This window comes from Anabaena azotica SJ-1 (assembly GCF_047275885.1).
Taxonomy (GTDB): domain Bacteria; phylum Cyanobacteriota; class Cyanobacteriia; order Cyanobacteriales; family Nostocaceae; genus Trichormus_B; species Trichormus_B azotica_A.
In genome coordinates this window covers 865,072-922,742 of sequence record NZ_CP178454.1, presented here as the reverse complement: position 1 = coordinate 922,742, position 57,671 = coordinate 865,072, and the positions used below count along the sequence as shown (strand labels likewise).

General features: G+C 38.8%; 55 protein-coding genes (2 of these 55 only partly in view). 27 read left to right on the top strand and 28 right to left on the bottom strand.

Annotation, left to right across the window (positions count from 1 at the left end):
- Nucleotides 1-121 carry the end of a Uma2 family endonuclease gene (locus ACLLO5_RS03855; RefSeq protein ID WP_413174165.1) on the top strand. It extends 443 nt beyond the left edge of the window, so only the last 121 of its 564 coding nucleotides appear in the window; its start codon lies beyond the left edge, outside the window; it ends in the stop codon at nucleotides 119-121.
- A gap of 139 nt (nucleotides 122-260) precedes the next feature.
- On the opposite strand, the gene ACLLO5_RS03850 is transcribed toward ACLLO5_RS03855, so the two are convergent.
- The gene (locus ACLLO5_RS03850) at nucleotides 261-2,144 is read right to left on the bottom strand and encodes a hypothetical protein (RefSeq protein WP_413174164.1); all 1,884 of its coding nucleotides are present in this window, start codon (nucleotides 2,142-2,144) and stop codon (nucleotides 261-263) included.
- 215 nt (nucleotides 2,145-2,359) lie between these two features.
- On the opposite strand from ACLLO5_RS03850, the gene der reads away from it, so the two are divergent.
- Nucleotides 2,360-3,724, top strand: a complete 1,365-nt coding sequence (der, locus tag ACLLO5_RS03845) for a ribosome biogenesis GTPase Der (RefSeq protein ID WP_413174163.1) — start codon at nucleotides 2,360-2,362, stop codon at nucleotides 3,722-3,724.
- Between the two features lie 59 nt (nucleotides 3,725-3,783).
- Nucleotides 3,784-4,713 carry an energy-coupling factor transporter transmembrane component T family protein gene (locus ACLLO5_RS03840; protein WP_413174162.1) on the top strand — a complete coding sequence of 310 codons (930 nt, stop codon included), beginning with the start codon at nucleotides 3,784-3,786 and terminating at the stop codon, nucleotides 4,711-4,713.
- Nucleotides 4,714-4,846: 133 nt separating this feature from the next.
- Here ACLLO5_RS03840 and ACLLO5_RS03835 read toward each other — a convergent pair whose 3' ends face one another.
- From ACLLO5_RS03835 to ACLLO5_RS03820, 4 genes are all read right to left on the bottom strand, one after another.
- Nucleotides 4,847-5,212, bottom strand: coding sequence for a 2TM domain-containing protein (locus ACLLO5_RS03835; RefSeq protein WP_413174161.1), 366 nt, complete (start codon nucleotides 5,210-5,212; stop codon nucleotides 4,847-4,849).
- Between the two features lie 202 nt (nucleotides 5,213-5,414).
- The gene (locus ACLLO5_RS03830) at nucleotides 5,415-6,164 is read right to left on the bottom strand and encodes a dual OB domain-containing protein (protein WP_413174160.1); all 750 of its coding nucleotides are present in this window, start codon (nucleotides 6,162-6,164) and stop codon (nucleotides 5,415-5,417) included.
- A gap of 123 nt (nucleotides 6,165-6,287) precedes the next feature.
- Nucleotides 6,288-6,737, bottom strand: coding sequence for a DUF488 family protein (locus ACLLO5_RS03825; protein WP_413174159.1), 450 nt, complete (start codon nucleotides 6,735-6,737; stop codon nucleotides 6,288-6,290).
- Complete coding sequence (locus tag ACLLO5_RS03820) at nucleotides 6,730-7,386, bottom strand: DUF488 family protein (protein WP_413174157.1); 657 nt, start codon at nucleotides 7,384-7,386, stop codon at nucleotides 6,730-6,732. The genes ACLLO5_RS03825 and ACLLO5_RS03820 overlap by 8 nt, the downstream gene beginning before the upstream one ends.
- A gap of 190 nt (nucleotides 7,387-7,576) precedes the next feature.
- Here ACLLO5_RS03820 and ACLLO5_RS03815 point away from each other — a divergent pair, with 190 nt between their 5' ends.
- Nucleotides 7,577-8,209: a retropepsin-like domain-containing protein gene (locus tag ACLLO5_RS03815; RefSeq protein WP_413174156.1), complete on the top strand. Its 633-nt coding sequence runs from the start codon at nucleotides 7,577-7,579 to the stop codon at nucleotides 8,207-8,209.
- Between the two features lie 570 nt (nucleotides 8,210-8,779).
- Here the strand turns inward: ACLLO5_RS03815 and ACLLO5_RS03810 are convergent.
- Complete coding sequence (locus tag ACLLO5_RS03810; protein WP_413174155.1) at nucleotides 8,780-9,694, bottom strand: protein rep; 915 nt, start codon at nucleotides 9,692-9,694, stop codon at nucleotides 8,780-8,782.
- Nucleotides 9,695-9,826: 132 nt separating this feature from the next.
- Between ACLLO5_RS03810 and ACLLO5_RS03805 the strand changes: the two genes are divergently transcribed.
- Nucleotides 9,827-10,336, top strand: coding sequence for a hypothetical protein (locus ACLLO5_RS03805; RefSeq protein WP_413174154.1), 510 nt, complete (start codon nucleotides 9,827-9,829; stop codon nucleotides 10,334-10,336).
- Between the two features lie 17 nt (nucleotides 10,337-10,353).
- Here ACLLO5_RS03805 and ACLLO5_RS03800 read toward each other — a convergent pair whose 3' ends face one another.
- From ACLLO5_RS03800 to ACLLO5_RS03790, 3 genes are read right to left on the bottom strand one after another with little or no spacing between them, the layout of a single operon-like run.
- Nucleotides 10,354-10,698 (bottom strand): hypothetical protein, encoded by a 345-nt coding sequence (locus ACLLO5_RS03800; protein WP_413174153.1) that lies wholly within the window; start codon nucleotides 10,696-10,698, stop codon nucleotides 10,354-10,356.
- Between the two features lie 59 nt (nucleotides 10,699-10,757).
- Complete coding sequence (locus ACLLO5_RS03795) at nucleotides 10,758-11,672, bottom strand: hypothetical protein (protein ID WP_413174152.1); 915 nt, start codon at nucleotides 11,670-11,672, stop codon at nucleotides 10,758-10,760.
- Between the two features lie 24 nt (nucleotides 11,673-11,696).
- On the bottom strand, nucleotides 11,697-12,299 hold the full coding sequence (locus tag ACLLO5_RS03790) for a protein kinase domain-containing protein (protein ID WP_413174151.1): 603 nt from the start codon (nucleotides 12,297-12,299) through the stop codon (nucleotides 11,697-11,699).
- A gap of 623 nt (nucleotides 12,300-12,922) precedes the next feature.
- Here ACLLO5_RS03790 and ACLLO5_RS03785 point away from each other — a divergent pair.
- Entirely contained in the window at nucleotides 12,923-13,123 is a 201-nt protein-coding gene (locus ACLLO5_RS03785) for a hypothetical protein (protein WP_015215969.1), read from the top strand.
- The gene (locus tag ACLLO5_RS03780; protein WP_413174150.1) at nucleotides 13,114-13,521 is read left to right on the top strand and encodes a type II toxin-antitoxin system VapC family toxin; all 408 of its coding nucleotides are present in this window, start codon (nucleotides 13,114-13,116) and stop codon (nucleotides 13,519-13,521) included. The genes ACLLO5_RS03785 and ACLLO5_RS03780 overlap by 10 nt, the downstream gene beginning before the upstream one ends.
- 113 nt (nucleotides 13,522-13,634) lie before the next feature.
- On the opposite strand, the gene ACLLO5_RS03775 is transcribed toward ACLLO5_RS03780, so the two are convergent.
- The 3 genes from ACLLO5_RS03775 to ACLLO5_RS03765 form a co-directional block, all read right to left on the bottom strand.
- Nucleotides 13,635-13,985, bottom strand: a complete 351-nt coding sequence (locus tag ACLLO5_RS03775) for a DUF1257 domain-containing protein (protein WP_048868763.1) — start codon at nucleotides 13,983-13,985, stop codon at nucleotides 13,635-13,637.
- A 146-nt stretch (nucleotides 13,986-14,131) separates the two neighbouring features.
- Nucleotides 14,132-15,643 (bottom strand): AAA family ATPase, encoded by a 1,512-nt coding sequence (locus ACLLO5_RS03770; protein ID WP_413174149.1) that lies wholly within the window; start codon nucleotides 15,641-15,643, stop codon nucleotides 14,132-14,134.
- Between the two features lie 95 nt (nucleotides 15,644-15,738).
- Nucleotides 15,739-16,086 (bottom strand): hypothetical protein, encoded by a 348-nt coding sequence (locus tag ACLLO5_RS03765; RefSeq protein ID WP_413174148.1) that lies wholly within the window; start codon nucleotides 16,084-16,086, stop codon nucleotides 15,739-15,741.
- A 304-nt stretch (nucleotides 16,087-16,390) separates the two neighbouring features.
- Here ACLLO5_RS03765 and ACLLO5_RS03760 point away from each other — a divergent pair, with 304 nt between their 5' ends.
- The 4 genes from ACLLO5_RS03760 to ACLLO5_RS03745 all read left to right on the top strand — a co-directional run bounded on the left by ACLLO5_RS03760 (nucleotide 16,391) and on the right by ACLLO5_RS03745 (nucleotide 22,351).
- Complete coding sequence (locus tag ACLLO5_RS03760; RefSeq protein ID WP_413174147.1) at nucleotides 16,391-16,930, top strand: hypothetical protein; 540 nt, start codon at nucleotides 16,391-16,393, stop codon at nucleotides 16,928-16,930.
- Between the two features lie 177 nt (nucleotides 16,931-17,107).
- Nucleotides 17,108-18,259: an NAD-dependent epimerase/dehydratase family protein gene (locus ACLLO5_RS03755; RefSeq protein WP_413174146.1), complete on the top strand. Its 1,152-nt coding sequence runs from the start codon at nucleotides 17,108-17,110 to the stop codon at nucleotides 18,257-18,259.
- Nucleotides 18,260-18,542: 283 nt separating this feature from the next.
- The gene (locus tag ACLLO5_RS03750; RefSeq protein ID WP_413174145.1) at nucleotides 18,543-19,661 is read left to right on the top strand and encodes a glycosyltransferase family 4 protein; all 1,119 of its coding nucleotides are present in this window, start codon (nucleotides 18,543-18,545) and stop codon (nucleotides 19,659-19,661) included.
- Nucleotides 19,662-19,774: 113 nt separating this feature from the next.
- Nucleotides 19,775-22,351, top strand: coding sequence for a GAF domain-containing protein (locus ACLLO5_RS03745; RefSeq protein WP_413174144.1), 2,577 nt, complete (start codon nucleotides 19,775-19,777; stop codon nucleotides 22,349-22,351).
- Nucleotides 22,352-22,403: 52 nt separating this feature from the next.
- On the opposite strand, the gene ACLLO5_RS03740 is transcribed toward ACLLO5_RS03745, so the two are convergent.
- The gene (locus ACLLO5_RS03740; RefSeq protein ID WP_413174143.1) at nucleotides 22,404-22,682 is read right to left on the bottom strand and encodes a hypothetical protein; all 279 of its coding nucleotides are present in this window, start codon (nucleotides 22,680-22,682) and stop codon (nucleotides 22,404-22,406) included.
- A gap of 778 nt (nucleotides 22,683-23,460) precedes the next feature.
- Between ACLLO5_RS03740 and purC the strand changes: the two genes are divergently transcribed.
- The 9 genes from purC (at nucleotide 23,461) to ACLLO5_RS03695 (ending at nucleotide 32,774) form a co-directional block, all read left to right on the top strand.
- On the top strand, nucleotides 23,461-24,201 hold the full coding sequence (gene purC, locus ACLLO5_RS03735; protein WP_413174142.1) for a phosphoribosylaminoimidazolesuccinocarboxamide synthase: 741 nt from the start codon (nucleotides 23,461-23,463) through the stop codon (nucleotides 24,199-24,201).
- A gap of 67 nt (nucleotides 24,202-24,268) precedes the next feature.
- Entirely contained in the window at nucleotides 24,269-26,722 is a 2,454-nt protein-coding gene (locus tag ACLLO5_RS03730) for a BamA/TamA family outer membrane protein (RefSeq protein WP_413176008.1), read from the top strand.
- A 139-nt stretch (nucleotides 26,723-26,861) separates the two neighbouring features.
- A complete protein-coding gene (gene lpxC, locus ACLLO5_RS03725) occupies nucleotides 26,862-27,728 on the top strand; it encodes a UDP-3-O-acyl-N-acetylglucosamine deacetylase (RefSeq protein ID WP_413174141.1) in 867 nt (288 codons plus the stop codon).
- 92 nt (nucleotides 27,729-27,820) lie between these two features.
- On the top strand, nucleotides 27,821-28,336 hold the full coding sequence (gene fabZ / locus ACLLO5_RS03720) for a 3-hydroxyacyl-ACP dehydratase FabZ (RefSeq protein ID WP_413174140.1): 516 nt from the start codon (nucleotides 27,821-27,823) through the stop codon (nucleotides 28,334-28,336).
- 181 nt (nucleotides 28,337-28,517) lie between these two features.
- Nucleotides 28,518-29,336: an acyl-ACP--UDP-N-acetylglucosamine O-acyltransferase gene (gene lpxA / locus ACLLO5_RS03715; RefSeq protein ID WP_413174139.1), complete on the top strand. Its 819-nt coding sequence runs from the start codon at nucleotides 28,518-28,520 to the stop codon at nucleotides 29,334-29,336.
- Between the two features lie 117 nt (nucleotides 29,337-29,453).
- The gene (lpxB, locus tag ACLLO5_RS03710; RefSeq protein ID WP_413174138.1) at nucleotides 29,454-30,611 is read left to right on the top strand and encodes a lipid-A-disaccharide synthase; all 1,158 of its coding nucleotides are present in this window, start codon (nucleotides 29,454-29,456) and stop codon (nucleotides 30,609-30,611) included.
- Between the two features lie 33 nt (nucleotides 30,612-30,644).
- The gene (locus ACLLO5_RS03705) at nucleotides 30,645-31,946 is read left to right on the top strand and encodes a DNA cytosine methyltransferase (protein ID WP_413174137.1); all 1,302 of its coding nucleotides are present in this window, start codon (nucleotides 30,645-30,647) and stop codon (nucleotides 31,944-31,946) included.
- A 205-nt stretch (nucleotides 31,947-32,151) separates the two neighbouring features.
- Nucleotides 32,152-32,436: a transporter suffix domain-containing protein gene (locus ACLLO5_RS03700; protein WP_413174136.1), complete on the top strand. Its 285-nt coding sequence runs from the start codon at nucleotides 32,152-32,154 to the stop codon at nucleotides 32,434-32,436.
- Between the two features lie 44 nt (nucleotides 32,437-32,480).
- Complete coding sequence (locus tag ACLLO5_RS03695; protein ID WP_413174135.1) at nucleotides 32,481-32,774, top strand: 4a-hydroxytetrahydrobiopterin dehydratase; 294 nt, start codon at nucleotides 32,481-32,483, stop codon at nucleotides 32,772-32,774.
- 114 nt (nucleotides 32,775-32,888) lie between these two features.
- On the opposite strand, the gene ACLLO5_RS03690 is transcribed toward ACLLO5_RS03695, so the two are convergent.
- The 4 genes from ACLLO5_RS03690 to iscB form a co-directional block, all read right to left on the bottom strand.
- Entirely contained in the window at nucleotides 32,889-33,902 is a 1,014-nt protein-coding gene (locus ACLLO5_RS03690) for a hypothetical protein (protein WP_413174134.1), read from the bottom strand.
- Nucleotides 33,903-34,092: 190 nt separating this feature from the next.
- Nucleotides 34,093-35,715: a CHASE2 domain-containing protein gene (locus ACLLO5_RS03685; RefSeq protein WP_413174133.1), complete on the bottom strand. Its 1,623-nt coding sequence runs from the start codon at nucleotides 35,713-35,715 to the stop codon at nucleotides 34,093-34,095.
- Nucleotides 35,712-36,542 (bottom strand): FecR domain-containing protein, encoded by an 831-nt coding sequence (locus ACLLO5_RS03680; protein WP_413174132.1) that lies wholly within the window; start codon nucleotides 36,540-36,542, stop codon nucleotides 35,712-35,714. The genes ACLLO5_RS03685 and ACLLO5_RS03680 overlap by 4 nt, the downstream gene beginning before the upstream one ends.
- A 142-nt stretch (nucleotides 36,543-36,684) precedes the next feature.
- Nucleotides 36,685-37,968: an RNA-guided endonuclease IscB gene (gene iscB / locus ACLLO5_RS03675; RefSeq protein WP_413172618.1), complete on the bottom strand. Its 1,284-nt coding sequence runs from the start codon at nucleotides 37,966-37,968 to the stop codon at nucleotides 36,685-36,687.
- A gap of 340 nt (nucleotides 37,969-38,308) precedes the next feature.
- On the opposite strand from iscB, the gene moaA reads away from it, so the two are divergent.
- Nucleotides 38,309-39,295, top strand: coding sequence for a GTP 3',8-cyclase MoaA (moaA, locus tag ACLLO5_RS03670; RefSeq protein WP_413174131.1), 987 nt, complete (start codon nucleotides 38,309-38,311; stop codon nucleotides 39,293-39,295).
- Between the two features lie 114 nt (nucleotides 39,296-39,409).
- Here moaA and rpsD read toward each other — a convergent pair whose 3' ends face one another.
- Nucleotides 39,410-40,018: a 30S ribosomal protein S4 gene (gene rpsD, locus ACLLO5_RS03665; protein ID WP_413174130.1), complete on the bottom strand. Its 609-nt coding sequence runs from the start codon at nucleotides 40,016-40,018 to the stop codon at nucleotides 39,410-39,412.
- A 421-nt stretch (nucleotides 40,019-40,439) separates the two neighbouring features.
- Here rpsD and ACLLO5_RS03660 point away from each other — a divergent pair, with 421 nt between their 5' ends.
- Nucleotides 40,440-41,018, top strand: coding sequence for a hypothetical protein (locus tag ACLLO5_RS03660; protein WP_413174129.1), 579 nt, complete (start codon nucleotides 40,440-40,442; stop codon nucleotides 41,016-41,018).
- Nucleotides 41,019-41,240: 222 nt separating this feature from the next.
- On the opposite strand, the gene hetR is transcribed toward ACLLO5_RS03660, so the two are convergent.
- The 5 genes from hetR to ACLLO5_RS03635 all read right to left on the bottom strand — a co-directional run bounded on the left by hetR (nucleotide 41,241) and on the right by ACLLO5_RS03635 (nucleotide 48,539).
- Entirely contained in the window at nucleotides 41,241-42,140 is a 900-nt protein-coding gene (hetR, locus tag ACLLO5_RS03655) for a heterocyst differentiation master regulator HetR (RefSeq protein ID WP_413174128.1), read from the bottom strand.
- Nucleotides 42,141-42,571: 431 nt separating this feature from the next.
- The gene (locus ACLLO5_RS03650; protein WP_413174127.1) at nucleotides 42,572-44,836 is read right to left on the bottom strand and encodes an EamA family transporter; all 2,265 of its coding nucleotides are present in this window, start codon (nucleotides 44,834-44,836) and stop codon (nucleotides 42,572-42,574) included.
- A 461-nt stretch (nucleotides 44,837-45,297) separates the two neighbouring features.
- Nucleotides 45,298-46,584, bottom strand: coding sequence for an inorganic phosphate transporter (locus ACLLO5_RS03645; RefSeq protein WP_413174126.1), 1,287 nt, complete (start codon nucleotides 46,582-46,584; stop codon nucleotides 45,298-45,300).
- 197 nt (nucleotides 46,585-46,781) lie between these two features.
- Nucleotides 46,782-47,828 carry a zinc-dependent dehydrogenase gene (locus tag ACLLO5_RS03640; RefSeq protein WP_413174125.1) on the bottom strand — a complete coding sequence of 349 codons (1,047 nt, stop codon included), beginning with the start codon at nucleotides 47,826-47,828 and terminating at the stop codon, nucleotides 46,782-46,784.
- Between the two features lie 474 nt (nucleotides 47,829-48,302).
- Complete coding sequence (locus tag ACLLO5_RS03635; RefSeq protein WP_413174124.1) at nucleotides 48,303-48,539, bottom strand: hypothetical protein; 237 nt, start codon at nucleotides 48,537-48,539, stop codon at nucleotides 48,303-48,305.
- A 410-nt stretch (nucleotides 48,540-48,949) separates the two neighbouring features.
- Here ACLLO5_RS03635 and ACLLO5_RS03630 point away from each other — a divergent pair, with 410 nt between their 5' ends.
- Entirely contained in the window at nucleotides 48,950-49,936 is a 987-nt protein-coding gene (locus ACLLO5_RS03630; RefSeq protein WP_413174123.1) for a cyanophycin synthetase, read from the top strand.
- A 24-nt stretch (nucleotides 49,937-49,960) separates the two neighbouring features.
- On the opposite strand, the gene ACLLO5_RS03625 is transcribed toward ACLLO5_RS03630, so the two are convergent.
- Both ACLLO5_RS03625 and ACLLO5_RS03620 read right to left on the bottom strand, forming a co-directional pair.
- The gene (locus ACLLO5_RS03625) at nucleotides 49,961-50,311 is read right to left on the bottom strand and encodes a hypothetical protein (RefSeq protein WP_413174122.1); all 351 of its coding nucleotides are present in this window, start codon (nucleotides 50,309-50,311) and stop codon (nucleotides 49,961-49,963) included.
- A gap of 514 nt (nucleotides 50,312-50,825) precedes the next feature.
- Complete coding sequence (locus tag ACLLO5_RS03620; RefSeq protein ID WP_413174121.1) at nucleotides 50,826-51,329, bottom strand: pentapeptide repeat-containing protein; 504 nt, start codon at nucleotides 51,327-51,329, stop codon at nucleotides 50,826-50,828.
- Between the two features lie 24 nt (nucleotides 51,330-51,353).
- Between ACLLO5_RS03620 and ACLLO5_RS03615 the strand changes: the two genes are divergently transcribed.
- Nucleotides 51,354-51,863: a YraN family protein gene (locus tag ACLLO5_RS03615; protein WP_413174120.1), complete on the top strand. Its 510-nt coding sequence runs from the start codon at nucleotides 51,354-51,356 to the stop codon at nucleotides 51,861-51,863.
- Nucleotides 51,864-51,934: 71 nt separating this feature from the next.
- Here ACLLO5_RS03615 and ACLLO5_RS03610 read toward each other — a convergent pair whose 3' ends face one another.
- A complete protein-coding gene (locus tag ACLLO5_RS03610; RefSeq protein ID WP_413174119.1) occupies nucleotides 51,935-52,324 on the bottom strand; it encodes a hypothetical protein in 390 nt (129 codons plus the stop codon).
- 183 nt (nucleotides 52,325-52,507) lie between these two features.
- Here ACLLO5_RS03610 and queA point away from each other — a divergent pair, with 183 nt between their 5' ends.
- Complete coding sequence (gene queA, locus ACLLO5_RS03605) at nucleotides 52,508-53,617, top strand: tRNA preQ1(34) S-adenosylmethionine ribosyltransferase-isomerase QueA (protein ID WP_413174118.1); 1,110 nt, start codon at nucleotides 52,508-52,510, stop codon at nucleotides 53,615-53,617.
- A gap of 96 nt (nucleotides 53,618-53,713) precedes the next feature.
- Entirely contained in the window at nucleotides 53,714-54,826 is a 1,113-nt protein-coding gene (locus ACLLO5_RS03600) for a tetratricopeptide repeat protein (protein WP_413174117.1), read from the top strand.
- A 114-nt stretch (nucleotides 54,827-54,940) separates the two neighbouring features.
- Here the strand turns inward: ACLLO5_RS03600 and ACLLO5_RS03595 are convergent, their stop codons facing one another.
- Both ACLLO5_RS03595 and ACLLO5_RS03590 read right to left on the bottom strand, forming a co-directional pair.
- Complete coding sequence (locus ACLLO5_RS03595; RefSeq protein ID WP_413174116.1) at nucleotides 54,941-55,636, bottom strand: potassium channel family protein; 696 nt, start codon at nucleotides 55,634-55,636, stop codon at nucleotides 54,941-54,943.
- Nucleotides 55,637-55,718: 82 nt separating this feature from the next.
- A complete protein-coding gene (locus tag ACLLO5_RS03590; protein ID WP_413174115.1) occupies nucleotides 55,719-57,053 on the bottom strand; it encodes a TrkH family potassium uptake protein in 1,335 nt (444 codons plus the stop codon).
- Between the two features lie 115 nt (nucleotides 57,054-57,168).
- Between ACLLO5_RS03590 and ACLLO5_RS03585 the strand changes: the two genes are divergently transcribed.
- Nucleotides 57,169-57,671: the 5' portion of a methyltransferase domain-containing protein gene (locus ACLLO5_RS03585; RefSeq protein ID WP_413174114.1), read on the top strand. The gene runs 340 nt beyond the window's last position; the window shows 503 of its 843 coding nt (coding positions 1-503); its start codon is at nucleotides 57,169-57,171; its stop codon lies off the right edge, out of view.

Here is a 57,671-nt window from a genome sequence, read left to right as displayed (position 1 = left end):
GGTGTTTTTCTCTACTAAGGAAAGTCAAGTCTATACTGGTGATATGTTAATTGTTGATAGTTTTCTGCCTGGGTTTGAGTTGACGGTGAGACAGTTGTTTATAGAGGCGGAATTGATTTAATAATGAAAATTAGTAGTTAAGAAAAATTGTCTGATAGCATGGCGCAAGCCATATCAGTATTTCCAGTATTTAGGAATTTACAAGATTAAGAAGCGGATTTGTTCACAAATTATCATCATTAATAAATAAAATTAACGCTTCATTTACAAGGAAATAATGTAATTGCTTTATCTCCACTTCCAGCAGCTAAAATTTTACCATCTGGGCTAAAGGCTACTGAATAAACTGTATCGTCAGCACATTTCACGCTGGAAATTTCTGCACCACTATCTATAAACCATAGTTTTACAGTTTTGTCTTTACTTGCACTAGCTAATATTTTACCATTGGGACTAAATGCAACAGCACAAACATGATCGGAATGTCCGGTAAAAATACTAATTTCTTCTGCTGTTTCTACGTTCCACAGTTTAATGGTTTTATCTTGATTCCCACTGGCTAAAATTTTACCATCTGGACTGAAAGCTAAAGCATTAATACCGCCAGTAAACCAATCAGAACTTACTGTTATACTCCGCAGTGTGTTTTCAGCTAGTTGTAAAATTTTGATGGTTCTATCATTTCCACCTCCACTACTAGCTAATATCTTACCGTCAGGACTAAATGCTACACATAAAACATCATCTGTGTGAGCTTTAAAAGAGTAAATTTCTTTTTCTGTTTCTAATGACCACAGTTTGACGGTTTTATCTTTACTTCCACTAGCTATAACTTTTCCAAATGGACTAAATACTACAGAGTAAACTTTTTCTTCATGTCCTGTGAAAGTGATTATTTCTTTTCCTGTTTCTATATTCCACAATTTTATAGTTTTATCATCACTTCCACTCGCTAATATTTTACCATCGGGACTAAATGCTACTGAATTAATACCTCCAGACCAAGAAGATTCTCCATGTCCTTTAAAAGTCCGATGTTGCTGAGTTGCTAAATCCCAAATTTTGATGGTTTTGTCGTCACTTCCACTAGCTAATATCTGTCCGTTAGGGCTAAAAGCAACTGACAAAACTTTATCTTGGTGACTTTTTAAAGTACCTACAAATACTAATTTTTCTAGGTTGTCATCTGATAAAGATGTGGTAGGAAGTGCTTGATTAAATTCCAAATTTTCTTGATAATTTGGGGATATCTGAAAATTTGACTGATTTTCTGTTTCTAACGGTTTTAATAAAGCATTAAACGAAGTATCTAATTCTGTCAAAACATCCAGTGCTTGCAATAATTGGTTGATAGAATCAAAGAGGTTATTAAATTTGGAATTTTCAGCATCTTGATTTTGTTTAACTTTCTCTATTTCCTGAGAATTTTCCTTCAGAGTTTGATTAAATTGCTGTAGTGAGGTTTCAATTTGTGTAAATCGAGAGTTAAAGACTTCAATTTGTTGGCTAATTTGGGCAAATTCCAGATTTTTATTTTCTTGATTTTGGCGTAATTCTGCTAATTGTTGCTGACTGGTTTCGTTCCAATCTTTGAAAGAGATTTCAATTTGCTCAAATCGAGAATTAATAACTTCGATTTTTTGATCAAATTGTGAGAATTCAGATTTTAATCCTTGCACATTGTTTAATTCTTCCCCGTGTTGCTGAATTGTTTGATTCAAATTTTGCAAAGAATTATCTAATTCAGTTAAACGGTTATTAATTCCTTGAAATTGTTGATTAAATTGGTTAATCTCTGTACTGATTTTTTGTAGTGATATTTCAATTCTCTGGTCTATGATTTGGCTTAACTGTTGTCTCCAAGACTCAATTTGTTGCAACCGCTGATTAGATGTATCTATAGTTTCCTGTATTTGGTAAAAATTGTCTTTGATATTTTGGCAATTTGTCTGTAATTGTTCAATTTGTTGTGGCGATGAGGAATAATTAAACCGGGGACGATTGGCTAAATTTAATGCCATACTTAAACTTAGGGGAATAGCTGCATAAACCACCTGCTGAGTTACTGCGGCTGCTATCGTTCCCAATACTGATAACCCTAAGCATATATACTCGCTAGTTTCTAGCCATTTACGTTTACTCATGTAACTATTAAATATAGTATTAACTTAGTATATTTATATATGATTGTTCTTGTCAAAAATTGATTATGGTAGGCAATACTCACAAAAGACAGAAATAAATTCTATATAGTATCAAAATATGTTATGATAAATAGTTCTCTAAAAACCGTGCTGGGTGAAGAACGTAGAGATAAAACTCAGCACATCTACACACTCAGCACAAAGAACTCTGGTTTATGGCACTGCCAATTGTTGCAATTATTGGTCGCCCCAATGTGGGCAAATCCACTTTAGTTAATCGTCTCGCCGGCGATCAAACGGCGATAGTCCATGATGAACCGGGTGTGACACGCGATCGCACCTACCGACCTGCATTTTGGGGAAACCGCGAATTTGTGGTAGTTGATACCGGCGGTTTGGTATTTAACGATGACACCGAATTTCTCCCTTTGATTCGTCAACAGGCATTAATGGCGCTTTCAGAAGCCTGTGCTGCTATTTTTGTAGTCGATGGACAGACTGGTCCAATGCCAGCGGATCAAGAAATCGCTGATTGGTTACGTCAACAGCCTGTACCGATTTTATTGGCTGTCAACAAATGTGAATCACCAGATCAAGGTTTAATTCAAGCTAGTGAATTTTGGGAACTGGGTTTAGGTGAACCTTACCCGATTTCCGCAATTCATGGTAGCGGTACAGGGGAAATTCTGGATGAATTAATTACCCACGTCCCCGATGTGAAGGATGTACCTGAAGATAATGTGATTAAAGTCGCAATTATCGGTCGTCCAAATGTGGGCAAATCCAGCTTATTAAATGCTTTTGTTGGGGAAGAAAGAGCGATCGTTAGCCCTATTTCTGGGACAACCCGTGATACAATTGATACGGAAATTGAACGAAATGGGCAAACCTACCGCTTAATTGACACCGCTGGTATTCGCAAAAAGAAACACATCGAATACGGTACGGAATTCTTTAGTATTAACCGTGCTTTTAAAGCCATTCGCCGCGCTGATGTGGTTTTATTAGTGTTAGATGCTGAAGATGGAGCGACTGAACAAGACCAAAAATTAGCAGGTCGAATTTTAGAAGAAGGTCGCGCTTGCATCATCGTGGTTAATAAGTGGGATGCGGTTGAGAAAGACTCCTACACCATCTATGACTACGAAAAGAGTCTCGAAGCACGTCTACATTTTACCGAATGGGCAGATATAATTTTTGTCAGTGCGGTGACAGGACAACGGGTAGAAAAGATTTTAGAATTGGTCAATAAGGCTGCTGAAGCACACAAACGTCGTGTCACCACATCCGTAGTTAACGAAGTCCTCACAGACGCTGTTAGCTGGCATTCTCCACCAACATCAAGGGGCGGTCGTCAAGGTAAGATATATTATGGTACGCAAGTAAGTACCCAACCACCAACTTTCGCTTTATTTGTCAACGATGCACAACGCTTTAATGATAATTATCGCCGTTACATTGAAAGACAGTTCCGCAAGCAATTAGGATTTGATGGGACTCCAATTCGTTTATTTTGGCGGAGTAAGAAAGTGCGAGAAATGGAACTCGGTAGTGTCAACCGAGCAACTCGCGTAAAATAGTAGTCACTGTTCAGTTGTCTATCAGTTATTTTATAGTTGACAACTGACACTAACTACAAATGGATTTACTGCGATCGCTCCCATTAGGATTATACTTAGAACAACCACAAACTTGGCTACATAAATTAGACCCGCGAGTCAAGTTAATTTGGTTGTTAAGTTTTCTCACCAGCTATGTTGTTGCTAACAACTATTGGCGCATATTACTGGTGGTCTTGTTAATTATTTTTACCCTATTTGCCAGAATTCCACTGAGAGTATGGCGGCAACAAATGGGCTGGTTGTTAGTGCTATCATTTATGGTATTGGCGATCGGTGCTATCAGTCCAGATGGATTAGGTATAAGTTATCAACAACGCCTACCAGCAAATACAGAAGTATTCACTCAACCACCAACACCTAAGAATACTCAAAGCAATTCTCAAACAGCAAATAGCAATCAAGAATATAAATATGTGCTATTTAATAAAGGTCCAGTCAAAGTAAATCGTCGTTCCTTAGATTTAGCAATCAGTCTGAGTACAATAGTATTTACTTTAATTTACAGCACAAATTTATATCTATTGACAACTGCACCAGAAGAAATTACTTCTGGAATGGAAAGCTTAATGCAACCGCTACGAAGATTTAAAATACCAGTTACAGAAATCACCCTAACTTTAACTTTATCTTTGCGGTTTATTCCTTTAGTTTTAGAAGAAATCCAAAACCTAATTCGTTCTGTTATGACTAGGGCAATTAATTGGAAAAAACTAGGATTAAAAGGAGGTGCTAAGGTTTGGTTAATAGTGATTGAGAGATTATTAGAAAATCTGCTTTTACGTGCCGAACAAATGGCAAACGCAATGATGGTAAGGGGTTTTACTAGTCCTAATGAACATCGAGTTAAATGGCAAGAGTTAAAATTAGGAACAGGTGATTGGGTAGCAATTTTAATTTTAATTGTATTTTGGAGTTTAAGAATAGCTTTGGGAACAGAAGTTTCTTAAAGTCTATCTGAAAAATTTTTCCCACTGCATCTAATTAAACCTTAAATTGTGCGGTGCGTTATAGAAACGCTTTTAGGGAAACCATACCCGCAGGGCTATATGCACCGAAAAATATACATCCCTGCGGCTAATCTTATTGGATTTTATAAGCCTTCATCCAATGTAAAAACAAACCTAATCCCCAACCCAATAGAGGAAAAATAGCCCAAAAGTATCCAGGACTTGTGAACAGATTCAACAAAATCAAAAACCCATTCACCGCAATAAAAGTAATCAGATGAGACTTAAATTCTTGGCGTTTTTGACTATTAGACATCTGATCTTTTTTCACATCTACTTGTTTTTTTAACCATTCCTGTTCCGCAGCTTTTAGCGATTCTGAAGAAACACCTAATTCTGATGCTATTTCTATAATTTGTTCCCGCGTATATTCTCCCTGTTGCTTACGTCTAAAAGCCACTTCGAGAATTTGTTGCATTTCCTCTGAATTGTAAGTCATTATCAATACCTAAAATGGTAAAAAATATTTCTCAGATTTACTTTTGCAGCGATAGATACACAATATTTAAAAATAGATTTACCTTGAGAAACACATTTTATATCTGAAAAATAATTGCTTACAGTATTTAAAAACACAAATTCATGAATAGATTTAAATCACCTAATTATTAAAATATAATTATTAAAATATTTGTCAATATTTACCATCCTAAACGTTTAGTAATATCAGTCACATTAATAACAGATGCAACTAATTTATAACACAACTCTTTCTCAGTTTGTAATGAAGGTTGAAAAGGTTCACTTAAACTAATAGTTAATCTAAATTTATCCGGTTCAAAATTCTCTAACTTGAGTTTTTCTATTACCTCTTCACAGGAATATATTCCCTCTTCCAAATAATTTACTTTATTTATCCAAACGGGATCAGTAATGGGTAAATCATAAAAATTACCACATAAACAAAAACGACATCTACAAGTTTTTTTATTTTTAGAATTATATCTAATTTCCCATTCTAATAATTCTGGATTAATCATAGCTAATGAAGATTTAAGAGGTGTTATTTCTAAATCTTCATAACGAATGAATTTATCAAAATTACCTAATAATTTAGGTTCAGAAGAATTTTTTTGAATTTCTGGTTTAATTAAACCTTGCGCTTGTTCTAAACTAGCTTGTCCTAAAATCTGCCATTTATAACTATAATGAATTAGCCAATTTTCTGGATGATGACATTTTGGTTCATGTCTAATTAAAGGAATCCTAATAATATCAAATAACTGTGGTTCTCTACCATATTTAGTAGTGTAATGTTCTGGATATAAAGTACCATCTCTTTTATTAGAAATTGGCCGCAACCACCCAGAACCATCAGTTTTTATCCCAGCAATACAAATTCCACCATGTTTAGTAGATTTCGCAAGACAGATAATATCAAAACTCAGCATTCTTCAGTCTCATTAGCACCCTAATTACCTAAGTAATAGTAGAACAAGACAAATTTATATGTGAACAGTAAAATTACTGACTGCTGAAACAAAGAAATCAGGGATATAAACCTGTAAATATACTCAAATATGATGAATTTTGATACTTTTATCTAATTTAGATTGTAAATATTCCGCAACTAACCGACGATGACAATTATGGGGTTTTAATTCACTACACAACAAACAGCTTTTATCTATTAAATCTATAGATAATTTCTTTTCAATTTGACGTTGTGAAATCAGATGATTGAATTTTTCTTCATAGCTATCCCAGGTTATTTGCTTTTTTTTATAAGCATCCAGAATATCTTGAGTTGGTGCTAAATCAAGAATATGCATATATTCAATTCCCCCAATCTTTGCGAGGAAATATTCTAAATCTTGCTTTTTTGCAAAACCCGCAAGTTGGGAAACATTATTTAATCGAGTATCAATAACTCGTTTCACACCTGATTTTATTAAAATTTCAAAAAACTGTTCTGCTTTTTTTTGGGTAAAACCAATAGTAAATAAATCAATTTCTTTATTCATCTTCATCCTTATTTTCAGTATAAGCGACTTTTTCAGCTTGTAATTGATATGCTTTTTCTACTAACTCTGCACGGGAAAGTTGTTTTTCTATAGTTTGTGTAAGTTGCATATCAAAAAGAGAAAGCTGTTTAATATTACTTTGATTTTCAGGCAACATTTTATATAAATTGTGTTGTTTTAAAACTCTATTTTCTAAATTTTCATTTGTTTCTAAATCACCATTTTTAAGAATATGTTTAATTTCTAAACCAGCACTTTTCAAATATGGACAAATCAAAATTGCGCGATGACAAACGATAGGATCTTGTTCTGCACACATTAAGCTAATTTGATGTTTTTCTGAACCTTTAATTAAACGATGTATCCCAATCTTGAAAACTTCTGTTGCTGCTATTAAATCATATCTAGCCATTCCATCTACATAGCAGCTTCTATCAAGAGGACGCGCACCTAAATTATCACCAAGGGGAACATAAGCAATATTTACGGTTTTGAGTGCTGCTTTTAATGCTGATTGGTTAAATTGAGGAAATCTACTACTATAGGGATGAGAACGGACATCAGCTAAAGCTGTTACTTCGTATTTTTGTAACAGTTCGATAAAGGATTCAATTGTATGATTTGAATGTCCAATAGTGAATGTTTTCATAATTTACTATATGAAATAATTTATAGGTATTTTAACCGTTATAATATCAATATGCAACCTATACTCTTTGTTAGTTTTCCCTATTGCTTACCCTGTCGAACATTAAGTTTTATTATGCCCTGACAATATTTGTTACACTAAGGGAAAATTTTAAGATAAATATTGTTTTATTCATAATTCAGTAAGGAATATGAACACAACACCTTCTAAAAGCGAAACTGATGAAATACTTAAGTGGTTAAACCGCAACCGCCAAATGTTATTAGATTTATATAAAAATCAATATGTTGCTTATAATGCTAATGGGATAATTGCACATAGCGAGAACTTACAAGAAGTTTTAGAATTAGCTAAAGCCGCAAAACAGAATTTTTTAATTTATTTAGTTCCCCGTCGTACTGCTTCTATAGAAATTTTACCAATTCGCTTTCGCAGCATCGCTCGCCATGATTGGCAACCAAATTATAGTGTTAATTTAAAGCACGGAAATATAGAATTTTCTACAACAATGTTAGTAGATTCTGGTGCTGAATTGAGCTTAATTTCTTTGAAAGTAGGTCAAGATTTAGGCTATGCTTTAGCTGATGCAGAATCAACTTTGTTGGCAGAAACTATAGGTGGCAGAGTTGAGTATGTTTTACGTAATGTAGAAATGACGATTGATGGACATAATGTTATTGCTCCTGTAGCATGGTTACAAACTAACACGGGTGGAGAACAATTATTATTAGGTCGAGAAGTTGTATTTGATAAGTTTAATATTGAATTTAGACAAGCTGAGGAGAAAATTATTTTTACATGGCGTGAAAATTTGCATTCATAATCATTGTCAGAATCAGGATATCCAGGATTTAAGGATTTACAGGATGTTTATGCCATCATCATACATGAGAATAGTTAATTTATTGCTATAAAAGATGCAGTAAGAGATGAGTTGTAATTAGCTAATCTTTATTCAATATAGAAGCTATTTGTTTTTTTATATAGAAGCTATTTGTTTTTTTATATAGAAGCTATTTGTTTTTTTATATAGAAGCTATTTGTTTTTTTGAACTTAAGGAGGCGTTGCTACTACACTTAATCTTTGTATCCTTTCTTTACTTACTCCTCTTGTTACAAATTCATTTATTAACTATGCTTAAAAAACTTACTACTTCCTTTGGTTTTACTTTAATCATCTCTGGTCTTTCTACTTTACTTATCCTTGATAGGCAGGATTATTATATATCTATGCAGGTTGTTCAAATAGGTGTTAATTTAGTCAGCTATGATTTTAATCAGCCTTCCAATGATATCTAGCTTCTGCTTACTTATTTACATTCCTGATTTGCTATACTCCTTTTAGTGACTGCTTTTTAGGGCTTTACTTCTCTCTTAGTTATCACTATAATTTTTACTTTTGTAATCTTTTATCCCATCTGAAAAACAAACTATCACCTGTTACCTCATCTATCTCTTCACTTTCACCAATGAGGTCTTGATTTTTATCCTCTAATTCTCGCATATAATGTCTGAGAACTCCCCCAACTGCGATCGCTCTAGTTTTGTGTAGTTGACGGGTTAACTCTAGAAACCATTCCCTATTATCCAATAAATCAGACTCTTTTACCTGATATTTGAGAATTTCAGGAATTAACACCTTTGGATCATGGTGTTTTGCGATCGCTCTCACATCAATTATCGGCTGATAATTAACCCTTAAACACTGCTGCCATAATGATACCCATTTAGCTTGAGAAAGATAGCCATGACTGAAATATGAAGGCTTTACCATCGCTAAAAGGTGTATATGTGGGTGTGCTGATATTCCATCTTTACCTTTGGTGACTTCTACAGACTTTACCCAACCTTTAGCTGGCCATGCTTTCAACTCTGACAAACGTTTAAAACCTTTGTTTATTTCATCCAAGGTTTCTCTGAGTTCTTCAATTTGGCAATTTCTGACTGTGAGAGTGATAAACAACCAACGGTATTTAGGATAATCTGTAACAACTTGGGGGAGAATTTGATAAGCTTTTGCTTTCCACATCATAGAACGTCGCCACTGACAAACCGGACAGTGACGCACTCGACAAAATCGCGCATTAGTTAATTTTAATTTGAGAGTGTCTGCTGATTCTTCTGGAACTAAGCGAAACTCTAGCCACTCAGAACAGCTTTTCAACCGCCAAGCATAATCATTAAAAGTTTCATCATCAGCTTTGGCGTAATATTCAGCAACTTTATCAGCATTAATTCGGTGTTTTTCCCAGGTTTTACCTGTAGGATCAACTTCAGAAAGACTATCTAAATTGATTATTTTCCCCATAAATACCCGTAGCAATAATTTATATATTTATACTTAATTAACGGTATGAAAAGCCAATTTTTTTGCTAAATCAACCACCAGTAATTATAATTAAATTTATTATGTTTTATTAAAAACAAGGAATTAAACAGCATGAAAAAGTTGTTTTGTTCGATTCTCATTGTAGTGCTACTATGTAGCTGCAAAGGATCTGGTAAACTTGCAGGTCAGGTAACAAAAGTTGTAATGGCAGGTGTAGCTAGTGCTGTAGGTGAATCTGTGGTAAAAACTGGTAGTGAAGCTATTGCTGAGTCATTTAGTAACCAAAACAAACTATCAAAGCAACAGGCTTTATGGAAAGCAGCTAGTGAGATAAATAAGTTTACCCCTATACAACTAGATCAAGAAACCATACTGAATAACGTTGGCGTAGAGGGTGATAGATTAGTTTATAACTATGAATTGATCAACTATTCATCTTTTCAATTAGATGGAACAAAATTTGCTTATGCTCTGTCGCCAGATGTGCAAAATTCCCTCTGTAGCACTCCAGAGACAAAACTTGCTATGCAAAAAGGCGTATCATTTGCCTTTTGTTATTTCGGTAATGATAGTAGATTTATAACTAAATTCATTATAAATCCAGCAGACTGTGGTTATTAAATTAGTATGTCTACAAACTAGATACAGCCTTCTGAATTAAGTAGCTTGTATTCTTCGGGATATAGCGACCAATATTCTTCAATAGAAATTTCTCTATAATCTTGTGGATTATTATGTCGGAAAAATAAATCTAAGGCTTTTTCAGTAATTTTCCTTGTTTCTTCTGGTTTTACTAAAACCTTATCTTTATAATAACCAGTTATCATAACATGAAAAAGCAGGTTTTGAAGTATGGTGTCTCTTAACCTAAATTTCTGACCAGACTCAATCATATCAGGGATTGTACCAAGTCTAAATAAAACGTGGGGATCTTGGTTTTTGTCTACTGGGGTTAATGGTAGTGGTAAATATACATCTATCATGTTTTTATTCCTATGAACCCTGTATATTTACATATTAACTACTATTTATTAATTTTGGGTTAAAATATTCCGCGTTCTTCCTTACGATGCAAAAATGCTGCAATTTGTGCAAGTGATTTTAACTTCACTGTTTGCTGACATTGAAAATGTGGACATCTTAGATGAAACATATCTAAAACTACATTTGAGTGATTAGATTTATCTTTTTCTCTCAAAATCATAGGTACATGGTGTGTTGGACAAAGTATATCTCTATCTTCTTCTCCTAAATGTTGTCTAAGCCTAACAACTGTCTTTTGAATTAGTGGACGAGTAAAACTTTGACCAAGTTCGGTATTTGATAGCTGAAGTTCAAGTATATTGGCTTTGTGGAGTAAACCAATATCTTGTGTTTGAAATTTTTGTGTACTTCTACATTGACTACTATAATAACCAACACAAGACCAAAAAAAATCATTCAATAAAAATATACTACCATCTCTACGATCTCTATGCTGTAACATCATTGGTCTACCGCATACACATCGCTTTTCTAAGACAACTTGCCCCATCTGAAACTGAAGTATGTGAACATTATCATTATTCAAAAATGATGTTTCATAGGCATCAGGATTTTTTGCCTGTTCAGTGATAACTTCCTGAGTTTTAGCTTTTTGCCACTGCTCAAACTTATCTTCACGTTGCTTTTGGAGTTCTTCTAATTTCTCTATATCACTTAAATTGAGAGAACCATCACGCGCCCGCTTTTTCTCAATCTCTGTTTGCTCAAGGTCAATGTTTTTGATCTCATTTTGAACATTATAAACATTGACAGTAACAGAAGTTGGATTTGATGAAGGCTGGTTGTCCACAACTCTCTCTCTTAAAGCTTCATCAACAAGTCTAGCAATATAATTTCTTGCTAGTTGATGAGCGGTGTTGATTACTCTCATAACAGTAGATCCAGCACCAAAAATTGCTTCGATAAATCCCATAGTCCTAATTTTTGAATAGATTTTCTATTTCAAGATTATTCCCGTTAAAATTGTGGTCGTGATTTGTCGCACTGCACCAAAATCAATTAAAACCAGTTGCCCACTAGGTCGCAGCATGATATTCTGAGGTTTAATATCACGATGAAAATATTTTTTAGCGTGTACTAAAGCCAAAATTTCTACTATTTGTTTCAACCAATTAAGAGCTTGATTTTCAGAAATAGGTTGATAATTGCGAACTTCCATCCATTGCTCTAAATTTACCCCTTCAATTTTCTCCATTACTAAACAGTGCAATGGTACAGAGCTATTTTTAGGTAAAACCGTAAAATAACCATCTGCTTCGACTTTGGGAATACCTGCACTATTTAACTGACTCAAAACCTTAGCTTCTTGTTGAAACAGTTCCACCGCTTTGGGGTTATTCTCCGTCAGCACTTTTAAAACTTTGGTTTTCCCACCGTCGTCAATTTCAAAGGTGTTCCCAAAACCACCTTGACCTAGTTGTTTAAGTACCCGATAACGATTTTGCAGCAGTATTTGTGACCCACAGTTACGACAAATACGATTATTTGCATTTGCAGGGTCAGCAGGTTTGGGACAGTGGGGATTGATACAATAGGACATTACGCAAAAATCCGCCCCATCAATAAGTGACTGTTATTCATATCGAATACAGGAATTACGAATGCAAGAAGGTAATAAAATTTATAAATATGGTATTAGTATATTAACTCACAATATTTTTTTTATGCAACGGGATATACTATTTTATTTATTTACACTCATTTTTAGACTAAACTTGTCAAAATTAGCATAACAGGGTTTTCCTCTTTCTATCGGGGAAATGTTGCTCAAAATATTGTTAAAAGAAATTGTGAAAAAAAGAGCGATCGCATCTAAATCAATATTCATAAACCAGCATATTTTTTACACAGCATCAATATAAATAGCCTGAGTAAACATTATACTAAACCTAACCCATCTAAACCAGTATTCCTTAAGTATATTTACATCAACCAGGATGATTTTAATAACATCGTTTTCAAACCTGCTCAAATTACAACTTTTCTAAATCCTGTTCGCGTAGCGTGGCGTTAGCCATAAATCCTTAAATCCTGAACATTCTGAACATTCTGATATGGCTACGCTACGCTATCAGACAATCATCTCATTTGCAGCATCACAACAAACTTAACAATAAAAATCCTGCTATACTAAAAAGCAGAAATCATCCTAATAATTAAATTATGATTATCCATAAAATTATCCAAGAATTAGAACAAATTCCAGAAGAAAAACTAGCAGAAATTTATGACTTAATCCACTATTTCCGCGTAGGATTAAATCAAACAAAACCTCAACCTAGAACACCAGGAATACTAACAGGAAAACTCAGCGACACCTTTTTTGATCCTCTACCTGAAGAAGAATTGCAACAATGGGAATAAATTATCTGATTGATACCCATATTTTATTATGGTGGTTTTTTAATGATCCTAAACTTGATAGATCATGCCGAGAAATAATTAAAAATTCTGATCATCGTATTTTTGTCAGTAGCGTATCCCCTTGGGAAATAGCCACTAAATACCGTATTGGTAAACTACCTGAAGCAAAAGACATATTACCAATCTATCCACAACTCTTAACTCAATCACAATTTATGGAACTAAATATTAATTCAAATCATGCTATTAGAGCAGGTACTTTACCTATAGATCATCGAGATCCTTTTGATCGTATGATTATGGCTCAAGCCGAAATTGAAAAAATGCCAGTTATCTCTTATGATCAAGCATTTCATACAGGATTGATTGAAGTAATTCCTAATCCTGTACATCCTTAAATCCTGCAAATCCTGATATGGCTTACGCCACGCTTCGCTACAGACAAAAAAAAGCGGGCTAACCGCTAATGCTTGGTTAACCCGTTCAGCTTTGGGAACGCGCAGAGAAATTCTTATTGCAATACCAACTTAACGTTAGCGTTTTGCAAGCCGCGCTGTTTTACTTCAGCCAAAGTCTTGTTAACGGCGTATTTTTGGTTAATGGAGTTGATCAACTCGGTTTGGTTGTGCTTCTTAGCAACGCCCCACAGGTCAGCGATTAAGTCAAAAGAACCATCGCTATTGCGAGACCAACCTAAATCGTACTCGCCTTCCAATACAGCAACGATGTCGGAACGTACACGCTGACCGTTATAACCACGAACATCAGCTTCAGTCTTTACGCTGATACCCAAGTCGCGCAAAGAAGATTTGAGGATTTCGGCATCGGTGATTTTGGTACGCAGAGTGCTAAAGTGAGACATTTGGGTTTCCTCCAATGAGAAGATTGTTGAGAAAAACGACAACGGTTTCTTTTTCAGCGAAGCCGCATTAATTGGGAAGCGGCTGTTTTTCGTAACCTGTTAGCTTCGTAGCTAACCTTTCCCCTCTGGCATACAGAGGAAAGCTTTTAGAACTCCATGCGCTGATACTCAGCGACAGAGGACGCTGCTGGTCTAGCACGCTGTCTGGCCCAGTCTCTTAAAGCTGTGACCTGTTCTTGCATCGTTCTTGACAGCGGCAAAGTTGCCTTCAATGCAGCAATAATATCTAATTGGGTGAACTCCCGATCTTGGGCGAAAGCTTCATACATGGCTGCCACGATCGCTTGTTCAATTTCTGCCCCTGAAAAACCGTCTGACATCTTTGCTAGTTGTTCTAGATCAAATCTAGCAATATCTTCTCGTCTTTTAGTCAGATGAATGTTGAAGATATCCTGACGTTCTTCAGGTGTGGGCAGATCCACAAAGAAAATTTCGTCAAAGCGACCTTTTCTCAAAAACTCCCCAGGTAGGCGTTCTACCCGGTTAGCAGTCGCCATCACAAAGACTGGAGATTTCTTTTCTTGCATCCAGGTGAGAAAAGAACCAAAAATTCTGCTTGATGTCCCCCCATCGGAATCACCAGAACCTGCGCTACCCGCAAAGGATTTATCTAACTCGTCGATAAACAGAATCGTTGGGGAAATAGATTCTGCTGTTTTCAGGGCGTTCCGCAGATTTGCTTCACTCCGACCCACCATTGAGCCGTCGTAAACCCGCCCCATATCTAATCGTAAGATTGGTAAACCCCACAGACGGGAAGTAGTTTTGGCAATCAGTGACTTTCCACAACCAGGAACACCAAGAATTAACATCCCTTTGGGTTGAGGCAAACCATACTCTCTCGCTCTTTCTGTAAAAGCGTTAGAGCGTTGTTTGAGCCACCTTTTCAACTCTTCCAAACCGCCAACAGCTTCAATAGTTTCATCTTCTTCGATGTACTCTAAAATACCGTTACGGCGAATGAGTTGCTTTTTCTCAGATAAAACTATATCTACTTCATCTTCCGTCAACCGCCCCGTTGTCACCTGAGCCTTACGATATACTTTCTCAGTTTCATCTTTAGTTAGACCTAAAGCTGCTCTCAGAAGTTTTTCTCTAGCCTCAGTCGTCAACCTGCGGCCACGATGCTGCTCTTGATGCTGAGTTAAAACTTTGTTCAACTCGGACATATCTGGCAGTTGGAAGTCGATAACAACAACTTCTTTTTCTAGTTCTATTGGTACTTGCTGCATGGGAGACATCAAAATGATGTTTTTTTGCATTCCCTTAAAACTAGCGATCGCATCCCGAAGCGATCTTGTTGTTGCCGGAGCATCAATAAAAGGATGTAAATCTTTAAGAATAAATATACCGGGTTCTTTCTGCCGAATTATCCACTCAATCGCCGCCTCTGGCGAAACGGTATTATGCTGAGTGACATTCCTGGGTTGACCGTACTCCACAATGCCGTGAGTTACTGTCCAAACGTAAACTCGTCGCTGAGGCTTTAACAATTGAGCGATTGTATGGATTGCTTGCTCTGCCCGTTCTTCCTCGGAGGTCACAAGGTAGATTAAAGGGTATTGAGCTTGAATGAGAATATTGAGCTCTTCTTTCATACTATCGACCTACTTGAGACCTTATAGAAACAGTCAGTACAATCATCGCCGTTAATTAAAGACAAACTATGAACTTATCCATTCATAATTCCTAACTAGCAGGGTACTAATTCTTCCTCACCCTTGGGATGGGTTTGATCTTGTTCAATTTCATCAATGGGTAGATGATCTTGACCAATTATTCCTGGTTGATTGCCCAAAGTTACTAATTCACCATCTCGTAAAATTAGCGAACCTTCACAAATTGGACAGGAATATACCCTGTGCGTTCTGCCATAAGAAGACTCTTCAAATTCTTCTACTACTTCTGAGTTGGTCAGGTAGAAATTAAGAGCGCGTTCTGCTAAGTCTGACATCGGTTCAGAGTCAACTGCGGAACGAATCTTCAGCCTTCTGTGCAATTCCGGCGATAAATACAATGTTACCTTTTGCTTAGTTTGCATATAACTTATTAACGGTCTTACCCGGGTATGTATCCCACCTTATCGCCTCCTATTTTCCTTGTCAAGACAGAAAGACGTTTTGACGGCTATTTTGTTACATATCTTCATGATTAGGAGTTCAGGAGTATGGCTAACGCCACGCTTCGCTATCAGGAGTTTAGGGGTTTAGGAGTCAGGAGTTCAGGAGTTCAGGAGTTAGGAGTCAGGAGTTAGAAAATAATTCATAATGCCCAATGTTCAATAACCTGAGTTGCAAAGCCAATCAGAATATACTGAAAGTAAAGTAGGGTAAAGGGTGTGATTTATGTCTATTGCTGTGTTAAAAACTCGCAGATGGATGCGAGTAATAGCGGGTGCAGTCTCCAATATTGGCACTATTGGCACAGCAATGATTCTGTCTGGATGTACTATCACCAATATTTATGCATCCGAAGTTACCTGGAAAACTTACAGCAACACGCGCTATAGTTTTGAGTTTCCCTATCCCAGTAATTGGAATTCTTCAGGAACTTCTGATAACAACGATGGTATTGCCTTTGTTGCACCAAATAACAGAAATGTAGAGATGCGAGCGTGGGCTAGTAGGCACTTAGAAGTTAATATTCAAGAACAATACTCAAGAGAGCAGACGCAGAATTTTCAAACTGCTGAGGGAGTTTTTGGAGTAATGTCTGTAGACGTTGGTCAACAAACCACTTCTATGACACTGACCATAACTCAAGGTCAGGTGAAATATTATTGGCGGGGACAAAGCAATAGCAAGGAATTTAAAGAATACTATCGTTTGTTTTATTACATTGCCCAGCAGTATAAAATCAGGGGACAGGGGACAGGTGACAGGTGATAGAAAAGAAGAAACGGAGCAGGGAGCAGGGGAGCAGGGGAGAAAATTCTTACCCTACACCCTTACATCCTTACACCCTTACACCCTCTTTTTCCAATAACCAATGACCAGAATTAGTGGTGAACAGGGGACATAAACCTGATAGATTTAGCTATCAGCGAGTAAAAACTGGTAAAAATGAAAGTCCTGGTTATTGGTGGCGATGGGTATTGCGGTTGGGCAACTGCACTCTACCTTTCTAATCGAGGTTATGAAGTTGGAATTTTAGACAGTTTGGTGCGCCGGCACTGGGATAATGAACTCGGTGTTGAGACTCTAACCCCAATTGCACCAATTCAGCAACGTCTCCAGCGATGGCAAGATTTAACTGGTAAATCTATCGACCTGTTTATTGGCGATATTACCAATTACAGTTTTCTGCACAAAGCTTTGCACCAATTTCAGCCAGATGCCATAGTACATTTTGGGGAACAGCGTTCAGCACCCTTTTCCATGATTGACCGTGAACACGCGGTACTTACTCAGGTTAACAACGTCGTTGGTACGTTGAACTTGCTGTACATCATGAGAGAAGATTTTCCAGATTGTCATTTGGTGAAATTGGGAACAATGGGTGAGTATGGTACACCCAATATTGACATTGAAGAAGGTTATATCACCATTGAACACAACGGGCGTAAGGATACATTACCTTATCCTAAACAGCCGGGATCAATGTATCACTTAAGCAAAGTTCACGATAGTCATAATATTCACTTTGCTTGCCGGATTTGGGGTTTACGGGCAACAGATTTAAATCAAGGTATAGTTTATGGCGTTCTTACCGAAGAAACGGGGATGGACGAACTATTGATTAACCGCCTTGATTATGATGGTGTATTTGGTACAGCATTAAACCGTTTCTGCATTCAAGCTGCCGTAGGACATCCCCTCACTGTCTACGGTAAAGGTGGACAAACTCGCGGCTTTTTGGATATTCGGGATACGGTGCGATGTATTGAATTAGCGATCGCTAACCCAGCCCAACCTGGAGAATTCCGTGTATTTAACCAATTTACCGAATTATTCAGCGTTGGTGACTTGGCAATGATGGTTAAAAAAGCTGGTAACGCAATGGGTCTAAATATAGATATCAACAACATTGAGAACCCCAGAATTGAAAAAGAAGAACACTATTTCAATGCCAAAAACACCAAATTGTTAGATTTAGGCTTAGAACCTCACTATCTCTCAGATTCTTTACTTGATTCACTGTTAAACTTTGCTGTCAAGTATCAGAAGCGAGTTGATAATAACCAAATTCTGCCTACAGTTTCTTGGCATAGATAGTAGGTGACAGGTGATAGGTGACAGGTGACAGGTGACAGGTGACAGGTGACAGGTGATAGGTGACAGGTGACAGGTGACAGGTGACAGGTGATAGGTGACAGGTGACAAGGAATAGGTAAAGATTTGTCTCCCCTGCTTCCCTGCTCCTCTGCTCCTCTGCTCCCCTGCTCCCCTGCTCCCCATCTCCCCTGCTCCTCTGCTCCCCTGCTCCCCATCTCCCCTGCTCCCCATCTCCCCTGCTCCTCTGCTCCCCTGCTCCCTGACTCCTGACTTCCTGTTTTTTATGAGAATTGCCCTATTCACCGAAACTTTTTTACCCAAAGTTGATGGTATTGTTACCCGTTTACGTCATACTGTTGATCATCTCCAACGGGATGGAAATCAAGTCTTGGTATTTGCCCCGGAAGGTGGAATTACAGAACACAAAGGAGCGAAAGTTTACGGTGTTACAGGGTTTCCTTTACCTCTTTATCCAGAGTTAAAATTAGCACTGCCTCGTCCTGCTATTGGTCACGCATTAGAGCAGTTTCAACCAGATATTATTCATGTTGTTAATCCCGCAGTTTTGGGATTATCAGGTATTTTTTATAGTAAAGTATTGAAAATTCCTCTGGTAGCTTCCTACCATACCCATTTACCTCAATATCTGCAACATTACGGTTTGGGAATGTTAGAAGGATTACTATGGGAATTGCTTAAAGCCGGTCATAACCAAGCAGCCTTAAATTTGTGTACCTCGACAGCAATGATAGAGGAACTATCTGAACATGGGATTGAAAGATTAGATTTGTGGCAACGGGGAGTAGATACAGAATTATTCCATCCTGATTTAGCCAGCGAGGAAATGCGATCGCACCTCACGCAAAATCATCCAAAAAGCCCCTTGTTGCTGTATGTTGGTCGTCTTTCAGCCGAAAAAGAAATTGAACGCATTAAACCCATCTTAGAAGCCATTCCTGATGCGCGATTGGCATTAGTAGGAGATGGACCAAATCGCCAAAACTTAGAAAAACATTTTGCAGGTACAAATACTCATTTTGTTGGTTATCTGATGGGTAAAGAGTTGGGTTCAGCTTTTGCCAGTGCGGATGCTTTTATTTTTCCTTCCCGTACAGAAACATTAGGCTTAGTGCTACTAGAAGCAATGGCCGCAGGTTGTCCAGTAGTTGCAGCCCGTTCTGGCGGCATTCCTGACATTGTTACAGATGGCATAAATGGTTATCTTTTTAACCCACAAGCGGATATTCAAGAGGCTATTAATGTTACTATAAAGTTGTTAAAACAAAGACAAGAAATAACAGTTATCCGTAAAAATGCCCGTACAGAAGCAGAAAAATGGGGATGGTCTGCTGCTACAAGACAACTACAAGATTATTACCAAAAGATCATCAAAAGCCAATAGGGAACAGGTGAAGAAGAGGATGTAGGAGGAAAATAACCTCTTTCTTCTTGCCTTTTCTGACTCCTGACTTCTGACTCCTGACTCCTGACTCCTGACTCCTGACTCCTGACTTTATGACACTTCCCAACGCCGGCAGCGTCTTGGCTACATTAACTGAACTAACCCAAGTTAATCGCACCCACGCCCTACTCAGTCGCGTCAAAGACCTTTCGGTTAATGAATTTGTTTGCTTACTTGACTTTATCACTGCTGAATTTCAGCAATTTCTCAGAGCTATTGATCTGATCAATAATGAAGCTCTAGAAAGTATGCTGGAGAAAGTGCTAGAAGCCATCACACTCAAAATTGGTCAAATTCTCCAAGCAGAACATACAGCTATTTTTTTAGTGGACTATGATAAGGCTCAACTATGGTCAAAAGTTCCTCAAGATAATAGCCAAAAATTCCTAGAAATTCGCACTCCCTTAAATGTAGGTATTCCTGGTCAAGTAGCCAGCACAGGTAAATATCTCAATATTTCAGAAACAGCTACTCATCATCTTTTTAGTCCAGAGTTAGAAAAACAAATGGGCTATAAAATTCGCAATCTTTTATGTATGCCGGTTGTGAGTAGCAAAAAGCAAATTGTAGCTGTAGTACAACTGGCAAATAAAGCTGGTGATATTCCATTTGATCATGATGATGAAGAGTCTTTTCGAGACTTTGCTGCTTCTATTGGTATTATCTTGGAAAGTTGCCAATCTTTCTATGTAGCGGCTCGAAATCAAAGGGGTGCAACGGCTTTGTTGCGTGCTACCCAAACTTTAGGACAAAGTTTGGATTTAGAAGCAACTTTGCAGATAGTCATGGAACAAGCCAGGATTTTAATGCAAGCAGACCGCAGTACACTATTTTTGTATCGCAAAGAAATGGGGGAACTTTGGACAAAAGTAGCTACTGTTAATGATACAAAATTGATAGAAGTACGCATTCCTTCTAATCGTGGTATTGCTGGTTATGTGGCTTCTACAGGTCAAGCACTAAATATTCCCGATGCTTATCAAGATCCTCGCTTTGATCCGACTACAGATAACAAAACTGGATATATAACTCGTAATATTCTATGTTTACCAGTTTTTAATTCGGCTGGTGAATTGATTGGTGTCACTCAATTAATAAATAAACAACAAGGCAGTTTTACGACTTCAGATGAAGAGTTTATGCGAGCTTTTAATATCCAAGCAGGAATAGCTTTGGAAAATGCTCGCTTATTTGAAAGTGTTTTGTTAGAAAGACAGTATCAAAAAGATATTCTTCAGAGTTTATCTGATGCTGTAATTTCTACAGATATGCAAGGTCAAATAGTTACTATTAATGATGCAGCTTTAGAGTTACTTGGTTGTCCTTTGAAGTTAGCGAATGGTAAAACCAATAAGCTATTGTGGAAACAAAATTTACTGGGTCGTCCAGTTTGGGACGTTGTACCAGTTGAGAATTTGCAACTACGCCTGGAAGATAGTTTAAAGTATGCAGCTAGACATTATGTACCAGAGCAAAGTTTGCAAGTAGGATTATATGAATTTGATAGTCATGTAACTCAAGATTCACAACTGAAAACTCAGAAGTTAATTTTGGCAGTGCGCGATCGCAATAACCATAATATTTTTATCCCGTGGAATCAACCCCTGACCCCACAATCTCAGTTACTTAATGCTGATGTAGTCAAAATATTAGAACGTAGCATCAATCTCACTGTCAATCCCTTAACTAACCCAGAAGGAGGAGTCAGGGGTGGGTTAGTGGTCTTGGAAGATATCAGCCGAGAAAAACGCCTCAAAAGCACTATGTACCGTTATCTCACACCCCACGTAGCCGAGCAAGTTATGGCGCTGGGAGATGATAGTTTAATGGTAGGTGAACGGAAGGAAGTCACGATTTTATTTTCTGATATCCGTGGTTATACTACGCTGACAGAAAACTTGGGAGCAGCGGAGGTGGTATCCTTGCTCAATCAGTATTTTGAAACAATGGTGGAATCAGTGTTTCAGTATGAAGGAACATTGGATAAGTTTATTGGTGATGCTTTAATGGCGGTATTTGGTGCGCCATTACCATTAACAGAAAATCATGCTTGGCGAGCAATCCAATCAGCGTTGGATATGCGTCAACGACTGGAAGAATTTAATCAGAAGCGAATTATTCAATCCCAGCCGCAAATCCATTTTGGTATTGGTATTAGTTCCGGGGAAGTAGTTTCGGGAAATATTGGTTCTCGCAAACGCATGGATTATACAGTAATTGGCGATGGGGTGAATTTAAGTTCTCGCTTAGAAGGAGTGACAAAAGAATATGGATGTGATATTATTTTAAGTGAATTTACTTATAATTTATGCGGCGATCGCCTCTGGGTGCGTCAATTAGATCGAATTCGTGTTAAAGGCAAACATCAGGCTGTGGATATCTATGAATTAATTGGCGATCGCACCACTCCCCTAGATGCCAACACCCAAGAATTTTTATACCATTATGATGCTGGACGTGCTGCTTATGTATCACGAAATTTCACCCAAGCGATCGCCAGCCTTGAAATTGCCAAACGAATTAGACCTACAGACCAAGCAGTACATACCCACCTTGAACGTGCCTACAATTACCAAAAAACACCACCACCAACTTCCTGGGATGGTGTCTGGACAATGGTCACAAAGTAGTGGGTTGATTGGGAAAATTACTTCCCCATCCTCCCCATCTCCCCATCTCCAATCACTCATCCTGGGAATCAGAACCTTGGTCTTGAAAGGGATCCTCACCTATTCTCAGTTGCTTTTTTGAGCGTTTTAACTGCTTCCACAGCATTTTGATTTGTTTGTAAGCTTCCCCTGGTGGAAGTTTGCCACTGGTTTCTAGGTTGCAGATGTAACTTACTCTCTGAGCAAATTCCTGTAAATTTGCATTAAAAACCAAGTTTTCAGGCTGTACATGACCGTAGTAGCGACCACGAGGATAGAGAAAATCATCTTTACTCACCATTTTTTTCTCCATATATTTAAATCTCCTCCTGATTTTCTTGTTTGTAGCATAACCACTAATCACTCTGATCTGTATTGTGTTCAACCAGGAGAACGCTAATGATTAAAGCATGATTACGACAAAGTGATTCAGAGATTAGTCAATATCAACTTCGACATAATGAATCAAGACTTAAGCCATTAAGTAATAAGTTGTCAAAAAAAGTTTATGCCAAACTAACCAAGGCTATTCACGAACAATTGCCCAGTATATAAATTATGTAAATAAATATTACAATCTCCTACAGGAAGATTTTTACACTGCTCACATTCTCTCAATTATTTCATTTTATTCCTTAATTTACAAAAATGGATTTTAATTAACTTCAACTAAAAAGCAAGTAATTAAAGTATTAATATATACTTTTTTACAGTATTATAAAATTTTATTTACCAAAAATTATAAAAAGTTAACGAAAATCGTGAAAGTTTTGTGCAGAGTTTACCCGTTTCACCGGCAAGACAGGGGAATAGGAAAAATGGAAAGTGGGGTGCAGAAAGAAAAATTAATTTTTGGTTCTGATAGCGCAGCTTGGCGTAAGCCATACTCCTGACTCCAACCTCAAAGGTTTTCAGCCCACTATTTTCTTATAAAATAGTTAAGCTTGAAACCATTACCCTCTGAATACTACTTGGTACTTAGTGTTATACACCTTAAACGGTTAACTGTACTGCGGAAAAGTTTACTGGGTTTGGGTTAAAGGTTTTTTCTTTCCCCAAATATCAATTGTTCTCCAACTGTATCTACCATTATGTTTGTTCCAACTAAACTCTACGAAGGCAAAGCAAAAATCCTCTACACCACAGACAATCCGGACGTTTTGCTAGCTGATTTTAAAGATGATGCGACGGCATTTAACGCACAAAAGCGTGGCAGTATCCAGGGGAAAGGCAGCATAAACTGTACCCTTTCTGGCAAATTGTTTCAACAGTTAGAATCCCATAGTATTAAGACTCATTTTATTGATTGTCCAGCCCCTAATCAAATGCGGGTCAAAGCAGTTAAAATTTTGCCATTAGAAGTAGTTGTCAGAAATATTGCGGCTGGGAGCCTGTGTCAACAAACAGGATTATCATTAGGTACAGTTCTGCCACAGGCTTTGGTAGAGTTTTATTACAAAGACGACAAATTAGGAGATCCATTGCTAACACGCGATCGCTTACTATTGCTAAAACTCGCTACAGAGGAACAAATTGAGAGTATTACCCATCTGGCATTACAAATCAACGAGTTTCTCAAGGGTTTTTGGCAACAGTGTGGGATTACACTAGTAGATTTTAAACTCGAATTTGGTTTGGACTCACAACAGCAGTTGCTTCTAGCAGATGAAATTAGTCCTGATACCTGTCGTTTATGGGACATGGCTGAAAACGATCCTAACCGTCGAGTAATGGATAAAGACCGTTTTCGCAGGGATTTAGGGAATGTAGAGAATGCCTACCAGGAGGTTTTACAAAGAGTATTAAAAGTGCTGGAAAGCCAAAAGCTTTGAATTTTTAATTTTTAATTTTGAATTCCGCAAAGCGGTAAGTGTGGTAGTGAAGAGGAATATGAATAAAATGCATTTATCTCCGGTATTATTGGCAGTTGTGGCGATCGCCACCCCTTTTGATAGTTCATTGAGTGCGACTGCACAAACTCCTGATCATACTCAGCAAGTAACAGAAGTTGCCACGGTAGAAACAAACCAACAGCTGCCACAGAAAACTAATCAAAATCATCTTGATCAACAACAGGACTCAGTCGTAGTCACGACAACAGAAGTTAGAGAAAGCGAATCTCCATCCTCCATAACTCCTGTTTCAGCCTTAACCACTGACTCAACAGCAATAGCAACACCAGAAGTAATTACTGCCAATATCAGCACCTCATCAAAAACAGCGCAAGCTTTAAAAACAGCAATAGCTCGTAACTCAGCAAAAACAGAAACGCAAGCAGTAATTATCCCCGCAGCACAAACCCTAAAAGCACCGCTATTAACCACCAATTCAGTAGGAATAGGGACATCACAAGCAATTATTCCCAATATCAAGATCCCATCCAAAACAGCACAAGCTCAAGAACCAGAAGCAACTCCTGACACAAATTCTACACAGGAGAACCCCGAACCACCCACAGCACAACCAGCTTTTCCGACTAATCCCGAAACAACACCAACAGCAGAACCTCGTGTATTAGTTTCCGAAGTAGCCGTCAAATCTCCCACGGGTGCAATTGCCAAAGAACTAGAAGATAAAGTTTATCAAGCCATTCGTACCCAAGCAGGACAAACAACTACTCGCTCCCAACTCCAAGAAGATATTAATGCTATCTTTGCCACGGGCTTTTTCGCCAACGTGCAAGCCATGCCAGAAGATACACCCTTGGGTGTAAGAGTGAGTTTCATTGTTAGTCCTAACCCGGTTCTGAGTAAAGTACAAGTAGAAGCTAATCCGGGAACTGGTGTAGCTTCAGTTATACCTGCCAAAACTGTAGACGAAATCTTCAGTAAACAGTATGGACAAATCTTGAATTTACGAGATTTACAAGAAGGAATTAAAGAATTAACCAAAAAGTATCAAGACCAAGGTTATGTGCTGGCCAACGTGATTGGAGCGCCTAAAGTATCAGAAAATGGAGTAGTCACCCTACAAGTAGCAGAAGGGGTAGTAGAAAATATCAAAGTCCGTTTCCGCAACAAACAGGGTGAGGAAGTAGACGACAAAGGTAATCCCATTCGCGGACGCACAAAAGATTATGTGATTAAGCGAGAATTGGAATTAAAGCCTGGTCAGGTATTTAACCGCAACATCGTCCAAAAAGACCTGCAAAGGATATTTGGTTTAGGATTATTTGAAGATGTAAATGTGTCCCTTGATCCTGGTACAGACCCAAGCAAGGTAGATGTGGTACTCAATGTGGCTGAACGCAGTAGTGGTTCAATCGCTGCTGGTGCAGGTATTAGTTCTGCCAGTGGGTTATTTGGTACTGTTAGCTATCAACAGCAAAACCTGGGGGGTAGAGCGCAGAAACTGGGGGCTGAGGTACAGTTAGGAGAAAGAGAATTGCTGTTTGACCTGCGGTTTACAGATCCTTGGATTGCTGGTGATCCTTACCGTACTTCCTACACAGCCAATATTTTCCGTCGTCGTTCAATTTCTCTGATTTTTGAAGGCAAGGATGACGCTATAGAAACCTTTAACCCTGGTGATATTACTAATGAAGATGACCAGGATCGCCCCCGGATTACTCGTTTAGGCGGTGGTGTATCCTTTACCCGTCCTCTTTCTGCTAATCCTTACCAAAAGTCAGAATGGACAGCTTCAGCAGGTTTGCAGTATCAAAGAGTTTCTAGCCGTGATGCTGATGGCAATCTGAGAAAAGAAGGGGCGATATTTGATGATAATGGCAATCAAATTAGCCCGACAATTCCTCTGACCCAATCAGGTACTGGTGAAGACGATTTGCTATTATTGCAACTGGGCGCACAACGCGATCGCCGGAATAATCCCTTACAACCTACCAATGGTTCTTTCCTCCGCTTCGGAGTTGACCAATCTGTACCCGTGGGAGAAGGCAATATTTTACTAACCAGGCTAAGGGGTAACTACAGCCAATATTTACCAGTAAAATTCCTGGGCTTTGGTAAAGGCGCACAAACCCTAGCATTTAACCTCCAAGGGGGTACAATTCTTGGTGATTTACCTCCCTATGAAGCCTTTACCCTTGGTGGTAGTAATTCTGTCCGGGGTTATGATGAAGGCAGATTAGCAACTGGACGTAGCTATGTACAAGCATCTGTTGAATATCGTTTTCCTGTCTTTTCTGTAGTCAGTGGCGCTCTGTTTTTTGATTACGGTAGTGATTTGGGAAGCAGCACCAGAACAGCAGAAATTTTGAACAAAAATGGTACTGGCTATGGTTATGGTCTAGGTGTGCGTGTACAGTCACCATTAGGACCAATTCGTATAGACTACGGTATGAGCGATGATGGCGATAGCCGCATTAACTTCGGGATAGGTGAAAGGTTTTAATAGTTGATAGTGGATAGTTGATAGTTGACGAGTTATCAACTTCCCCTACTTCCCCATCTCCTGCTTTTTAGGGTGTCTACCTACCACAAATAGAGAAAATGAGTAATAATCAGCAAAATAATATATTGGCTTGTAGCCTATGCACCAACACACTTTAGCGGCGGAAGTTATCCAAAAGGGTGTGGGACTGCATAGTGGTGTGAGTACCAGTGTGAGGATACTACCAGCAGAACCGGGCAGCGATTGCGCGGGGCGCACTGCTGGAAGCAATCGCTATTTTGTTCGGGTGGATTTGCCTAATTCTCCTATTATTCCCGCCAAAATTACTGCTGTTAGTCAGACTCTTCTCTCTACTCAGTTGGGTACAGAGGAGGTTCATGTACGCACAGTAGAACATTTATTGGCAGCTTTGTCTGCTATGGGTGTAGATAATGCTCGCATTGAAATTGATGGTTCAGAAGTGCCGCTTTTGGATGGTTCGGCTCAGGTTTGGACTGATAGCATTGCCGCAGTGGGTTTAGTATTACAACCAGTCAGTGACGAACAATCACCAATAGTTATTAAAGAACCGCTTTGGGTGCAGCAAGGGGATGCTTTTGTATGCGCCTTACCTGCGACAGAAACTCGTTTTAGCTATGGAATTGATTTTGATTTACCAGCTATTGGTAATCAATGGCACAGTTGGTCATTATCTACTAATCTAGAAAATACCTTTATTACAGAAATTGCCCCGGCTCGTACTTTTGGTTTATTACATCAAATTGAATATCTGCAAAAATCAGGATTAATCAAAGGTGGCAGCTTGGATAATGCCCTGGTTTGTGGTTCTGATGGTTGGGTAAATCCACCATTAAGATTTGCAAATGAACCAGTACGTCATAAAATCTTAGATTTAGTAGGAGATATTAGCTTGCTGGGCAAATTTCCCCTTGCTCATTTCTTTGCATACAAAGCCAGTCATAATCTGCATATTCAACTAGCACAGAAAATTTTAGAATTATTTTAGAATTTAATTCTGTCTCTTAGTTTTGACTCTGGTTACTAATCCAAGTAGGAATTAGTAAGTAAGAACTACAAATTACGCATTACAAATTACCCATGTCAACTCTCACCCAAGCTAATTCTACCGACGTGACCACATCTGAAGGAGATCATCAGGAAGCCAATACACCGACAATTAAAACAACCTACTCAGTGGAAGAGATTCAACAATTACTACCGCACCGTTATCCCTTTTTACTGGTAGATAAAATTATTGACTATGTACCTGGCAAAATGGCTGTGGGTGTGAAAAATGTCAGCTTCAATGAACCCCACTTTCAAGGTCACTTTCCCGGACGTGCATTAATGCCTGGTGTACTCATTGTGGAAGCAATGGCGCAAGTTGGTGGTGTCGTCATGACCCAAATGCCTGATATACCAAAAGGCCTGTTTGTTTTTGTGGGTATTGATAAAGTTCGTTTCCGTCGTCAAGTAGTACCTGGTGATCAGTTAATTATGACAGTGGAACTGTTATCAATTAAGCAGCGTCGTTTCGGTAAAATGCAAGGTCGAGCCGAAGTTGATGGACAACTAGCTGCTGAAGGAGAATTGATGTTTTCTTTAGTTAGCTAAAATTCTGCTTTGCTGTTTTGGGGATAGCCGTGAAATGCCCTTAGACAATTATAAGCAAGGATAACAGTAAAGATAAAAAACCACAAGGGTATTTACTGATATCTCGATTTTCGTCATCCTCACACATAGCTTGTTTTGCCCGACACTTTTTTTCACTGAACTCAGTTCTGGAGAGTCACCCTTGAAGACACTTATTCATCCAACTGCTGTAATACATCCAAATTCGGAACTCCACTCAACGGTGCAAGTCGGTGCTTATGCTGTGATTGGAGCGAATGTCAAAGTCGGACCAGAAACTGTGATTGGCGCTCATGCTGTTCTAGAAGGCCCATGTGATATTGGGGCGCGAAATCATATTTTTCCTGGTGCTGCCATCGGTATGGAACCCCAAGACCTCAAGTATGTAGGAGAACCAACTTGGGTAAAAATTGGCGACAATAATTCAATTCGTGAATATGTAACTATTAATCGTGCTACTGGTCGGGGAGAAGCGACGGTAATCGGTAATGGTAATCTATTGATGGCTTATGTTCATATAGGTCATAATTGCGTGATTGAAGACTCGGTGGTAATTGCTAATTCTGTGGCTTTAGCGGGTCATGTTCACATTGAGTCAAGAGCTAGATTAAGTGGCGTTTTAGGTGTGCATCAATTTGTGCATATTGGTGGTATGTCCATGGTGGGCGGGATGACTCGCATTGACCGAGATGTAGCGCCTTATATGCTAGTTGAGGGCAATCCGTCACGGGTGCGATCGCTCAATTTGGTGGGACTAAAACGCTCAGGAATGTCTGCTCAAGAATTCCAACTTTTGAAAAAGGCTTTTCGGATTCTCTACCGTTCTAATTTGCTTTTTAAAGACGCTTTGTCCGAGTTAGAAATGTTGGGAGATACAGAACAATTGGAACACCTACACCGTTTTTTACGGCTTTCTCAAATGCCAGGAAGACGGGGTTTGATTCCTGGAAAGGCGAGAAAAGGCACAAGAGATGAGTCGTGATTTATGAGTTATGAATGATGAATCACTCCTAAATTCATCATTCATTGGATTCCATAAAAGTGAATACAAGAAGGAAGCAGAAAACCCAAACTTTAAAATCTAAAATCTAAAATTCAAATGCGGATATTTATCAGCACTGGGGAAGTTTCTGGCGATTTGCAAGGGGCGCTGTTAATTACGGCGCTTCAGCGTCAGGCTATGGGAACGGGGTTAAATTTAGAAATTGTGGCTTTGGGTGGCGAGAAAATGGCCGCAGCAGGGGCAACTATTTTGGGTGATACCAGCGGTATTGGTTCGATGGGAATAATTGAGGCTTTGCCGTATTTTATCCCGACTATACAGGTACAAAGACGAGCGATCGCCTACTTGAAACAAAATCCCCCTGACTTAATAGTGCTAATTGACTATATGACCCCTAATATCGGGATTGGTAGTTATATGCATGAACATTTTCCAGATGTGCCTGTAGTGTACTACATAGCTCCCCAAGAGTGGGTTTGGTCGCTGAGTTTGGAGAGAACAAAAAGAATAGTTAGCTTTACGGATAAGTTATTGGCAATTTTTCCTGAAGAAGCTCGTTATTATCAGGAGAAGGGGGCTAAAGTTAATTGGGTTGGTCATCCTTTAGTTGATAAGATGGCCAATGCACCAAATCGAGAAGCAGCAAGGACAAGTTTAGGAATTAAACCAGAACAAATTGCGATCGCTCTTTTACCCGCTTCTCGTCATCAGGAATTAAAATATCTATTACCAGTAATTTTTCAAGCTGCTCAAAATCTACAATCTAAATTACCAGAAGTGCATTTTTGGATTCCTCTATCTTTGGAAATATTTAGAGATAAAATTGAAAAAGGTATTCAAGATTATGGTTTACAAGCAACAATTGTCTCAGGTCAAAAACAAGAAGTTTTTGCAGCTGTTGATTTTGCCATTACCAAATCTGGAACTGTAAATTTAGAATTAGCTTTGTTAAATGTACCGCAAGTAGTTGTTTATCGTCTTAGTCCTTTTACTGCTTGGGTAGGGCGGAATATTCTTAAAGGTTCTATTCCCTTCGCTTCACCTGTGAATTTAGTTGTAATGCGGGAAATTGTCCCAGAATTGCTACAGGAACAAGCAACAGCAGCAAATATTACTCAAGCCGCAATGGAATTATTATTAAATCAGGAAAAGAAACAAAAAACTTTAGAAGATTATCAACAAATGCGGCAATCTTTGGGAGAATTAGGAGTGTGCGATCGCGCTGCAAAAGAAATTTTAGAAATGAAAATATAGGTGATAGATTACAGGTAACAGGTTACAGATAAAATGATTAAAAAACGGCCAATTGCAGTTGACTTATTTGCAGGTGCAGGAGGTATGACCCTTGGTTTTGAACAAGCAGGTTTTGATGTCCTTGTATCTGTAGAACTAGACCCAATTCATTGTGCAGTTCATAAATTTAACTTTCCTTTTTGGAAAGTGTTATGTAAAAGTGTAGAAGAAACAACAGCGTCAGACATTAGAAATAGTTCTGACATTGGTAATCAAGAAATTGATGTAGTTTTTGGCGGTCCGCCATGTCAAGGGTTTTCATTAATTGGTAAACGTTCTATTGATGACCCTAGAAATACTCTGGTTTTTCATTTTATTAGGTTAGTTTTGGAACTACAACCTAATTTTTTTGTTTTGGAAAATGTTAAAGGAATGACCGTAGGTAAACACAAAGAATTTACTACGGAAATAATTGATAAATTTGAAAATAATGGTTATAAAGTTAATCAAAATTATCAAGTATTAAATGCTGCTAATTATGGAGTCCCACAAAATCGAGAAAGATTATTTTTATTAGGTTGTCGTCAAAATTTGAGATTACCAAATTATCCAGATAAAATTACCCATCCAAAATATAAGAAATCTATAAATTTATCCACAATTGCACTACCAAAATTACCATCAACACCTACGGTTTTGCAAGCTATACAAGACCTACCGGAAGTAGAAAATTATCCAGAATTATATCAACAAGATTGGGTAATAACTGATTTTGGTAAACCTAGTAATTACGGAAAAAAGATGCGTAATCTTAGCTTATCCAAAAATAATTATTCCTATCAGCGTAAATTTAATCATAACATTCTAACATCCAGTTTAAGAACAAATCATAATCCTGAATCTATCGCCAGATTTGCATCAACTCCCCATGGAAAAATCGAACCAATTAGTCGTTTTTATAAACTAGCTCCTGATGGCTTATGTAACACACTCAGAGCCGGAACAGCAAGTAATAAAGGTGCGTTTACTTCCCCTCGTCCCATACATCCTTTTAAGCCTAGATGTATTACTGTTAGAGAGGCTGCACGGTTACATTCTTATCCTGACTGGTTTAGATTTCATCCCACAAAATGGCATGGTTTTAGACAAATTGGTAACTCTGTTCCTCCACTTTTAGCTCAAGCTGTAGCATCAGAAATTATTAAAGTTTTAGGTATAAAATCCTCCCAACTTAAATGCGGTAAAGATTTAAAAGATTTAGGAGAAATCAGGTTATTAACATTTGATATGTCAGAAGCTGCTAAATATTTTGAAGTTAATCCTGATGTTATAGAACCTAGAATTAGAAAAAAATGAATTATACAGCAGAAGTCAGGAGTCAGAATGCTGATGAAATGAAGAGTAGAGGGAAGTGAGATTTTATCAAAATCATCAAAATTAACTAAAAAAGCCTTTATTCTCCTGGCTTGGAGTATTCTCTATTCTGAATACTTACCAAAAAATCCACAATTTAATGTAAGGTAAGCCACTCTAACCAAACAGATAAAAATACTAAACTCAAATGCTGTCACTAGCAGAAAATATGCAAAAGCTGGGTTTGGGTTTAATCATTATCTCATTTTTACCGTGGCTGGCGATCGCCTTAATTGTGCCATTTTTACCACTTTCCGTTGCCCAAAAAGCCCTGCTAGTACCAGCGTTATTGGTTTTCGCTGAAGTTATATTTTGGTTAGGTGCGCTACTGGTAGGAAAAGAAGTAGTGCAGCGATATCGACTTTATTTTAATTTCCGTTACTTGCGGATATTGTTCAAAAGATGGAAGCGCAAAAACAGAAAAAGATTGTAATTGGTTAGAATGAGTATTCAGAAATCTCTGTGTAAATTAAGAAAATGGCAGCATACAAACTGACCGAAACCGAACTACAACAAGCCCTCAATAGTTTACCAGGATGGCAAATTAAAGAAGGTAAGTTATACAAAGAATACAAATTTAATTCTTTTGCTACAGCCTTGGGTTGGATGGTGACAGTCGGTGTTCACGCGGAAATAATGGGACATCACCCGGAATGGTCTAATGTTTACAGCACCGTCCGGGTGAATCTTATTACCCACGACATCGGTAATGCTATTAGCAATTTAGATGTCGAATTAGGGAAGAAAATGGAAGAAATATATGGTAAATAGGTGACAGGTGACAGGTGACAGGTGACAGTAAGAAGGCAAGAGGCAAGAGGCAAGAGGCAAGAGTTTATTCTTCCCTGTTCCCTGTTCCCTGTTCCCTATTCCCTGTTCCCATTACTAACTTGTTTCCTGAATTTGTAACCTAATGGTGTGTTCAGTTGCACCGCTGAGTTGCAGTTCCATTACTTCTCCTCCCAGGGGTTCTACACAACTGAGGAGCGATCGCAAATTGGGGGTACTTGCACCAGTATCAACGTATAATCTATCAGCCAAGTTACTGATTTTTTTCCAAGTCATGTATAACTTGGCTATACTTTGTTCCATTTGAGATGCTTGATTGACCAAATCAGCAGCGATACTTAAACAGCCGATTCTTTGGGCTTCTTCTAATGCGGTTTCAATATCCACATTTTCTTCTGTCAGTGCCTGAACTTGGGCAGCAGATTTGAGATATTTTGCTAATTGACGGGCTTCTGTGGTGGCCTGCTTGAGAGTATCAACATCAGGATTAGCTGCTATATCCCTTTGTAATGCCTTTTGGTGCGATTCTGGCAGTTTTTCCATTTCTTTGACCAGAGGGGCAATATAGCGAGCAGGAAGGCTATTATCTGCGGCTTTTTCCTTAACTGGTTCAGGTAACAAATCTGAGGACATGGCTGTCCATTCGTCGGTGAGTTGACGGACTTCTCTGCGGGTGATGCGATCGCCTTTTTGCGCGGCTTCACTCACCATCTGTTGCACTTCTGGGGCAGCTTTAGCGGTTTCTACAAATGCCCGTTTACTAAAATTATTCACACTGGCTGGATCAAGTTTGCCTTCTTCTAGGAGAGTATCAGCACTGTTAGCCAATTGAATCCAGGAATAAGCTTGAGTTTTACTAATTTCCCGTTCCTTCAACCATTTGAGGAAACCAGTACCTCTGCTATCACCACCTTTTTTTTCTCTGTCGCGGATAGCGCGTAAAATGCGACCTCGCCAAATTTCTGTTTGCAAATCAAAGCGATCGCATACTTGCCAAGCTACATCTAACTGCTGTAAAAAGTCAGACTCAGCAATTTGTTCATCTTCTGGATCTGGGAGTTCAAAGTCTAAGTCTACTGGCTGTTGCAGTGCAGCAGCAAGGTCATTCATAGAGTCGGTATCTTGCACGATGGATAGCTGGTTGGTGTTTGCGATCGCTTGATTGTCACAAATGCTGCATTCTTACACAGAATAAGCAACAACAGACAGGTAAATATTATATAGCAATATTTAAAATTTTCCCTTCTGCCTCCTGCCTCCTGCCTTCTGCCTCCTGCCTCCTGCCTCGCCCGAAGGGCAGTTAAACTAATTGTCTGGAAGCACAACAGCGATCGCGTCCACTTCTTTTAGCTTGATAGAGTGCTTCATCTGCGGCTTTGATCAACAATGCTGGTGTAAGATCATAACTAGGTATGGTACTGGCAACACCTACACTCAAAGTAACCCGTGAATCGACCAGAGAAGCTTGGTGATGAATAGCTAAAGCCTTAACTTGAGAACGGATTTCTTCTGCTATTCGCATAGCCATTGTTTCATTAGTATCGGGTAAAATCACCGCAAACTCTTCTCCTCCATATCTCGCTACTAAATAAGTCGGTTTTTTGACCCCCTTAGTCATCACTTGAGCAACTTTTTTTAAACAAGCATCTCCCGCTTGATATCCATAATTATCGTTATATCGTTTGAAAAAATCTAAATCACACAAAATCAACGATAAAGGAGATTGTTCCGTAGCCAAACGTTCCCACTCTTGCTGAAGATATTCCTCAAACTTGTGATGATTAGCTATTTGCGTGAGTCGATCATAGTTAACGATACGCTGGAGATTTCTATTTTCTAGCTTCAAATTCCAGTTTTCTTGTACCTTAACAATTACAGTTGTTGTAAAAAATAAAACTATAGGTGTAGCAACCGGCGGCCAATAATTGAGTTTTAGCAACAACAGACTCAAAATTATCCAAGTAAATGACAAACCGAGCAATAATCCTAATTGTTCCCTAGTTCGCAAATAAGCGATCGCCCAATATAAACCCGGTCCTCCCAGTAAAAATAACATTATCCATCCCCTTAAAGGAAAGAGACGGAGGAAATTATTCTGTAAAATATTACTGATTATCGTAGCGTGTACAGACACACCACCTGTAGGTGGGTCATAGTCAAAGGGAGTTATCAACCCATCAATACCGGGAGCAGTAACCCCAACCAACACTATTTTATTTTGGAAAGCCTGACTTGGTATTTGTTGCTCGACCACATCCACAAAGGAATATTGTGGTATTTTCTGGCCTTTACTAATCCAATTAACCCACAAAGGATTAGCTAAATTTTTTAAGGGAGGAGTTTCCCCAAAAGTATTATATGCTTTGAGAGCTGCAATTGCTAATGAGGGAACACCTTTGATTTCGGTTTCCACTCTGCGAACCATACCATCTCCATCCTTATATCTGAGAATATGTCCCGTAGTGATGGCTACTTGTTCCAATTCCGGTCTAGGCTGCCAAGGTTTTCCTTGGGTATCCCATGCTTGAGCTAGTATAACTCTACCATGTCGCTCCATAGCTTTTGCCAACATCGCATCATCGACACTTTGATCAGAAAAGAGGATGTCGAATGCAACTACATTAGGCTGTGCTGTACTAAGTACATTTAATAACTTAATGTACTTTTGCCTTGTCCACGGAAACTGCCCAAACTCATTTAAACTTTTATCATCTATTGCCACTACCACCACACGCTCATCCCAGTTAGCATCTCCCCGCAGGCGAAATAAATTGTTGTAAACAATCCATTCCAGTGGTTGAAAGACTCCTAGCAGGAGAATAACAGCCACTATCAACATTCCCATCCAACTGGGGCGCGATCGCCAAATAAATCTAAACAAATGTTGAATAAAATAAATAATATGCGTCTCCTGTTGCTTCAAGGAACCGCTAACTCATAATCTTGTCGTTTTCCCAAAGGTGTAGTTACTGTAACCGCAATACGACGATTAGCCGGAAGCGGCACTACAATATCAAATGTTCCATTTCTATCAGTAGTCAGCGGTTGATCACCCAAAATGATCAAGTTAACAATATCAATTTTACCTGCAATTCGCGCCTGTTGATTTCCCTGTGCTGCTAAAAATTTCACATCCAAGCGTGTATCGTTTTGTAAAGGCATGGGTAGTGATGGCGGTTCTCCAGGAATTATTAAACTCTGAAAGCCTTTATTTATATACAAGGTTTTACTTTGTGCTGTTGTTGCTACACTCCCTGTCAGAGTTGCGACCCCTGTTTTACCAGTTGGTTGCACACTCACACCAAATTCTGTACCCCTGACACCTGTAATTCCTGCGGGTGTTTCAATTTCCAAGGAAGAGTCTCTATGTGTAAAGGAACGCAATTTGATTCGTACCTGTCCCCCTGTCACCTGTAAATGTGTGATGCGTCCACCATTAACTGTGGTTTGCAGTTTTTGAATTTGTAATTTTGTATTTTCTGCAACTTGAATAAAACCAATACCAGTATCTAGCGCCAGCATGGTACTAGAATTTTCTCCTGTGCTGATACTATCTCCTACATTTTGTAGTTTCGCACCTATACTAGCGGCTTGGGATCTTTGTTTATTTTGATAGGTGACAGACCCGGAAAGCTTGCGAACTTCTAAGTATCGCTTCACTCTGACTTGTAATTTATTCTGTGCTAATACTTGACGGATTGTTAACAACCCAACTACAGATACACCCAATAATAGCCAATATCTTTTCATCTAAACCTCCAGGAGACCCCCACCAAAACTGTACTCAGTTTGGTGATGGGAGGAATGGAGGGTTAATTGTGAAACGTCCCTTGAGTAATTTTGTGCGCCAGCACAAACAATGAGAGAGACAGTTGAGCAATTAACAAATCTGTTATTTTCCATATTCGTAACCGTCCTTTTTGTGAATTGATTTACAGTATTTGTAAGAGATACCTTGAATCAGTCCAGACACTGTTGAGATATTGAAACTACCGCTAGTCCTCACCGCTACTCGTCCGATATATGCCCCAATCTTTGTACCTTTTGTGACAACAGCTTTAACAATGTCTCCGGTTTGAAAACCATTAACAAATTTGAACCTGGGGACATATCTAGAAGGAAAACCGTATTTGTCAGTTCTGCAAGATTGTCTAGTGCCGTGACCGTTAGCTGTAATTAACAATGGTTTAACACCTTTGATATTGAGAATTGGAGTTAATTGACCAACACAAGCTGCATCAATCCAGTGCGTTTTCTCTAGTTTCTGTTGACTTCTATTGAATTTTGTTAGCCCTCCTGAACCAGTTTCTACAGGTAATCCAGTCGCTTTTAAAACTTTTAGTAATGCCAATCGAGTTGTGTTGACGGAGGCCGCATCAGCTAATGGTCTTTTGGCTTGCTTCAGGATTTTTTCTAACCTTGATGGGTCTTTTTTGAGGAAATCTTTGATATCTTTTGTTCCCTTCTTGGTATTACATTTCTCGCAACTTAAAGTGAGATTTGTAATTGAATCACTACCACCTTTGGCTCGTGGATGAATATGCTCTACTTGAAAAGGAACGTCTTTCACTCCACAGTAGGCACATTGTCTATCCCACTTTTCTAGTAAGTATTCTCTGGTTTCGTAACCAGCTAAAGTTCCTTGTTGATATTCCCTACCTTGAAGATCAGGATTAGCCATTAACTGCATATCAAACCGTACTAATTCTTGACTAATCGCCCCAATTGGTGCAAATTGGCGCAACTTTTTCACCCAAGTTTTGATATTCTCAATTCGACTTTGTAAGCTCGGTGCTAACCATCCCTCTGGACGTTTTCTATTCAAGAACCTTGGTTGTCTGTAACGAGTTTTTCTTGCACGTCTAGAACGTCTTAATTGTCTTCTAGAAGTTAAAGCATCTCTAATTGCAAAGCCTCTATGTTTTAATTCAGCAGCAAATACAACCTCGCCAGTTGAATCGTTAACTAATGCCATTCCCGTGAATTTTGCACCAGGATCAATCTTTAATCTCAGCAACGATACTGGGGAGTCAGGACGTGATTCTTTGAGAATAATTGTGAACGGAAACTGTCTAAATATTGCTGCTTTTTTGTTTCTTAATAGTTGTCTGGCTTGTGCCGAATGAATTGGATTTAACGGTATGAAGTTGGTATCTAAAACAAATACTTTGGACATATTGTCCCTCCTTGCGGGTAATGTTAGCTTTGACAAGGTTAGAGGTCGGTAACTATCTTAAAAGCACTGGTTTAACCCTTAAGCCTGTTTAACTTTTAAGTTCTAGAGCAGGGAACTAGCTACACATTCCCTGGTAGGTCTTTAACTCTTACCTCTAACGTAGTTCGGTCAAGAACTGAGTCTGGTCAACTAGGCTTTTACAAGCCCTCACTTACCCGAAGGGAAGTGATGGGTGGTTGACTCCAATGCTGCTATTTGATCCTTGTTTCTAATTTACGCGATCCCAAGCACTTTCTAATTGTTTCCGATAGTCTAGAAATTAGACCTCAGCTAAACAACAATGAACCAGGTAGACTATCTCCGCATTAGTTTAATTGATCGCTGTAATTTCCGTTGTCTGTACTGTATGCCAGAGGGTGCTGAATTACACTATATCCTCAAACAACAGTTGTTAACTGATGAGGAACTTCTCACTCTGATTCAAGAGGTATTTATTCCCGTCGGTTTTACCCGCTTTCGTTTGACTGGTGGTGAACCTTTATTACGTCCTGGTGTGGTGGAGTTGGTGAAGGAAATTGCTAATTTTCCCCAAACTCAGGATTTAGCAATGACTACTAATGGATTTTTACTAGCACCCATAGCTAAAAATCTCTATGATGCAGGTTTAAGAAGGATTAATATTAGTTTAGATTCTCTAGACCCAGACACCTTTGAGCAAATTATCGGTAATCATGGGCGTGGACGTTGGCAACAAGTTTGGGAAGGGATTCAAGCTGCCTATAATGTGGGTTTTGACCCGTTAAAGTTAAATGTAGTTGTAATTCCTGGTGTTAATGACCATGAAATTTTAGATTTAGCCGCGCTGACGATTGAAAAAAATTGGCACGTCCGGTTTATTGAGTTTATGCCTATTGGTAATGGTCAATTATTTGGCGATCGCGGTTGGATATCTTCTGCTGATTTGCGCGATCGCATTCGTCAACGTTGGGGCTTGACAGAATCACAAATTCGTGGTAATGGCCCTGCTGATGTGTTTCAAATTCCAGGAGCGAAGGGAACACTAGGTTTTATCAGCCAGATGTCAGAATGTTTTTGCGATCGCTGTAACCGAGTCCGTCTATCTGCTGATGGCTGGTTACGCCCCTGCTTATTAAATGAAACTGGTCAAATTGATTTAAAAACCTCTTTCCGTGCTGGTATTAGCACCGTTCAATTGCAAGAACAAGTTCGACAACTATTAAATATCAAATCTGAAATTAGCTTTAAACAACGCGACTCAGGTACAGTCGGCTCTTACACCCGTACCATGTCGCAAATTGGGGGTTAGTCATTAGGAATAGGGAACAGGGAACAGGGAACAGGGAACAGGGAACAGGAAGAGATAATAAACTATTGCCTTCTGACTCCTGACTCCTGACTCCTGACTCCTGACTCCTGACTATTACGCTTGACGTGAGTAATATTCCACCACAAGCAGTTCATTCACTTGTAGTGCTACCCATTCTCTTTCAATCACACTATTAACTTTGCCAGTTAATTTATTTTTATCAAATTCTAAGTGATTGGGGAGGTTGGCTAAACCGGGATATTGCAAGTTAGCTTCAACCAATTTCTTGGATGCTTGATTATCCCTAACAGCAATTTCTTCTCCAGGACGGCACTGATAACTAGCAATATTCACTACACGACCATTAACGGTGACGTGACCATGATTTACTAGTTGACGTGCTGCGGGAATGGTGGGAGCCATACCCATGCGAAAAACTGTATTATCTAAGCGCATTTCCAGCAATTGCAGCAAAACTTGTCCAGTAGAGCCGGTTACACGCCTAGCTTTACGAACGTAGCGCAGCATTTGTTTTTCTGTTAACCCGTAGTTCAAGCGGAGTTTTTGCTTTTCTTCTAGACGGATAGCATACTCAGAACGTTTTTTGCGGTTCTGACCATGTTGTCCTGGTGCATAGGCGCGTCTAGCACTTTTTCGAGTTAAGCCTGGTAATTCGCCCAAGCGGCGGACAATTCTGAGGCGAGGCCCTCTATATCGGGACATGAGTTTCCTTAATTTAATCCTGTTTAAACTTTACCCAAATTTTTAATTATGACATTCCTTGCTGTAATTAGCTAGAGGATTATCAATAAAATGATCTGTGAACAGATATACAGCAGATTGCAGGCAAATGAAGCCCAAAATTTCCATCAAAAAATGGCTTAAGCCAAGCTGCGCTATCAAGTATCAAGTGTATTTTACTCCTGACTCCTGAGTTTTGCTGTAAATTCCGCATTTTTGATGGGTGCTTGATAATTATACACAAGGAGAGAAAAATCAGCACAATCTGATCACTAAGAACATTATTGTTGACTGAGGTTTAGTTATCAATTTCAGAAGGCAAAAATTCCTGAATTGTAGAACAGGTTAAGAAAATTCTAAGTTAGCATAGCCTTGGGTGTTTGGAGAATAACGGAGAATAGCAATGATAAAAAGCCAAAAACAAATTAGCAGCAGAATTTTCACTGTTCCAGTTGTAGTTATAGCTGGATTGTTGACAAATGTTCTACCGAGCCACGCTGTTATAGATTCTTATAGAAACGATTACCGTGCCTGTGCAGCGCAATTATTGAGTGTAGGAGTCACAACAGAAGCAGCATCTCAAGGTTGTGCCACCGCAATGCGACCCAGAGAGTTATCTACCTGTGTGGCTCAAATTAAAAAACAGACACAGATTAACCCTACAGATGCCCTTTATTCCTGTGGTCAAGCCCGTCGTCCTGAAGATTTAGCTACCTGTGTAGTGGGTATTAGCAAAAGCACTAAGGAGGAAATTAATCAAGCTACTTTAAGCTACTGTGGACGTAGTTTATTACCCGTGACTTTTGCTCAGTGTGTAGTTGGCTTGGGTAAAGAAATTAAGATGACTTCAATTCAGGCTTTAGATACTTGTATAGATGCCAGTGATCGGTCTAGTGGCATTGGAACTGGAATGACAACACCACCGGGTTCTATGCCTCGTTTTGAGACTGTTCCCATGCCATCAGATCCTAGCATTAAGTAAATTGGTAACGCTTTAAAGTTAGCAGTGAGTCGCATAATTGTAGGGTTGGGAAACTTTCTTCCACCCTACTAGTCTTTCAAACCAAAGATGATGGGGTTAAGGCAAGTTTGAGGAGCAGATAAAATAAGGTTTCGGCTTTAACCCTCTCGAATTTACTTTCTCTGACTACTGAATAGATCATGTGAGAACTTTGCTTTCTACACATATCAAATTTGTGTCATATTACTGGTCTTGATTACCAAACACCATTTGTAAGACCATAGGGACACCTCCATCTTGGTGATATTTATCTGCCCAAGCACGGATGATTTCATCTAATTCTTCCATGGCCTCTTGCATTTGTTCAACGGGGATGTCCAATTCTTCCACAGCACGCATAGAATTGGCTTTTCTTTCCGCCCAATCTTTCATCATACGAAAATAGCGAGCAGTATCTTCCACCATTGTGTAGGTACGCTCTTGGTCGTCTGCTGGGGCGTAAAAAGGACGAGTCAGGGCATAGAAGGGCATTCCCCAAGGTGAATCAATGCGTGTAACTGTACCGGAGTAAAGCAAACGACGCTTGATATGTTCTGCTAAGGCTTCACTGAGGGGCATTTGGTGGTGAGGTGGTAACTCCTCTTGCGATCGCTTGTGGAGAAACTCAATCAACTCCAAAAACTCAAAGGAAGTGACTAACTGAGCATCTGGTAAGTTTTTGGGCAACTTGCGCTCAATTTGCTTTTTCTCTTCGCTTGTTAAGCTTGTACCAGGAACACGAGACCTTCCTGGCTGCCAAGGATATTTTTCCATCCATAGGTATGGCAGTTGTATCAAATAGCGGGGTTCTTGGGAACCCAGCATTTTTAGCAATTTACCTTCAGTCAGAGCTTGTCTTACTTCTTCGACTATGATTTTTACTCGCTTTGGCTCAAGGTGGTGCAAATGTCCTGTCATTCGCAGGTTTTGTCCCTGCTCCAGATAGGTCATATAAATTGCACACTTAGCTGCTGTTGCGGCTGCATCTAAAAATGCTCCATGCCTGTGTCCACTTGTACGCATGGCACTGAAAGCTAGATAAAGCATGATCTGATCCATCGCACTCGGACCCAGACGTTTGATCAGATCTATGTCGTTACTCATATTCACAGACAGATGAATGGCACGTTTACAAGAGTGATATTCAAATTAAACTACCCATTATACACCCAATTGCAATTTCTGTCTTCACCTGAAATGAAGATTTGTCATGCTTTCACCATAAATTGGCTATGGTTTTGATGATATTAGGGTGTAAATCGTTAATTTTGACAGCAAAGGTGACTTAGATCACCACAAAATCATGGCATTGCGCTACATCAAATTTAATTTAATTAATGCAGCTATTTCGTGATCAGCTTTCGCTCATTTAATTTGCTTTTTTTGCCAACTGAACTTTTAGCTGCAATGCTGTTCATTCATAAAAGCTAATCCTAGTCTAGCACCTAATTTATCTAGATTTAGAAATATGAAAATTACTTGAATTCAAAAGTTAATTTTCTCTCAAAATATGTAGTTTCATGTTTCTGCATCTTTTAATTCTTGGAGCTAGAGGATGGCGATTGAGTTCGCATTTTTTCAAAGCTGACAGCAACGGCACCACCAGTTACCAATAGAACTCCCAAGATTTGAATGAGATCCAGTTTTTCCTGAATCATTAATCCAGCAAAAATCACTGTTAACACTGGAACAACAGCACCAATTATAGCCGAGCGTGGTCCACCTAATTTGCGAATTCCAAAGTTGTTAAATAAATATCCACAAAGAGTGAGAACACCCAACATAAAAGCACTTAAAATCACTTCCAGTAAATTGGATGATCTAATGGCTAAACTCCAATCGCTTGGTAATGGTACTAATAAACAGATGAAGCTTAATAGCAACATGGTGGCAAAGTTAATTAAAGCAAATGAAACTGGATGCAGTTTCGGAGCGCATAACCTAGTAAAAATTACGTAAATAGCAAATGCTATTCCGGACATAATTCCAGAAATAATTCCTAAAGAGGTATTACTCGTACCAGTTGAATAACTACCCAAGATTAATAATTGACCAAAAAAGATGCTGGAAATCGCACCAGAACTGAATAAATTAGGACGCTCACGAAAGAGAAACCATGATAGGAGTCCAGTAATCATGGGATAGATAAAGAACAGTGCGATCGCAATTCCTGTTGTCACTTTACCGATAGCAATGTAAATCAGTACCTGTGAGAAAAATAAAAATCCCCCACTCACAACTGATAACAATAAAACTTGTTTTGTTTTGTCACTATTGGGAGCAGCATTTCTACTCACTGAATCAAATAAATTTTTTATGTCTTGCCAAACTGGGGGATGTAAGATGGGAGCCAAAAGTAACATCAATGGCACAACCACCAATAACCGGAGCATTAAAATTAAGAAAATATTCCCCAATGTTGGTGATATTAATTGCTGGGTTTCAAAATTTCCGAGCAAATCAGAACCTTCATTAAAAAGCGCCTTCACAGCTACGTTATAAAGGGATGACATCACTGTTGAGGATGCAACCAACAGAAAACCTATCTGAATTGGCGACCAGTTTGGAGAATTCTGGGTTCTTTGTCGTCGGGGTGTTGTTTGCCAGTTGGGTGTTAGTGGGGGTTGGTATTTAGTTGATTGTTTTGCTGAGGAATCAGGAGAAAGAACAGATATTGGCTCAGGTGTTTTGGATTGAGTTGGTGATTCTGTGGTTAATTGTGGTGCTGAAGAATCAGGAGTGATAACAGAAGTTGATTCTGATATGTTTTTTTGAGTTGATGATTCTGTGGTTAATTGTGGTGCTGAAGAATCAGGAGTGATAACAGAAGTTGATTCTGATATGTTTTTTTGAGTTGGTGATTCTGTGGTTAATTGTGGTGCTGAAGAATCAGGAGTGATAACAGAAGTTGATTCTGATATGTTTTTTTGAGTTGGTGATTCTGTGGTTAATTGTGGTGCTGACAAATCAGGAGTGATAACAGAAGTTGATTCCGATGGCTTATTTTCCTGGGGGAGTGGAAATGTAATCACAGCGTCGATTGCTGAATTTTCATTTTTTGGTAATTCCTGAGTCACCAAGGAAATTGGTTCAGCAATAATTCGTTCTGGCGATTTTTCCAAAAACCCATTTTTGTGAGGATCCGTTAGTTGTAAAACGGTTGGCGCACCGCCTGTTACCACTTTGAGAGGAGTGGTTTCTCTAGTCTTCTCTAGTTCCCCTTGGAGGCGATTCACAAATTCTGCTAAAATCTCTTCCCCTTGCTGCTGTTGGTCATACATTCGTGATAGCTGCTGGGAAAGATGACTCTGATAATTTTTGAGTTCTTGTTGCAGTGAGCTAAAAGCAATGGTGACAGTATCATCGAGATTGTCCAGCATTTGGCTGACATTTTCATTGATCTCACTAGCTACTGTAGAGTTGACTTCAGCAGATCTGAGCGCGGCACGTTCAGAAGGATCAACTACAATTGATTGGGTAGCTAATGTTTTCAGTGAAGATTGTAATTGGGAAGATATGTGCTTTGCTAAAACTTCCGCTAGCTGACGGATGAGAACTTGTTGTTCGGTGATTTGTCGAGCCTGTTGTAACTTTTCTTTTTCCTCTATTAGTCTTTGGATATCATTAGCTAAACGAGTTTTTTCCGCTTCTAGACGCTTTACATCGTCTTGCAAAGACTTGAGAACATTCTGTTGCAGATTTTCTAGGTCTTCAACTATATCCCAGAGGGCATTTTCAGCTGCTCTAGATAGGTCGCCTCTGATTCGTGGGTTGTCTGGTCGCTTTTCAAATCGCCCCATTAGTTTCTAACCTCTAACACCTTGACGATAAATTCAGATACCAGTTGTCAGTTATCAGTCTGATAACTTTCACTGTTCACTGTTTGCTGTTCACTGTTCGCTGTTCACTGTTTCAAAGCCTTGCAGATTGGTAGGTTGTTAAAAACCAAAATTTGTGCGAAGTGTAAATTGCGTGACAGTTTCCGTTGCTCTGAGGAATTAAAGTATTGTTCTGGGAAAAATAGAAGATAATACTATCTCCTGGACAATATTCTAATAAATGACTAACAATTCTGCAAAAATAGGCTTTAGTTTTGGGAATATTTGCAGAATATAGTAGTTTGTGATTGGGTTGAATTCGGATTGAATGTAGGGGTAAAGCACCGAAATTTTTAGGATGAAACAGTAATCTTACTTAGGTTGTAAACGGCGAATGTATTGCATTCATGATGAGAACTGCTAGGCAAGAATCTCAATAGATTTCATTTTAAATTTAATATGATCCGGATAATACTGAATATTGCGGCGCTGATTACAGCACTGATTGGGACTGTAATTACCCAGGCTGCGGCTATTCCTTGGAGTGTTTGAAATTTGATGGATTTGAGGTTTTGCACCAGTCCAATGCCTACTACACCACCAACAAGCGCATGAGAGGTGGATACAGGTAGACCCAATCGGGAAGCCAGTAAGATTGTGGTGGCGGTGGCTAGTTCGGCACAGAATCCACTACTAGGTTGTAGGGAGATAATATTTTCGCCGATGGTGGCTATAACTTTTTTGCCCCATATTGCTAATCCTGCGACTATGCCGGCACCTCCAAGAATCATAATCCATAAGGGAATGGTGATTCCGTTGTTGGGGACGTTATGTGTTTGATTGATGTAGGAAATTACAGCTAGGGGTGCGATCGCATTACCGACATCATTTGAACCATGTGCAAAGGCGACAAAACAGGCGCTGAGGAGTTGAAAGCGTCCGAATACGTATTCAATAGCAGATGTAGGGGAATAGGGGTGCAGGGGTGCAGAGGAGAGAATGGCTTCTTTGTGTTTTTCGGTTTTCTCTAATTGTCGCCAGCTATAGATTGTCAGTCCAATTGCTGCTGCTGCACCTGTGAAGATGGGGATGTCGTGAACAGGTATATCTAATCCGACTTTCTCAATTAAGAAGTCTGTTAGCGGTTGAGTTAAGGATGGTAGGACGATTACACCAAATATACTCAGTAAGATTGTGCTTAACCAAGGAATCCATTCTTTTAACTGTAATACGGGATTAGGTTGGGTTAAAATCCAACTTTGGATGAGACTGTAAAAAAAAGCGGCAATTATACCGCTGATTATAGGTGTTAATATCCAACCGATGGTAATTAAACCTATGGATGACCAATCTATTGCTTTTATGCCTAATGCTATCCAAGTAAAACCTGCGATCGCACCGACTACTGCATGAGATGATGAGACTGGTAAAGCCAATGATGTGGCGATTTGCAGCCATACTCCGGCTGAGATAAGTACAGTTACCATCCCGAAAGCTAGGGTTTGGGGTGTAGCGATGAATAAGTCGGGGTTGGCTATTTTCGTTCCTAGTGTTTCTGTTACTCCATGTCCAAATAAGACTGCACCTGTAAATTCTAAGATTCCTGCAATAATGATTGCTTGTTTGAGGGTGACAGCTTTAGAACCCACGGATGTTCCCATGGCGTTAGCTACGTCATTTGCTCCCAGGTTAAAAGCGACGTAGAAGGCTAAGAAAGCGATGATTATCATAATTGTCTGATAGCGTAGCGTGGCGTAGCCATATCAGGATGTTCAGGACACCCTTCGGGAAGTCAAAAGTCAAAAGTCAAAAGTCAGGATTTTGTTTGTCTGAATTAGGATGTCCAGAATTTAAGGATTTACAGGATTTTAGAATGAAGAGGATTCACCTAAAATCTTTTCCCAGTCCCTAGTCCCCAGTCCCCAATTTACGGATAAATCAAAATTTTATACGTTTCTGGTGTGGGTGCGATCGCTTGGTTTACGGCTTGTGATAAATCTTGTAGGGGATAGCGATCGCTAATTAAGGCTTTCACATCAATGCGGCGATTAAAGACTATATCCGCAGATAGATTTTGTAAACGGTAGGATGAGCTATAACTACCCATTAAGTCAATTTCTCGACGATAAAGAATATTAGGGTTGATGGGAATTTCTAATTCATCGGGAAATTCTGCGAAAAAAAGAATTTTTCCACCTTTGCGGGTACAGTCTAATGCTTGGAAGAAGGCTTTATCACTGGGTACTGCTAACAAGGTGACATCAACACCCATTCCTCCAGTTAAAGCTTGAATTTTTGCGGGTAAATCAGGATCACGAGCATCAAAAGCCGCTTCTGCTCCCACATTTAAAGCTTTTTCAATTCTAGATGGTAAGAGGTCAGTGGCGATCGCTCTCCCTCCAAAATACTTCACCAACATAATAAACATTAACCCAATGGGACCGGCACCAGTCACTAACACAGTTTGTCCTGGTGCAATTTGAGCTTTTTTAACGGCTTTTAAACAGCAATTAGTTGGTTCAACAAAACTCGCTTCTTCAAAACTGATATCATCCGGGATGGGAATTAAGCCACCATTCTGCACAATATGGCCTGGTACTTTCACATACTCTGCAAAACCGCCTCCACTGGCGTTAAAACCTGCGGTAGTGGAGATATTTTTATAAACATCGCACATGGAGAAATTATCATTCAGACAATAACCGCAACGCATACATGGTATATGGTGCATCACAGCTACCCGTTGTCCTACTGTCCACCCCTTCACATTAGCACCTACAGATGCGATCGTTCCAGCAGTTTCGTGTCCAAATATGCGTGGTGGTTCATACAAAGGATAACGAATTTTTTTAATATCTGACTGACACAAACCCACAACCCTCACCTGTACTAGCACTTCATCTGCTTCTAGGGTAGGAACTGGGATTTCTTCGTAGGATAATAGATTTACGCCTCTAAATACTTGTGCTTTCACGTTGGTTTTTTATTATTCAACGTTACTAGATTTAGCATTTTGTGGTGAACTTTAGGTGATGGAGGTAGTTTTTTTATTATTTCTGATAACGACCTCAGCCAACTCTTGATAATGGTAAGTTATGAATTTCATCCTAATACACTCAGGGTTATTTCATTCTAGATTTAATCAACGAATTTAGGTGTTTTCAGCCGTCGTGAGATAGAATCCCTGAAGCCTCAAATGACGCATTCTCGTAAATACATAAAATGTCAGATTTTAGAATGAAATAGCCCTGCAATAAATGATTATACTGGTCTGGGATTCTCACGAAATAAGCTGCTGTGCATTTAATTTGTATAAGTCTGGCGGGCAATATGCGTACCCCACAAGATTTAACTATTTATAGGATTATCCAATTTAGGTGCGTAACCGCTTATTCAGATAGATCCCCATGCTATGAGTACATTGAGCATGGGGACTTCCTCCATAGCGTTAAATAGCCGCTTCTTCCCGTTGAGAATCAAAGAAAATTTCAAAAGAACCAGCAGGTACCATTTGCTGTAAGTGCTGAATATAACCGTCTGCATCTGACCGACTACGGAATCTGGCAACAACCACACGCTCCTTATCCGCAAGCACACGAGCTATAGCCCACCCATTCAAGCGATTTTTGTAAGAAACCGCTTTATTTTCTGGTTTGGTATCTTTGAAATCTGTGTTTTGTGGCATGATTATATTATCCGTATGAATTTGAGTGAATGGCGTTAGTGCGGTCTCTAAGGGGGGATAGCACTAGCGCCTTTAATTGACGATGCCACCTTGTTATTACATAATTTTTGAATTGTCAATACTTAGTGCAACACGATAGTTTTTACTAGGCAAGAAAACTGAGATAAATAGATTTTACAGGATGGTCAGTATACACCAACTTAGTTAATCAAAACAGCTATAATTTAAGTGTAAATAAAATAACACCTGTTCTGATAAGATAGTTATATCATACTTGCATATACATTGGGGAATAGATATAGGAATTATCAATCATATATAAAAAAATATGTTACTGTTTTCTGCTACATATACGAATAAGTGTGACTACGCTACGCAAGCTATCAAAATTATCTAGGATTGCTATATCAATGAGATTAACTACAGCAATTTTAAAAAAAGTAGCCTCAGAAATGGGTGCTACTGTTTTAATAGAACCTGAAGCTGAACTAATTGGACACATTACCTTTAAAAACGGAAAAAAAACCGTTTTTAATAATACTAGACTCAATATTAATGGTTTTGGTTCTTCCCATTTAGCTCAGGATAAAGGCTTCTCTAATTATTTTTTACACCAGCTTGGTTATCGAGTTACAGAGGGGAAAACATTTTTTAATGAAAAAATTTGTGCCAAAATACCCAACCCTAGAAATATCTATGATGGTTGGGATTATGCTCAGGAATTAGGATTACCTGTAATTGTTAAACCGTTAAATCTCAGTTTAGGAATCTTAGTGACGAAAGTATATGACAAATCCGAATATTATGAAGTAGCTGAAAAAATATTTAATATTCATCCAGGATTAATAGTAGAAAGATTTTATAGCGGTAATGACTTTAGAATTTTAGCTCTTGACAATCAAGTCATAGCTGCCTATCAAAGAATTCCTTTATCTGTAACTGGTGATGGTAAATCAACAATCTTACAATTACTTCTAACAAAACGCGAACAATTGTTAAAAACTAGAGAAAAAATATTAATTGATGTAGAAGATTTCCGCATTCTGCAAAAATTACAAAAACAAAACCTCACTTGTGATAGTGTACTTGCCAACAATACTGTAGTTTATCTTTTAGATAATGCCAATCTATCTAGTGGTGGTGATTCAGTAGATTTTACTGATACTATTCATCCTGACTTTGAGAAACTAGCGATTAATATCACCAAAGATATGGGGTTGAGATTAGCAGGTGTAGATATACTTACCACTGATATTACTCAACCATTGGTAGATTATACACTATTAGAAATTAACAGCGCCCCTGGTTTAGCTCATTATGCTTTTCTTGGAGACAAGCAAACACAAAAAGTAGAAAATTTATATCGTCTCATTCTGCAAGCATTAGAAAAAGAATAATCCAGAGTTGTCAATGAACTTTATTCACCAATTTTTCCCCAATAAAGATTCAAATTCAGCCTGTAAAGCTTTGATATCTGCAACTCTAGCTACTAATACATTATCTTTGCCGGCATCTTTTAATCTGGCTTTCCAATATTGAACACTCTCTGCATTGTTCAACCAAAACTGAATCACTGTGTCTACAACTTGATCAAAATTCCAACTTCCAGATGATGAAACAGATTCCAGAGATTCTAGAAATGCATCTAGTGTGCAGATTGGTGTTCCCAAGTATTCAACACCTTGGGGCTGATTTTTCTGCCAATTCTGTTGTTGATGATTGAAAAAGTACAAAACTGGAGACACTCCTACAATGTCAAATGCATATTTCATACCAGTCCTCCAAATCAGTTAGACGAGTGAATATGGCTGCGCTACACAAGCGCAAAATGACGAATTAATGTTATTGCTGTATATTCAACTATAACTACAAAAAAGTGAAATTACCACCTCAATTACAACTTTTGAAAATTATGCAAAATTTCTTCAAAAATTAGCACTTGTCGAGTGAGAGTGCTAAGTTAGATTCAAACATTTGATGTCTTAGGAAATAGTTTCCAGTATTAATTCAGGAGTCTCAATTATTTTTAATAAATTTTTAATAATCCGCCATGTCTGCCAATTAAAAAATAAGTTGTCATTTCACATACCTTAATATTAAAAAAGGGTCAAGGTTATACCATTTCACAAAAAGCCCGATCCAAATCATTGGTTTTTAATTCTTTCCCCCCTGCTGCCTATTTGTATCAAAATTAAAGTGAAACAGTATTACAGGTTCTTTGACACCTTATACCTTGCCCTGGGAATGCAAAACCAAACAACTATGGGAATATGACTTGATTAACCACTAAGGACAAAACAAAGTGTCCCGCGTATCTCTACCTGTTACAGGATTAGTACCTTTGGCCAGTTTGCATAATTTATTTTGCTCATCTTGACGCAACAATGCATCAGTAAAATCTGCACCGTCAACTATGGCACCATCAAATTTAGCATTGATAGCAAACGCACCTTCTAACACGGCATTGGCTAAATTGGCTCTAATCAGACGGGCCGAATCCAAGGTAGCATTGGTCAAATCAGCACCTTCTAAGTTTGCAGATTCTAGATTTGCGGCAAAAAAGCTCACACCACGCAAGTTAGCATGACTGAAATTACTTTGACGAAGATTAGCTTTGGTAAAACTGGAGTCTGTTAAATCACGTCCAGAAAAATCAGCTTCAATCAAAATTTCTTTGTTGTATTCTAGTGCCAAAGCCGTTGATGCTAAACCGACCAATGCTGTAATGGGAATAATTGCCCATAGTAATAAACTGAGTACAAGTGACGAAATGCGATACTTAGTATTCATGATATTTTTAATGGATGTTAATAAATGTCTAAACCTCCTCCATCTAATTATCCAGATATTGGTGACATAGGAGAAGACCTAGTAGCCCAATGGTTACAATCTAACGGTTGGGAAATCCTGCACCGTCGCTTTTCTTGCCGGTGGGGAGAAATTGATATTGTTGCCCAGTATGACAACAACAAAGCTACAACAAATCATCAAAATGGCAATTATCAGGACTCAATACTGGCATTTGTAGAGGTAAAAACCCGCAGTGCTGGCAATTGGGATGCAGGAGGTAGAAACGCTATTACTGCCAAAAAGCAAGCAAAGCTTTGTCACACAGCAGGAATATTTTTAGCTCAGTATCCGGAAAAGGCCGATTATCCATGCCGCTTTGATGTGGCTTTTGTTTTTTGTCAACGCTTGTCAAAAAATCTTGATGGGGCGATAATTACCCCTGAATCCCTGACGAGTTTATCAATACAGGGATATGAGTTTAAGCTGCAAGATTATATTCCAGCAGCTTTTGATGCACCAATTTTGAATTATTAATTGGTCAGTTTTTAGTAAGATGAAAATTATACAAGCTACGCTTTTTGTTTTTTGTGACTTGTCACTTATTTTCAAGCCAGTGTTTCTGGGCAATAGCCCAAGCCCCGGACAAATTGTTGTCGGAATGCTTCTATTTCTTCTTTTTCTGGGCTACCATGAGATACAACTGCTACTTGGTAACGGCGCATTACGTCTACAGGATACTGTCCTGCTTCCAAACTCCAAAGTGCCATTTGCACCCGCATGGGTGGCTCGTAACTAATTCCTAATTCATTACAGAAAGCCCGAAAATCACCATCTTCTTGGGTTGAGACAGGATCTCTCAGTTTTATCCTTACTACCCAACCATCAATTTGATGAATTACGGTGATGAAAGAAACGGGTGTTTGGGGTCTGTTGTGCAGGTGTTGAACGACCCTGAGAGTTAAACTAGCATTGGCCAGGTAATATAAATATTCCATGATGGTGTTTGGGATCAAATCCAATCCTACATCTATATCTTCCTCAATAAAGGATAGTTCCCGGTAGGGTAAAAGTCCCCGTTTTTATATGGGGAGATTTACCCAATTTTGGCGATAGTTGATAGTTGATAGTTAATTGATTTCCCCGTCTCCCTGTTACCATTACCTATTTCCTTTGAAAAAATGTCTAATTTAGAAAATCAAGGTGTGGATTTAGACCGTACATTATCTGGGTATGACTATGAACTTCCACCTGAAAGGATTGCCCAAAATCCAGCAGTTCCTAGAGATAGTTCTCGTTTATTAGTGATAGATTCTCCCAATACAGGCAAGGAAAAACCAGCACTTGACCATATTTTCCGAGATTTGTCAGAAATACTCAAACCTGGGGATTTGTTGGTAATGAATAACACTAAAGTTATTCCTGCAAGGTTGTATGGTCGCAAGTCTACAGGGGCTGAGGTAGAGGTGTTGCTGTTGGAAGAAAGACAGCATAACTGTTGGTTGGCTTTGGTGAAACCGGGAAAGCACTTCAAGTTAGGAACTCAAATTATTTTTGATGGGCAAAAATTAGCTGCTGGTAATGAACTGACAGCGACGGTTGTGGATAGGGATGAAGCAACTGGAGGGCGGTTGTTAAAGTTTGATTTACCAGAGAATATCTCTTTGGTGCAAGTTTTGGAGAAGTTTGGGGAAATACCTCTGCCTCCTTATATTACTGCGTCTACGGCAGCTGATGAACAATATCAAACTGTATATGCTCAGGAACAGGGAGCGATCGCAGCGCCAACGGCAGGTTTACATTTTACACCAGAACTTTTAGAAAAATTGTGCGATCGCGGCATTAATCAAGCTTTTTTGACGTTGCACGTTGGTGTAGGTACATTTCGTCCTGTAGAAGTGGAAGATGTCACTACTCACCAAATGCACGAAGAATGGATTGAGGTTAGCGCCACTACGGTAGAGCAAATCCGCGCTACTAAGGCTGCTGGAGGAAGGATTATTGCCGTTGGGACTACGGTAGTTCGTGCTTTAGAAGGTGCGGCACAATCTGGGGATTTACAGCCTTATGTGGGTAAGGTCAATTTATTTATTTATCCTGGCTATCAATGGCAGGTAGTTGAGGGTTTGATCACTAATTTTCACCTCCCCCGTTCCAGTTTGCTGATGCTGGTAAGTGCCTTAATTGGTAGAGAACGGTTATTGAAGATTTATCAACAAGCGATCGCATCTCAATATCGTTTCTATTCCTTTGGTGATGCCATGTTAATTTTGCCAGAAGCCAAAATCTAATATCTAAAAATTCAGTCAAGGAATTGTGAATTTTTGATGTAGTTATGGGTACTCTGATGTTGTGAGGATCTCAAAGATAAATACAGGGCTACTTTTATGTCTAAAAAACTGCAACTTAATCAGTGTTTACACAGTAAATTTAAAACGTCATTTGCCAAAAGTTCTGTACGAAGATTAGCCCTTCTGTTTGCTTCCTCTACATTTTTAGTTTTGGCTTTACCGACAATTAATTTACCTGGTAGTAAATTGTTGGCGCAGAATGCGGTTTCTCAGGACTTAGATGCAGCTATGTTATACCAATTGGGAGTGACACGCTATAACCGCAGAGACTTACAAAGTGCAGAATATGCCTTTCGTCAAGCTTTACAAAGAGATAGCAATATTGGGTTGGCACGGAATTATTTAGGTAATATTTTGATGGAGCAAAATCGCCTAGATTTAGCTGTGCAAGAATATGGAGAAGCAATTAGACTGATTCCCAATTTTGGTGATGCTTATTACAATTTAGGATTGGCTTTGCAAAAACAGGGACAGAAAGAAGCGGCAATTGCTGCATATCGGCAAGCATTAGCAGCAAATCCCAAAATGGCGATGGCTCAGTATAATTTGGGTGTAGTGTTGTACGAACAAGAACAGCGACAAGAAGCGATCGCCGCTTACCAGCAAGCTATTAATTTAGATGGAAACAATGCTAATGCTTACTTTAATTTAGCGATCGCTCTGCAACAAGAAGGTCAAGTAGAACAAGCGATCGCTGCTTATCGTCAAACCGTAAAGCTAAATCCTGAAAATACAGCAGCCTACAACAATTTGGGTGCTTTGTTAGTCCTTCAAGATCAATCTGCGGAAGCAATTAAAGTTTATCAACAAGCCATTCGTCAAAATTCCAAAAATGCTGTAGCCTACTACAATTTAGGAGTGATTTTATATAATCAAGGTGATTTAAAAGCAGCTAATTCAGCATTTAAACGCGCTCGTCAAGAATATGGTGAACAAGGAAACACTGAGCAAACAGCCAAAATTGACGAAATGATTCAAAAAATCACCGAACATTTAACACCTAAAAAATCTCAACCCACACAACCCACACAAACCACAACTCCCACTCCCAATAACAGTGATGTAGTGCTACCAACACCGGAAATGCAAACACCTGAAGCAGAAAAAAATTCGACTGATGTTCCTAAAACAGTTGAACCAAAGCCGTAGGTAACTGTTTTTTAGGGTGTAGGGTATAGGGTATGGGGTGTAGGGAATAGAGAAGCGTACTTTTTATTCTTCTCCTCTGCTCCCCCGCTCCCCTGCTCCCCTGCTCCCCCGCTCTTATATTGGCAACTTATTAATATCTTTATTACAGCCAATTACTACCATTGCCGAACCTCGTTCTAAACGCTTGCTGGGGTCAGGATTAATTTTAAATTTACCATCCTGACTTACTGCCAACAAATTTAAACCATAACGATTACGAAGTTGAAGTTCAGCAACAGTTTTACCGTGAAATTCATCAGGAACAATCACCTCAACAATACTGTTATCTGGGTCTAGGTCAAATCGATCTAAAATTGATGGTTTAGTCAATGTCCTTGCTAAAGCACAACCAGCTTCATACTCTGGAAAAACCACATGATCTGCTCCCACACGCTTTAACAATTTACGGTGAACTTCACTAGAAGCTTTAGCAACTACATGAGGTACACCGGCTTCTTTAACATTGAGAGTGGTGATAATACTTTCTTGAATATAGTTACCAATTGCCACAATTACTGTATCAAACTCAAAAATCCCAGCTTCTTTGAGTGCAGCAGGTTCAGTTGAATCTAGTTGTACAGCATGACTAACAATTTCCTCAGTTAAAGCTTCAGAAACAAGCTTTTCATCAACATCTGTAGCTAAAACTTGATAACCTAAATTATGCAGTGTGGAACAAACAGAACGGCCAAATCGACCTAACCCAATTACCGCAAATTGGTGGTTATCATGACGTAAACTGCGAAAGAATTTTAATGATGAAAGATTCATAAATTTGTCAGGGAATAGGAAATAGGGAATAGGGAAGGTAAGAGGTAAAAGTCTTTTCCAATTACCAATTACCAATTACCAATTAACCAACAAGCAAATTTTCTTCAGGATAGTGAATTCTGCTAGGACGAGGATCACCTAATATAGCTGACATCAATAATAAAATACCGACTCTTCCTATATACATTGTGATAATTAAAATTAGTTTTGCTGCTGTGGAAACACCAGCGGTTATACCTGTAGATAAGCCTACAGTAGCAAATGCTGATACCACTTCAAAAAGAATTTGAATAAACTCTAATTTTGGGTCTGTTAGACTAATTAAAATTGTTCCCATAATCACAGTAGCAAGAGAACCAAAAACTACACCTACAGCTTTTAAAATCAGTGATATCGCTATCTTACGATCATACAATAAAACTTCCTCTTTCCCTTGCAGTATTGTTTTTGTACAACTGGTGAGAACCCTCAACGTTGTAGTTTTTATACCTCCACCCGTACCACCAGGACTTGCACCAATAAACATTAATGCAATCGTAATAAATAAACCAGCATCCGTCATTTGCCCAATATCAATGGTGTTAAATCCAGCAGTTCTTGGGGTAACTGATTGAAACCAAGCTAATAATAACTGATCAAACAAATTGAAATTCCCAAAGGTTTGAGGATTCCTAACTTCTATACAAAGAAAGGCAACTGTTCCCAACACTAAAAGCAACAAAGTTGTACTAGTTGACACTTTAAAATCAAGAGAAAATACTATAGCATTGGGTTTCTTCAAAAATCTATCACGCAACCATAGATACATATCTAAAATTACCTGATAACCAATTCCTCCAAAAATGATTAAGCTTGTAACTGTGAACACCACTAACAAAGAAGTTTGATAACCGATTAAATTATCTTTGAACAGGCTAAAACCTGCATTATTAAAAGAATTGATGCTATGAAATATTGCTAACCACAATCCTTTATTCCAACCATATTCAGGGACAAAAACTACTAGTAATAAAAAGATACCCGTGATTTCAAAAATCATGGTTGTCGCAATAATTGAACGAATAATTTGCGTACTACCACTCATTCCTGGACGGTCTAAAGCTTGTTGAATTGCTACTTTTTGCTGCAAGTCAAATCTTCTGCCAATTAACAAAATCAAAAAAGTGGTGGTTGTCATGTATCCTAAACCACCAATCTGTACCAATAGTACCATAAACAGTTGACCCCAAAAGGAAAAATAAGTCCCAGGATCAACTACTGATAAACCTGTAACACAAACTGCGGAGGTAGAAGTAAAAAGTGCTACAATGGGGTCATTCCACATACCATTACTAGTTGAGAAAGGCATCATTAACAGGATAGTTCCTACCAGTATGACAGCCATAAATCCCAAGCAGATTGTGCGAGCAACAGTCATAAGTAATTTATAAATCTTCCTCTGGAAGTAAAATCGCCTTATCTAATTAAATACACAGATGGTAGCCTAACAATATGTTTTTTAAAATTTGGCTTGATCCTAATTTGGTGGACTTATGAGTACAACACTTTATCAGCAAATTCAACAATTTTACGATGCCTCCTCTGGTCTGTGGGAACAAATATGGGGAGAACATATGCACCACGGTTATTATGGTGCAGATGGTAAGCAGCAAAAAGACCGTCGTCAAGCACAAATTGATTTAATTGAAGAACTGCTGAAGTGGTCAGGCGTGAAGGATGCGGAGAATATCCTTGATGTGGGTTGTGGGATTGGTGGTAGTTCTTTGTACTTAGCTGACAAATTTAATGCCAAATCAACAGGTATTACACTGAGTCCTGTACAAGCTGCTAGAGCTAACCAAAGAGCTTTAGAGGCTAATTTGGGAGCAAGAAGTCAGTTTCTGGTGGCTAATGCTCAAGAAATGCCTTTTGCTGATAATTCTTTTGACTTGGTATGGTCACTAGAAAGTGGTGAACATATGCCAGATAAAACGAAGTTTTTGCAAGAGTGTTATCGGGTGTTAAAGCCTGGTGGTACTTTAATTATGGTAACTTG

Coding starts and splice junctions, on each gene's coding strand:
- ACLLO5_RS03850 (WP_413174164.1), bottom strand. CDS start 2,144: ATGAGTAAACGTAAATGGCTAGAAACTAGCGAGTATATATGCTTAGGG.
- der (WP_413174163.1), top strand. CDS start 2,360: ATGGCACTGCCAATTGTTGCAATTATTGGTCGCCCCAATGTGGGCAAA.
- ACLLO5_RS03840 (WP_413174162.1), top strand. CDS start 3,784: ATGGATTTACTGCGATCGCTCCCATTAGGATTATACTTAGAACAACCA.
- ACLLO5_RS03835 (WP_413174161.1), bottom strand. CDS start 5,212: ATGACTTACAATTCAGAGGAAATGCAACAAATTCTCGAAGTGGCTTTT.
- ACLLO5_RS03830 (WP_413174160.1), bottom strand. CDS start 6,164: ATGCTGAGTTTTGATATTATCTGTCTTGCGAAATCTACTAAACATGGT.
- ACLLO5_RS03825 (WP_413174159.1), bottom strand. CDS start 6,737: ATGAATAAAGAAATTGATTTATTTACTATTGGTTTTACCCAAAAAAAA.
- ACLLO5_RS03820 (WP_413174157.1), bottom strand. CDS start 7,386: ATGAAAACATTCACTATTGGACATTCAAATCATACAATTGAATCCTTT.
- ACLLO5_RS03815 (WP_413174156.1), top strand. CDS start 7,577: ATGAACACAACACCTTCTAAAAGCGAAACTGATGAAATACTTAAGTGG.
- ACLLO5_RS03810 (WP_413174155.1), bottom strand. CDS start 9,694: ATGGGGAAAATAATCAATTTAGATAGTCTTTCTGAAGTTGATCCTACA.
- ACLLO5_RS03805 (WP_413174154.1), top strand. CDS start 9,827: ATGAAAAAGTTGTTTTGTTCGATTCTCATTGTAGTGCTACTATGTAGC.
- ACLLO5_RS03800 (WP_413174153.1), bottom strand. CDS start 10,698: ATGATAGATGTATATTTACCACTACCATTAACCCCAGTAGACAAAAAC.
- ACLLO5_RS03795 (WP_413174152.1), bottom strand. CDS start 11,672: ATGGGATTTATCGAAGCAATTTTTGGTGCTGGATCTACTGTTATGAGA.
- ACLLO5_RS03790 (WP_413174151.1), bottom strand. CDS start 12,299: ATGTCCTATTGTATCAATCCCCACTGTCCCAAACCTGCTGACCCTGCA.
- ACLLO5_RS03785 (WP_015215969.1), top strand. CDS start 12,923: ATGATTATCCATAAAATTATCCAAGAATTAGAACAAATTCCAGAAGAA.
- ACLLO5_RS03780 (WP_413174150.1), top strand. CDS start 13,114: ATGGGAATAAATTATCTGATTGATACCCATATTTTATTATGGTGGTTT.
- ACLLO5_RS03775 (WP_048868763.1), bottom strand. CDS start 13,985: ATGTCTCACTTTAGCACTCTGCGTACCAAAATCACCGATGCCGAAATC.
- ACLLO5_RS03770 (WP_413174149.1), bottom strand. CDS start 15,643: ATGAAAGAAGAGCTCAATATTCTCATTCAAGCTCAATACCCTTTAATC.
- ACLLO5_RS03765 (WP_413174148.1), bottom strand. CDS start 16,086: ATGCAAACTAAGCAAAAGGTAACATTGTATTTATCGCCGGAATTGCAC.
- ACLLO5_RS03760 (WP_413174147.1), top strand. CDS start 16,391: ATGTCTATTGCTGTGTTAAAAACTCGCAGATGGATGCGAGTAATAGCG.
- ACLLO5_RS03755 (WP_413174146.1), top strand. CDS start 17,108: ATGAAAGTCCTGGTTATTGGTGGCGATGGGTATTGCGGTTGGGCAACT.
- ACLLO5_RS03750 (WP_413174145.1), top strand. CDS start 18,543: ATGAGAATTGCCCTATTCACCGAAACTTTTTTACCCAAAGTTGATGGT.
- ACLLO5_RS03745 (WP_413174144.1), top strand. CDS start 19,775: ATGACACTTCCCAACGCCGGCAGCGTCTTGGCTACATTAACTGAACTA.
- ACLLO5_RS03740 (WP_413174143.1), bottom strand. CDS start 22,682: ATGGAGAAAAAAATGGTGAGTAAAGATGATTTTCTCTATCCTCGTGGT.
- purC (WP_413174142.1), top strand. CDS start 23,461: ATGTTTGTTCCAACTAAACTCTACGAAGGCAAAGCAAAAATCCTCTAC.
- ACLLO5_RS03730 (WP_413176008.1), top strand. CDS start 24,269: ATGCATTTATCTCCGGTATTATTGGCAGTTGTGGCGATCGCCACCCCT.
- lpxC (WP_413174141.1), top strand. CDS start 26,862: ATGCACCAACACACTTTAGCGGCGGAAGTTATCCAAAAGGGTGTGGGA.
- fabZ (WP_413174140.1), top strand. CDS start 27,821: ATGTCAACTCTCACCCAAGCTAATTCTACCGACGTGACCACATCTGAA.
- lpxB (WP_413174138.1), top strand. CDS start 29,454: ATGCGGATATTTATCAGCACTGGGGAAGTTTCTGGCGATTTGCAAGGG.
- ACLLO5_RS03705 (WP_413174137.1), top strand. CDS start 30,645: ATGATTAAAAAACGGCCAATTGCAGTTGACTTATTTGCAGGTGCAGGA.
- ACLLO5_RS03700 (WP_413174136.1), top strand. CDS start 32,152: ATGCTGTCACTAGCAGAAAATATGCAAAAGCTGGGTTTGGGTTTAATC.
- ACLLO5_RS03695 (WP_413174135.1), top strand. CDS start 32,481: ATGGCAGCATACAAACTGACCGAAACCGAACTACAACAAGCCCTCAAT.
- ACLLO5_RS03690 (WP_413174134.1), bottom strand. CDS start 33,902: ATGAATGACCTTGCTGCTGCACTGCAACAGCCAGTAGACTTAGACTTT.
- ACLLO5_RS03680 (WP_413174132.1), bottom strand. CDS start 36,542: ATGAAAAGATATTGGCTATTATTGGGTGTATCTGTAGTTGGGTTGTTA.
- iscB (WP_413172618.1), bottom strand. CDS start 37,968: ATGTCCAAAGTATTTGTTTTAGATACCAACTTCATACCGTTAAATCCA.
- moaA (WP_413174131.1), top strand. CDS start 38,309: ATGAACCAGGTAGACTATCTCCGCATTAGTTTAATTGATCGCTGTAAT.
- rpsD (WP_413174130.1), bottom strand. CDS start 40,018: ATGTCCCGATATAGAGGGCCTCGCCTCAGAATTGTCCGCCGCTTGGGC.
- ACLLO5_RS03660 (WP_413174129.1), top strand. CDS start 40,440: ATGATAAAAAGCCAAAAACAAATTAGCAGCAGAATTTTCACTGTTCCA.
- hetR (WP_413174128.1), bottom strand. CDS start 42,140: ATGAGTAACGACATAGATCTGATCAAACGTCTGGGTCCGAGTGCGATG.
- ACLLO5_RS03650 (WP_413174127.1), bottom strand. CDS start 44,836: ATGGGGCGATTTGAAAAGCGACCAGACAACCCACGAATCAGAGGCGAC.
- ACLLO5_RS03645 (WP_413174126.1), bottom strand. CDS start 46,584: ATGATAATCATCGCTTTCTTAGCCTTCTACGTCGCTTTTAACCTGGGA.
- ACLLO5_RS03635 (WP_413174124.1), bottom strand. CDS start 48,539: ATGCCACAAAACACAGATTTCAAAGATACCAAACCAGAAAATAAAGCG.
- ACLLO5_RS03630 (WP_413174123.1), top strand. CDS start 48,950: ATGAGATTAACTACAGCAATTTTAAAAAAAGTAGCCTCAGAAATGGGT.
- ACLLO5_RS03625 (WP_413174122.1), bottom strand. CDS start 50,311: ATGAAATATGCATTTGACATTGTAGGAGTGTCTCCAGTTTTGTACTTT.
- ACLLO5_RS03620 (WP_413174121.1), bottom strand. CDS start 51,329: ATGAATACTAAGTATCGCATTTCGTCACTTGTACTCAGTTTATTACTA.
- ACLLO5_RS03615 (WP_413174120.1), top strand. CDS start 51,354: ATGTCTAAACCTCCTCCATCTAATTATCCAGATATTGGTGACATAGGA.
- ACLLO5_RS03610 (WP_413174119.1), bottom strand. CDS start 52,324: ATGGAATATTTATATTACCTGGCCAATGCTAGTTTAACTCTCAGGGTC.
- queA (WP_413174118.1), top strand. CDS start 52,508: ATGTCTAATTTAGAAAATCAAGGTGTGGATTTAGACCGTACATTATCT.
- ACLLO5_RS03600 (WP_413174117.1), top strand. CDS start 53,714: ATGTCTAAAAAACTGCAACTTAATCAGTGTTTACACAGTAAATTTAAA.
- ACLLO5_RS03595 (WP_413174116.1), bottom strand. CDS start 55,636: ATGAATCTTTCATCATTAAAATTCTTTCGCAGTTTACGTCATGATAAC.
- ACLLO5_RS03590 (WP_413174115.1), bottom strand. CDS start 57,053: ATGACTGTTGCTCGCACAATCTGCTTGGGATTTATGGCTGTCATACTG.